Annotated in this window: 42 protein-coding genes and 1 other RNA gene (1 of these 43 only partly in view); 20 read left to right on the top strand and 23 right to left on the bottom strand. The window is 72.1% G+C overall.

What is annotated here, in order from left to right; translation table 11 throughout:
• Positions 1 to 871, bottom strand: partial view of an ABC transporter ATP-binding protein gene (locus ABZ464_RS34430; RefSeq protein WP_359283666.1) — the 5' portion only. Its footprint begins 14 nt before the window's first position; the window shows 871 of its 885 coding nt (coding positions 1-871); it begins with the start codon at positions 869 to 871; its stop codon lies beyond the left edge, outside the window.
• A complete protein-coding gene (locus tag ABZ464_RS34425; protein WP_359283664.1) occupies positions 864 to 1,784 on the bottom strand; it encodes an ABC transporter permease in 921 nt (306 codons plus the stop codon). The genes ABZ464_RS34430 and ABZ464_RS34425 overlap by 8 nt, the downstream gene beginning before the upstream one ends.
• Before the next feature lie 195 nt (positions 1,785 to 1,979).
• On the opposite strand from ABZ464_RS34425, the gene ABZ464_RS34420 reads away from it, so the two are divergent.
• Both ABZ464_RS34420 and ABZ464_RS34415 read left to right on the top strand, forming a co-directional pair.
• On the top strand, positions 1,980 to 2,606 hold the full coding sequence (locus ABZ464_RS34420; protein ID WP_359283661.1) for a TetR/AcrR family transcriptional regulator: 627 nt from the start codon (positions 1,980 to 1,982) through the stop codon (positions 2,604 to 2,606).
• A gap of 59 nt (positions 2,607 to 2,665) precedes the next feature.
• Positions 2,666 to 3,310 (top strand): response regulator transcription factor, encoded by a 645-nt coding sequence (locus ABZ464_RS34415; RefSeq protein WP_359283658.1) that lies wholly within the window; start codon positions 2,666 to 2,668, stop codon positions 3,308 to 3,310.
• Positions 3,311 to 3,433: 123 nt separating this feature from the next.
• Here ABZ464_RS34415 and galE read toward each other — a convergent pair whose 3' ends face one another.
• Positions 3,434 to 4,414 (bottom strand): UDP-glucose 4-epimerase GalE, encoded by a 981-nt coding sequence (galE, locus tag ABZ464_RS34410; RefSeq protein WP_359283655.1) that lies wholly within the window; start codon positions 4,412 to 4,414, stop codon positions 3,434 to 3,436.
• A gap of 66 nt (positions 4,415 to 4,480) precedes the next feature.
• Positions 4,481 to 5,725 (bottom strand): glycosyltransferase family 87 protein, encoded by a 1,245-nt coding sequence (locus tag ABZ464_RS34405; protein WP_359283653.1) that lies wholly within the window; start codon positions 5,723 to 5,725, stop codon positions 4,481 to 4,483.
• Between the two features lie 182 nt (positions 5,726 to 5,907).
• Between ABZ464_RS34405 and ABZ464_RS34400 the strand changes: the two genes are divergently transcribed.
• Entirely contained in the window at positions 5,908 to 7,554 is a 1,647-nt protein-coding gene (locus ABZ464_RS34400; RefSeq protein ID WP_359283725.1) for a glycosyltransferase family 39 protein, read from the top strand.
• On the opposite strand, the gene ABZ464_RS34395 is transcribed toward ABZ464_RS34400, so the two are convergent.
• Positions 7,448 to 8,005 carry a MarR family transcriptional regulator gene (locus ABZ464_RS34395; RefSeq protein ID WP_359283650.1) on the bottom strand — a complete coding sequence of 186 codons (558 nt, stop codon included), beginning with the start codon at positions 8,003 to 8,005 and terminating at the stop codon, positions 7,448 to 7,450. The genes ABZ464_RS34400 and ABZ464_RS34395 overlap by 107 nt on opposite strands.
• 146 nt (positions 8,006 to 8,151) lie before the next feature.
• Between ABZ464_RS34395 and ABZ464_RS34390 the strand changes: the two genes are divergently transcribed.
• Positions 8,152 to 8,565, top strand: coding sequence for an organic hydroperoxide resistance protein (locus ABZ464_RS34390; RefSeq protein ID WP_359283648.1), 414 nt, complete (start codon positions 8,152 to 8,154; stop codon positions 8,563 to 8,565).
• 160 nt (positions 8,566 to 8,725) lie between these two features.
• Here ABZ464_RS34390 and ABZ464_RS34385 read toward each other — a convergent pair whose 3' ends face one another.
• The 9 genes from ABZ464_RS34385 to ABZ464_RS34345 all read right to left on the bottom strand — a co-directional run bounded on the left by ABZ464_RS34385 (position 8,726) and on the right by ABZ464_RS34345 (position 26,007).
• Positions 8,726 to 10,279 carry a hypothetical protein gene (locus ABZ464_RS34385; protein ID WP_359283645.1) on the bottom strand — a complete coding sequence of 518 codons (1,554 nt, stop codon included), beginning with the start codon at positions 10,277 to 10,279 and terminating at the stop codon, positions 8,726 to 8,728.
• A 94-nt stretch (positions 10,280 to 10,373) separates the two neighbouring features.
• Complete coding sequence (locus ABZ464_RS34380; RefSeq protein ID WP_359283723.1) at positions 10,374 to 11,657, bottom strand: hypothetical protein; 1,284 nt, start codon at positions 11,655 to 11,657, stop codon at positions 10,374 to 10,376.
• 99 nt (positions 11,658 to 11,756) lie between these two features.
• Positions 11,757 to 13,973 carry a CDP-glycerol glycerophosphotransferase family protein gene (locus ABZ464_RS34375; protein ID WP_359283642.1) on the bottom strand — a complete coding sequence of 739 codons (2,217 nt, stop codon included), beginning with the start codon at positions 13,971 to 13,973 and terminating at the stop codon, positions 11,757 to 11,759.
• An 8-nt stretch (positions 13,974 to 13,981) separates the two neighbouring features.
• Positions 13,982 to 16,183 carry a CDP-glycerol glycerophosphotransferase family protein gene (locus ABZ464_RS34370; protein ID WP_359283639.1) on the bottom strand — a complete coding sequence of 734 codons (2,202 nt, stop codon included), beginning with the start codon at positions 16,181 to 16,183 and terminating at the stop codon, positions 13,982 to 13,984.
• Between the two features lie 113 nt (positions 16,184 to 16,296).
• Positions 16,297 to 18,561 carry a bifunctional glycosyltransferase family 2 protein/CDP-glycerol:glycerophosphate glycerophosphotransferase gene (locus tag ABZ464_RS34365; protein ID WP_359283637.1) on the bottom strand — a complete coding sequence of 755 codons (2,265 nt, stop codon included), beginning with the start codon at positions 18,559 to 18,561 and terminating at the stop codon, positions 16,297 to 16,299.
• Between the two features lie 153 nt (positions 18,562 to 18,714).
• Positions 18,715 to 19,566 carry a carbohydrate ABC transporter permease gene (locus tag ABZ464_RS34360; RefSeq protein WP_359283634.1) on the bottom strand — a complete coding sequence of 284 codons (852 nt, stop codon included), beginning with the start codon at positions 19,564 to 19,566 and terminating at the stop codon, positions 18,715 to 18,717.
• Complete coding sequence (locus tag ABZ464_RS34355; RefSeq protein ID WP_359283631.1) at positions 19,563 to 20,855, bottom strand: sugar ABC transporter permease; 1,293 nt, start codon at positions 20,853 to 20,855, stop codon at positions 19,563 to 19,565. The genes ABZ464_RS34360 and ABZ464_RS34355 overlap by 4 nt, the downstream gene beginning before the upstream one ends.
• Positions 20,856 to 20,862: 7 nt before the next feature.
• Complete coding sequence (locus ABZ464_RS34350; protein WP_359283628.1) at positions 20,863 to 22,245, bottom strand: ABC transporter substrate-binding protein; 1,383 nt, start codon at positions 22,243 to 22,245, stop codon at positions 20,863 to 20,865.
• Positions 22,246 to 22,494: 249 nt separating this feature from the next.
• Positions 22,495 to 26,007: an FHA domain-containing protein gene (locus ABZ464_RS34345; RefSeq protein WP_359283721.1), complete on the bottom strand. Its 3,513-nt coding sequence runs from the start codon at positions 26,005 to 26,007 to the stop codon at positions 22,495 to 22,497.
• A gap of 387 nt (positions 26,008 to 26,394) precedes the next feature.
• Here ABZ464_RS34345 and ABZ464_RS34340 point away from each other — a divergent pair, with 387 nt between their 5' ends.
• The 4 genes from ABZ464_RS34340 to ABZ464_RS34325 all read left to right on the top strand — a co-directional run bounded on the left by ABZ464_RS34340 (position 26,395) and on the right by ABZ464_RS34325 (position 31,806).
• The gene (locus ABZ464_RS34340) at positions 26,395 to 28,143 is read left to right on the top strand and encodes a serine/threonine-protein kinase (protein ID WP_359283625.1); all 1,749 of its coding nucleotides are present in this window, start codon (positions 26,395 to 26,397) and stop codon (positions 28,141 to 28,143) included.
• 128 nt (positions 28,144 to 28,271) lie between these two features.
• Positions 28,272 to 29,519: a serine/threonine-protein kinase gene (locus ABZ464_RS34335; RefSeq protein ID WP_359283622.1), complete on the top strand. Its 1,248-nt coding sequence runs from the start codon at positions 28,272 to 28,274 to the stop codon at positions 29,517 to 29,519.
• A 62-nt stretch (positions 29,520 to 29,581) separates the two neighbouring features.
• On the top strand, positions 29,582 to 30,688 hold the full coding sequence (prfB, locus tag ABZ464_RS34330; RefSeq protein ID WP_359283620.1) for a peptide chain release factor 2: 1,107 nt from the start codon (positions 29,582 to 29,584) through the stop codon (positions 30,686 to 30,688).
• A gap of 284 nt (positions 30,689 to 30,972) precedes the next feature.
• The gene (locus tag ABZ464_RS34325; RefSeq protein WP_359283618.1) at positions 30,973 to 31,806 is read left to right on the top strand and encodes a hypothetical protein; all 834 of its coding nucleotides are present in this window, start codon (positions 30,973 to 30,975) and stop codon (positions 31,804 to 31,806) included.
• Positions 31,807 to 31,906: 100 nt separating this feature from the next.
• Here ABZ464_RS34325 and ABZ464_RS34320 read toward each other — a convergent pair whose 3' ends face one another.
• Positions 31,907 to 32,098 carry a hypothetical protein gene (locus ABZ464_RS34320; RefSeq protein ID WP_055639109.1) on the bottom strand — a complete coding sequence of 64 codons (192 nt, stop codon included), beginning with the start codon at positions 32,096 to 32,098 and terminating at the stop codon, positions 31,907 to 31,909.
• Between the two features lie 248 nt (positions 32,099 to 32,346).
• On the opposite strand from ABZ464_RS34320, the gene ftsE reads away from it, so the two are divergent.
• The 7 genes from ftsE (at position 32,347) to ABZ464_RS34285 (ending at position 42,209) form a co-directional block, all read left to right on the top strand.
• Complete coding sequence (ftsE, locus tag ABZ464_RS34315) at positions 32,347 to 33,036, top strand: cell division ATP-binding protein FtsE (protein WP_059203505.1); 690 nt, start codon at positions 32,347 to 32,349, stop codon at positions 33,034 to 33,036.
• 42 nt (positions 33,037 to 33,078) lie between these two features.
• Positions 33,079 to 33,996, top strand: a complete 918-nt coding sequence (gene ftsX, locus ABZ464_RS34310; RefSeq protein WP_059203504.1) for a permease-like cell division protein FtsX — start codon at positions 33,079 to 33,081, stop codon at positions 33,994 to 33,996.
• Between the two features lie 67 nt (positions 33,997 to 34,063).
• Positions 34,064 to 35,230: a S41 family peptidase gene (locus tag ABZ464_RS34305; RefSeq protein ID WP_359283615.1), complete on the top strand. Its 1,167-nt coding sequence runs from the start codon at positions 34,064 to 34,066 to the stop codon at positions 35,228 to 35,230.
• Between the two features lie 80 nt (positions 35,231 to 35,310).
• Positions 35,311 to 35,853: an SsrA-binding protein SmpB gene (gene smpB, locus ABZ464_RS34300; protein ID WP_359283719.1), complete on the top strand. Its 543-nt coding sequence runs from the start codon at positions 35,311 to 35,313 to the stop codon at positions 35,851 to 35,853.
• Between the two features lie 91 nt (positions 35,854 to 35,944).
• Positions 35,945 to 36,339, top strand: a transfer-messenger RNA (tmRNA) gene (gene ssrA, locus ABZ464_RS34295).
• Positions 36,340 to 36,660: 321 nt separating this feature from the next.
• Positions 36,661 to 41,580: a ricin-type beta-trefoil lectin domain protein gene (locus ABZ464_RS34290; RefSeq protein WP_359283612.1), complete on the top strand. Its 4,920-nt coding sequence runs from the start codon at positions 36,661 to 36,663 to the stop codon at positions 41,578 to 41,580.
• A gap of 26 nt (positions 41,581 to 41,606) precedes the next feature.
• The gene (locus ABZ464_RS34285; protein ID WP_359283610.1) at positions 41,607 to 42,209 is read left to right on the top strand and encodes a contact-dependent growth inhibition system immunity protein; all 603 of its coding nucleotides are present in this window, start codon (positions 41,607 to 41,609) and stop codon (positions 42,207 to 42,209) included.
• Positions 42,210 to 42,271: 62 nt separating this feature from the next.
• On the opposite strand, the gene ABZ464_RS34280 is transcribed toward ABZ464_RS34285, so the two are convergent.
• The 7 genes from ABZ464_RS34280 to ABZ464_RS34250 all read right to left on the bottom strand — a co-directional run bounded on the left by ABZ464_RS34280 (position 42,272) and on the right by ABZ464_RS34250 (position 50,116).
• Entirely contained in the window at positions 42,272 to 43,276 is a 1,005-nt protein-coding gene (locus ABZ464_RS34280; protein WP_359283607.1) for a LacI family DNA-binding transcriptional regulator, read from the bottom strand.
• On the bottom strand, positions 43,276 to 45,546 hold the full coding sequence (yicI, locus tag ABZ464_RS34275) for an alpha-xylosidase (RefSeq protein ID WP_359283604.1): 2,271 nt from the start codon (positions 45,544 to 45,546) through the stop codon (positions 43,276 to 43,278). The genes ABZ464_RS34280 and yicI overlap by 1 nt, the downstream gene beginning before the upstream one ends.
• Positions 45,547 to 45,561: 15 nt before the next feature.
• Positions 45,562 to 46,386, bottom strand: coding sequence for a carbohydrate ABC transporter permease (locus ABZ464_RS34270; protein ID WP_359283601.1), 825 nt, complete (start codon positions 46,384 to 46,386; stop codon positions 45,562 to 45,564).
• A complete protein-coding gene (locus ABZ464_RS34265) occupies positions 46,383 to 47,321 on the bottom strand; it encodes a sugar ABC transporter permease (RefSeq protein ID WP_359283599.1) in 939 nt (312 codons plus the stop codon). Before ABZ464_RS34265 ends, ABZ464_RS34270 begins: the two co-directional genes overlap by 4 nt.
• Positions 47,318 to 48,619 (bottom strand): extracellular solute-binding protein, encoded by a 1,302-nt coding sequence (locus tag ABZ464_RS34260; protein ID WP_359283597.1) that lies wholly within the window; start codon positions 48,617 to 48,619, stop codon positions 47,318 to 47,320. Before ABZ464_RS34260 ends, ABZ464_RS34265 begins: the two co-directional genes overlap by 4 nt.
• 192 nt (positions 48,620 to 48,811) lie before the next feature.
• Positions 48,812 to 49,711, bottom strand: coding sequence for a hypothetical protein (locus ABZ464_RS34255; protein WP_359283595.1), 900 nt, complete (start codon positions 49,709 to 49,711; stop codon positions 48,812 to 48,814).
• The gene (locus ABZ464_RS34250) at positions 49,712 to 50,116 is read right to left on the bottom strand and encodes an ATP-binding protein (protein ID WP_359283593.1); all 405 of its coding nucleotides are present in this window, start codon (positions 50,114 to 50,116) and stop codon (positions 49,712 to 49,714) included.
• A 197-nt stretch (positions 50,117 to 50,313) separates the two neighbouring features.
• Here ABZ464_RS34250 and ABZ464_RS34245 point away from each other — a divergent pair, with 197 nt between their 5' ends.
• Together ABZ464_RS34245 and ABZ464_RS34240 are read left to right on the top strand one after the other, a co-directional pair.
• Positions 50,314 to 51,165 (top strand): helix-turn-helix transcriptional regulator, encoded by an 852-nt coding sequence (locus tag ABZ464_RS34245; protein ID WP_359283591.1) that lies wholly within the window; start codon positions 50,314 to 50,316, stop codon positions 51,163 to 51,165.
• Between the two features lie 8 nt (positions 51,166 to 51,173).
• On the top strand, positions 51,174 to 51,374 hold the full coding sequence (locus tag ABZ464_RS34240) for a DUF397 domain-containing protein (protein ID WP_359283590.1): 201 nt from the start codon (positions 51,174 to 51,176) through the stop codon (positions 51,372 to 51,374).
• Here ABZ464_RS34240 and ABZ464_RS34235 read toward each other — a convergent pair.
• Positions 51,371 to 52,693 carry an MFS transporter gene (locus tag ABZ464_RS34235; RefSeq protein WP_359283587.1) on the bottom strand — a complete coding sequence of 441 codons (1,323 nt, stop codon included), beginning with the start codon at positions 52,691 to 52,693 and terminating at the stop codon, positions 51,371 to 51,373. The genes ABZ464_RS34240 and ABZ464_RS34235 overlap by 4 nt on opposite strands.
• An 83-nt stretch (positions 52,694 to 52,776) precedes the next feature.
• Here ABZ464_RS34235 and ABZ464_RS34230 point away from each other — a divergent pair, with 83 nt between their 5' ends.
• From ABZ464_RS34230 to ABZ464_RS34220, 3 genes are all read left to right on the top strand, one after another.
• On the top strand, positions 52,777 to 53,754 hold the full coding sequence (locus ABZ464_RS34230; RefSeq protein WP_359283584.1) for a LysR family transcriptional regulator: 978 nt from the start codon (positions 52,777 to 52,779) through the stop codon (positions 53,752 to 53,754).
• A gap of 379 nt (positions 53,755 to 54,133) precedes the next feature.
• A complete protein-coding gene (locus ABZ464_RS34225) occupies positions 54,134 to 54,778 on the top strand; it encodes a hypothetical protein (protein WP_359283582.1) in 645 nt (214 codons plus the stop codon).
• 384 nt (positions 54,779 to 55,162) lie between these two features.
• Positions 55,163 to 57,671 (top strand): bifunctional polysaccharide deacetylase/glycosyltransferase family 2 protein (locus tag ABZ464_RS34220; RefSeq protein WP_359283717.1); only part of this gene is annotated, 2,509 nt, incomplete at its 3' end.

The following is a 57,671-nucleotide window of genomic DNA, read 5'->3' as shown; positions in this document are numbered from 1 at the left end:
AAGGATTGGGGGCGGGCTTCGCCGCCGGCTTCTTCGGGGCGGGCTTCTTCTTGGCCTTCAGGTCGCCGCTGAACTCCTCGTAGGCGTCCATGACCTCCTCCGTCGGCCCGTCCATCCGCAGCTCGCCGCGCTCCAGCCACAGCACGCGTTCGCAGGTCTCGCGGATCGAGCTGTTGCTGTGGCTGACGAGGAACACCGTGCCGGCGTGCTCGCGCATCTCACGGATGCGGTCGGCGGAGCGCTTGCGGAACAGGGCGTCACCGGTGGCGAGGGCCTCGTCGATGAGGAGGACGTCGTGGTCCTTGGCGGCGGCGATGGAGAACCGCAGCCGCGAGCCCATGCCGGAGGAGTACGTGCGCATGGGAAGGGAGATGAAGTCGCCCTTGTCGTTGATGCCGGAGAATTCGACGATCTGCTGGTAGCGCTCCCGGATCTGTTCCTTCGACATGCCCATGGCCAGGCCGCCGAGGTAGACGTTGCGCTCGCCGGTGAGGTCGCCCATGAGGGCCGCGTTGACGCCGAGGAGGGAGGGCTGGCCGTCGGTGTAGATCCGGCCCCGCTCCACCGGCAGCAGGCCGGCGACGGCCTTGAGGAGGGTCGACTTGCCGGAGCCGTTGGTGCCGATCAGACCGATGGCCTCGCCCTTGTAGGCGATGAAGGAGACGTTCTTCACGGCGTGCACCAGCCGGGTGCCGGCCGCCTTCTCGCTCTGCTTGCGGCGCAGGATGCGGTTGAGGGCGGCGGTGGCGCTGCCCCGGCCGCTGGAGGTGCCGTTGACCCGGTAGACGATGTCGACGTGGTCGGCGATGACGGTGGGGGCCCGCTCGTCGGCGAGGTCGAAGGGCTCGGTGCGGGGGGTGTTGTCAGCCACGGCCGTACGTCTCCTCAGCCTTCCAGAAGTAGATGAAGCCGCCGACGCCGGAGAGCACGGCCCAGCCGGCCGCCCACGCCCACACGTGCGGCGGCAGCTGGCCGGCACCGAAGGTGTCGATCAGCGAGAAACGCATCAGGTCGATGTAGACGGCCGCCGGGTTGGCGCGCAGCACGTCCACGACCCAGGACGGCAGTCCGGTGTGCTTGCTGAGCAGCTTGTCGATGCTCCACATCACGCCCGAGACGTACATCCAGGTGCGCAGGACGAACGGCATCAGCTGGGCGATGTCGGGGGTCTTCGCGCCCGCCCGGGCCATGATCAGCGACATGCCCGTGTTGAAGAGGAACTGGAGCAGCAGGACGGGGAGGACCAGCACCCAGGACAGCGCCGGCGGGACGCCCACCAGGAACAGGATGATCAGCAGTGCGGCCATCGAGAACAGCAGCTGCTGGAGCTGTTGCAGACACATCGAGATCGGCAGCGCGGCGCGCGGGAAGTGCAGGGCCCGCACCAGGCCGATGTTGCCGGAGATGGCCCGGGTGCCCGACATGATCGAGCTCTGGGTGAACGTCCACACGAACACGCCCGTGACCAGGAAGGGGATGTAGTCCGGGACGCCCTTCTTGGTCTGCAGCAGCACGCCGAAGATGAAGTAGTAGACCGCCGCGTTCAGCAGGGGGGTCATCACCTGCCAGATCTGGCCCAGCTTCGCGTCGCTGTACTGCGAGGTGAGCTTGGCGGTGGCGAACGCGGTGATGAAGTGACGGCGCGCCCACAGCTGGCGGATGTACTGGGGCAGGGAGGGGCGGGCACCGCTGACCGCGAGGCCGTGACGGGCGGCGAGGGCCGCCAGGTCGTCGTCGGGCGTGTCGGCCTGTGTCATGGGCGGTGTGTGGAGTACCTGGCTCACATCCGCTGCTTTCATTCGGGGGGTGGGGGTGCGAGTGCGGCCGTACCGGTTGCACTCTGCCGTCGCCCGGCGTTCTCTTACTTTTCTCTTCACGTTTTCTTACGTCGGGACGGGACCGTATCGTCGCAACGTGAGCGTAGGCCTATTCGACGTCGGAACGCAACCGTTTCGTCGTAACGCCCTATGCTGGACGGCATGACGACGAACGCAGGCGAACCGCAGGCGAAGCCGCGCCGCCGGGCTCCCGCGGGCGCGGCCGTGCTCCGCGAGGATGTGACGGAAGCCATCCGGGCGGCCGTGTTCGAGGAGCTGGCGACCGTCGGCTACGCGCGGATGTCCATCGAGGGCATCGCCCGGCGCGCCGGCGTGGGCAAGACCGCGGTGTACCGGCGCTGGCGCTCCAAGCTGCACCTGGTCCTCGACCTCCTCTCGGCGCTCGCCGTGCAGGGCCTGCCGGCCCCGGAGACGGGCAGCCTGGAGGGCGACCTGCGGATGTTGTACGAGGTGACCTCCCGGGCGCTGCGGCACCCTGCGGCCTCGCAGATCATCCCGGACCTGCAGGCGGAGGCGGCCCGCAACCCCGAGATCGCCGAGGCGCTGCAGAAGACGCTGCGGGAGGGCCAGGAGGGGGTCGCGCTGAAGATCGTGGCGGCGGCGGAGCAGCGCGGTGAGGTCCGGATGGGCCTGGACGACGAGCTGGCGCTCGATCTGATCTCCGGTCCGCTTTACTGGCGTTCGGTGGTGATCCGCAGTCCGAAGCTGCCCAAGGGCTATCTGGGCGCGCTGGCGCGGGCCACCGCGGAGGCGATCAAGGCGCTGTGACCGGGGAACTCCGGGCGCAGTGGCGGGAGTCGGCGGCGGTCGACGGGAGTCGAGGTGGCATGAGAGTCGTGTTGGCCGAGGACAACGCCCTGCTCAGGGAGGGCCTCGTCCTGTTGCTGACGTCGGCCGGGCACGAGGTGGTGGCCGTCGCCGGTTCCGGTCCCGAGGTCCTGCCTGCGCTGCTGGAGCACCGCCCCGATGTGGCCGTGCTCGATGTGCGGATGCCGCCGGGCTTCCGCGACGAGGGGCTGCGCGCCGCCCTGGAGGCCCGCGAGAGGATCCCCGGACTGCCGGTGCTGGTGCTCTCCCAGTACGTCGAGGAGTCCTACGCGGCCGAACTGCTCGGCGGCGGCGCGAACGGCGTCGGCTATCTGCTCAAGGACCGCGTGGGCCGCGTCGACGAGTTCCTCGACGCCCTGCAACGGGTCGCGGGCGGCGGTACGGCACTGGACCCCGAGGTGGTCACCGAACTGCTGACCCGGCGCAAGGACTCCCCTCTCGACCAGCTCACCCCGCGCGAGCGCGAGGTGCTCAAACTGATGGCCGAGGGCCACGACAACACCACCATCGCGGGCACGCTCGTCATCACCGAGCGCTCGGTCAGCAAACACATCGGCAACGTGTTCCTGAAGCTGGGCCTGCCGCCGAGCGACAGCGGGCACCGCCGGGTGCTGGCGGTGCTGGCGTATCTCAACAACGCCTAGAGCCGACCGCTCAACCGGCCAGCCGGCGTGCCAGTTCGATGAGTTCCGGCAGGCGCAGCACCCGCTCGCCCCACCCCGGCAGCGGTACGTGCACGGCGCCCGTCCAGCGTTCCGGAACGCCGTCTAGCCCCGTCCCGCCTCCGGATGCAGCCGCAGCCACCCCGCCCAGGCCGAGGTGATCATGTCCTGGACGTCGTGCACGGCCTTCCAGCCCAGTTCGATGGCGATGCGGTCGGCCGAGGCGACCACCCGGGCCGGGTCGCCGGGGCGGCGGGGGGTGACCGTGGGGGGCCGGTGGTGGCCGGTGGCGGCGTTGACCCGGTCGATCATCTCCCGGACCGAGACGCCCTCGCCGCGGCCGATGTTGAGGGTGAGGGCGCGGCCGGGGGAGGTCCGCAGGGCGTGCGCGGCGGCCACATGGGCCTCGGCGAGGTCGACCACGTGGATGTAGTCGCGGACGCAGGTCCCGTCGGGGGTGGGGTAGTCGTCGCCGAAGACGCGGGGTGGGGCGTCCTCGGTGAGTCTTTCGAAGATCATCGGGATGAGGTTGAAGATCCCGGTGTCCGCGAGGTCGGGGGAGGCCGCGCCCGCCACGTTGAAGTAGCGCAGTGAGGCCGTGGCCAGGCCGGTGGCGCGGCCGGTCGCCCGGACCAGCCATTCACCGGCAAGCTTCGTCTCGCCGTACGGCGACATCGGCACGCACGGGGTGTCCTCGGTGACGAGATCGACGTCCGGCATGCCGTACACGGCGGCCGAGGAGGAGAACACGAAGGACCCGACGCCGGCCTCGGTGACCGCCTCCAGAAGGACCCTGAGGCCCTCCACGTTCTCCCGGTAGTAGTGCAGGGGCCGCTCCACCGACTCGCCGACCTGCTTCTTCGCCGCGAGATGGACGACTCCGGTGACCGCGTGCTCGGCGAGGGCACGGGCGACCCGCTCCCCGTCCAGCGTCGAGCCCGTCACCAGCGGCACCCCCGCCGGCACACGCGCGGCGACACCGGTCGACAGGTCGTCGTACACCACCGCCCGCTCGCCCGCCGCGGTCATCGCCCGGACGACGTGCGCCCCGATGTAGCCGGCGCCGCCGGTGATCAGCCAGGTCATGTCGGAGAGTCCCCCAAGTCGGATGGCCTGTCGTGGTGTGATTCGTCCGCGATCGGCCCGTTCGTCTCACAGTGAAGCAGGCGTGCGGCTCTCCCGCAGGGCCTGTGGACAACTCCCGGCGCGCTCGGGGGCGCGCGCCGTCGTCGCGCGCCACAGGCGGACGTAGGACAGCACGGCCGCCGCGAGCAGCATGCCGTTGCGCAGGACCATCAGCCCGGTTCCGGTCCAGGTGCACTCGATGACCCTGCCGTACTCGACCGGGAAGATCACGGCGCTGAGCGCGGTCGACGCGAGGATCAGCGCCGTCACCGGGCGCTGGGTGGTGTGCCGGGAGGTGAGGCAGACGGCGGCCAGGCCCACCAGCCAGATCATGTACTGAGGGCTGATCACCCTGCTGGTCACGGTGAACAGCAGGACGGCGCTCAGGGCGGCGTCGAAGGGGACGGCCTCGGTCCAGTGCCGGGCGCGGACCCGCCACAGCAGGAGCAGGCCGAAGGCGAGGGCGGTCAGGGCGAGCGAGGCGTGCGCCACGCTGGAGACGTAGGGCCCCGTGAACTCCATCGCGCCGTACCGGTAGTGGACCTTGCCCGGCCAGCCGGCGTGGGTCGCGAGCGAGAGCAGGGTGCCGCCCAGGGACTCGATCTGCACGCCCCGGCCGCCCTGCTGGCGCACGAAGGCGAGCGGATTGCGGAACGCGAACACCAGGAGCAGGAACAGCGAGGCCCCGGTCAGCGCCACCGACGACCACACCGACCGGGAGTCGCGGCCCCGTCGTACGCCGATCAGCACCAGCGCAGGCCACACCTTCACCAGGGCGCCCACGGCCGCGAACGCCCCGCACGCGCGCGTGGAGCGGGCGAGCGCCAGCAGGGAGAGCACGGCGAGCGCCGTGACCTGCACGTCGTAGCGGGCGAACGGGACACGGACCAGGAGGGGCAGCCCGCCCACCCAGACGGCCGCCCCGGCCAGGGTGCGGCCGGGGCGGGTGCCCGCGCGGGCGAGCGCGCACGCGACCGCCGCGTCCGAGAGGACGGTGAGCACGACGAACGCCTGGAAATACGTCCACCACGGCAGCACGCCCGGTGACAGCAGCACGAGGCCGGCGCCCGGCGGGTACTGCCAGAGGGTGTCGTGCGCGGGGAAGGCGCCGTGCGCGAGGACGCCGTACCAGTGGTGGTACAGGTGCCACACCTCCCGGCCCACCCGGCCGCCCAGGATTCCGAGGGAGTCGTGGGCCAGCAGCCACAGCATCAGGGCGCGGGAGGCCAGCCAGGCGGCGGCGAGGGCGACGAGAAGGTGACGACGTCTCATGACGGCGGATCGTAAGGTGCCCGAATGCCTCTTTAGTTCAGATACTCCGTCAATAGCCAAGAAGCGGTACTAAATCCAACAAAATGGGGCCCGTGGACATCAGGAACAGGGCCGGTGCGGCGGTGCTCCCGCCCGTCGGTGCCGGGTTCGCGCTCGGCCTGTGGGGGCTCGGCCGTGGGGGCATGTGGCGCGACGAGGCCGTCAGCTTCCAGGTGGCGCGGCGCTCGGTGCCGCAGATCTGGCGGCTGCTGCACGGGGTGGACGCCGTGCACGGCCTGTACTACCTCCTCCTGCACGCCGTCCTCGCCGTCCGCCCCGGCGAGGTCCTCCTGCGCCTGCCGTCCGTCTGCGGGGCGGCCCTCGCGGCGGGCCTGGTCGCGGCCCTCGGCGCCCGGCTGGCCCGGCCGCGCGTCGGCCTGTGGGCGGGCCTGCTGTACGCCGTCACCCCGCTCGTGGGCCACTACGCGCAGGAGGGCCGCTCCTACGCCGTCGTCTGCGCGGGCGCGGCCGGAGCGACCCTGCTGCTCGTCCGGGCGCTCCAGGGGCGCCCCTGGTGGCCGTACGGCGTCGTCCTCGCCCTGACCTGTCTGCTGCACGAGCTGGCGGTGCTGCTGGTGCTCGCCCACGGGGTGACGCTCCTGCACGCGCGCGTGGGGAAACGGGCCTGGTCGCGCTGGGCCGCGGCGGCCGGCGCCGCGGTGCTCGTCCTGATCCCGCTCGCCGTCGTGTCGCGGGCCCAGGCCGCCCAGGTGGCGTGGCTGCCCCGGCCGGGCACGGACAACGCGCTGCGGCTGCTGCACGCGTTCCTCGGGACGGACGGGCCGGTCTTCTGGACCTGCCTCGTCCTCGCGCTCGCCGCCCTGCCGGGCCCCCGCCGGCTCACCGTCACCTCGGTGGCCCTGCCCTGGACGGTCGTCCCGCCACTGACCTTGCTGGCCGCCTCCCAGCTCCGCCCGATGTACGACGACCGCTATGTCCTGTACGCCCTCGCGGGGGCGCCGTTGCTGGTGGCAGCTGGCGCGGACAGGGTGCTCGGGGCGAGATGGGCGAAGGGGGGCGAGGGGGGCAAGGCGGCGAAGGGCGCGGAGGGCGTGATGGGCGCGGAGGGCGTGATGGGCGCGGAGGGCGCGGAGGGCGCGGAGGGCGTGAAGGGTGCGAGGGGCGTGAAGGGCGCGAGGGGCGTGAAGGGCGCGAGGGGCGTGAAGGGCGCGAGGGGCGTGAAGGGCGCGCGCTCGCCCCTGGGTGGGCTTGCGGGAACCCTCGCCGTCGTTCTCGCGTTCACCCAGCACCTGCCCCTGTACCGCCAGGACCGCACCCTTCGCGGTCGCCCCGACACTCTCGCCGCGGTCTCGGCGCTGGCCGCGCGCGAGGTGCGGCCGGGTGATTCCGTGGTGTTCCTGCCGACCATCGGGCGGCGGGCGAAGGTGACGTACCCCGAGGGCTTCCGGGGGGTGCGGGACGTGGCGCTCGAGGCGTCCGGCCCCGCCTCCGGCACGCTCTACGGCCGTGAGCGGGGCGCCGCCGAGCTGCGCCGCGAGCTGCTCGCGCTGGACCGGCTGTGGGTGCTGGCCGAGCCGTACGCCCTGCGCTCCCCGTGGTACCCGCGCAACCCGACCGAGCGGGTCAAGCTGACCGTGGTGACGGAGGAGTTCGTGCCGAGCGAACCGAGGCGGGAGTTCGTCCGGGACGGGGTCACCCTGAGCCTCTACACCCGCCGCCCACCTACCCCTGCCGGGCTTCCGCCTGCCGGGCTTCCGCCTGTCGGTCCTGCCGGTCCTCCCAATCCGCCCGGTCCTCCTCCAGCGCCGCCGCGTCCAGTGCGCCGGTGAGCCGGTCGAGCTGCTCCCTCAGCTCGCTGATCTCCTCCAGTCCGAGCCCGGTCGCCGAAGCGATCCGCCGGGGCACCTGCAACGCCCGCTCCCGCAGCGCGGAACCCTCCTCGGTGAGCCGGATCTCCACCGAGCGCTCGTCGCGCGCGCTGCGCTCCCGGATCACCAGGCCCGCCGTCTCCAGGCGTTTGAGCAGCGGGGACAGCGTGCCGGAGTCCAGGCGCAGATGTTCGCCGAGCGTCTTCACGGGCAGCTCGCCCTGCTCCCACAGCACCAGCATCACCAGGTACTGGGGGTAGGTCAGCCCGAGCTCTTTGAGGATCACGCGGTAGACGCCGTTGAAGGCACGCGAGGCGGCGTGCAGGGAGAAGCAGATCTGGAGGTCCAGGCGCAGCCAGTTCTCCGAGGGGGCGGGGGCGGGGGCGGGGAGAGGGGTCGACGTCGGGGTCATGTCTCCAGGGTAGCGCCAGCGCGCCATTTAGTTGTGCACAACTGAATTGTGTGCTCTACTTATCCCCGTGAGCGGCCCGGACGAGAGAAGCGACCGGACCGGCCACCCCCCCCGACACTGACTCATCCGACAGGGACGGTTCATCCATGGACGCGCTCTACACCGCAGTCGCCACCGCCACCCACGGCCGCGAGGGCCGCGCCGTCAGCAACGACGGGAAGATCGACCTCGCGCTCGCCATGCCGGTGGAGCTGGGCGGCAACGGTCAGGGCACCAACCCGGAGCAGCTGTTCGCCGCCGGGTACGCGGCCTGCTTCGGCAGCGCTCTCGGCCTCGTCGGCCGCCAGGCGAAGGTCGACGTCTCCGACGCCGCCGTGACCGCCGAGGTCGGCATAGGCAAGCAGGGCGAGGGCTTCGGCCTGAAGGTGACGCTGCGCGTCGAGCTCCCGGACACCCTGGACGAGGCGACCGGCCGCAAGCTGGTCGAGACCGCCCACCAGGTCTGCCCCTACTCCAACGCCACCCGCGGCAACATCGAGGTCGACCTCGTCGTCGAGTAACCCCCGGACAGGGGCCTCCCGGGGGATCCGAACATCGGGCGCCCCCCTCGGGAGGCCTCGTTCCGGGTTCGCCCGACGCCACCCGCGCCCGACGCCACCCGCGCCGACCCACCCCGCCCGCGCCGACCCACCGGCGCCCCACCCCGCCCGCGCCCCCGGCTCACCCCACCCGCGCCAGCACCTCCCCGGTTCGCCGGCTCCACGCCACCACCACGGCCTCCTCGGGCACCGGGTGCCAGCGTGTCAGCAGCAGCCAGCGGACGCGGTAGCGGCGGACGATCGCCGCCCGCCCGGCCCGCGTCGAGCCGGGGGCGAGATACGCCCGTACGTCCGCCACCCGGCGCAGCCTCGCCCGCTCGTCCAGCGCCGCGTCCGGCCAGGCGGGCGCGGCGAGGTTCGGCCCGTACCCGGCGATCGCGTGGACCGCGAAGTACCCGTCGGTGATCACCACCTCCCCGGGCCCGATGTGCCGCGCCGCCCAGTCGTACGCCGGCCAGCGCGGCGGCTGGTCGAAGCCCACCGGATCCAGCGAACGCGGCACGACCGCCCCCGCCTGCACGGTCAGCAGCCCCAGACAGGCCCCGGCGGCCGCCACCGCGCCCAGCGCCCGCCGCCACACCCCCCATGGCCGGGGCGCCGCCAGCTCCGCCGCCAGCGCGAACTGCGGCGGCACCAGCGTCAGGCCGAGGATCCGCCCGTAGGTGTAGTGGCCGGAGACGAACCCGTACACCACCACCAGACAGTCCAGGGCGAACATCAGCACCAGCGGATCGCGCGCCGAACGCCGCGCCCGCGCCCCCAGCGCCGGCAGCCCCAGCAGCGCCAGCCAGAAGTGGCCCGCCGGATCGTCGTACAGCCGCCGGTGCATCCCGTCGACACTGCCGTCCCCGGCCAGCGCGAACACGTCGAAGTACGGCCAGGCGGCGGCGACCAGCAGCGCCGTCGTGGCCGTGACCGCCCACCGGGCCGCCACCGCCGACCGCCACTCCCGCTGCAGGCCCAGGACCACCGCGACCCCGCCCGTCACGGCCGCCACCGCCGTGATCGGATGCACCAGCAGGATCACCCCGTACAGCGCGCCGACCCCCGCGTACCCGGTGAAGCCGCGCAGCCCGTCCGGGCCGACGTACCGGACCAGGCGGGCGTCACACGCGCGCGCCGCCGTCAGCGCCCACGCCCAGAAGGCCAGGCCGATCGCGAAGGTGGACGGATAACCGAGGTTGCCGGTCATCGACATCAGCCCCAGATAGCCGCTCCACCAGGCGCGTTCCGTGCCCCACAGCAGCGTCATCGCCGCGAGCGCCAGGACCGGCGCCCACGGTCTCGGCGTCAGCGCCCGCACGAACCGGCCGACCCCGGTCAGCAGCACGACCAGGTTCAGCGGCCCCGCGACCCGCAGCACCTCCCACCCCGTCAGCCCGGTCAGCCGGGCGAACACGCCCTCGGCCACCGCGTACGGCGAGTAGTAGGGGCTGCCCGCGCCCGGCAGATCGGCCATCGGATGCCGCGGGTGCAGCAGATCGGCCTTCAGCCGCTCGACGACCGCCGCGTGCACCCCCGCGTCGCAGCACAGCGGCACCCGCCAGAACGCCAGCGTCGTCACCAGCCAGAACAGAAAACCGAAGACCTGGTACGGGCTCGGACGCCACACCCGCCGACGGCGCAGCGCCCCGGCGCCGCGCGCCGGACGCCGGGTCAGGACACCGGCGCTCACCGGGTGCGGGCCAAAAGGCGGCAGACAGGGGCAAAGGTGCGCATGAGGGGCATTGGCCGTACCTTCCCGCCCGCATCAACGGCCTTGCCCCCTGTCACCCCGGCGAGTGAGCCCGAACGGAGTCATGTCCCCCGCCGGAGTCCTGCGCCGGCAGCGCGATCCGCTCCCGCAGCAGGGCCGACTCCAGCAGCAGCGGCAGCCCCAGCACCGGCAGCAGCCACGCCAGCACGATCAGCCGGTCGCCCCAGATGGCGATGTCCGGATGCCCGGCCTGGTTGAGGGCCCCGGTGAACGCGGCGGCCACCACGAACACCCCGGCCGGCCGCCGCCCCCGCAGCACCCCCCACGCCCCCGCCGCCAGCGCCACGGCGAACAGCGGCTCCCACAGCTGACGGCGCGTCCACTCCACCCAGAAATTGAGCTGGAGGTGCAGGAACTCCGGCCACACGCGCGTGCGGTCCGGCCGGGCGAAGTGATCGGTCAGCAGATCCTGCAGGCTCTCCGCCTCCGACGGATAGTGCAGCAGCCGGGCCAGCAGCACCGTCCCGAGCGCCCCGCAGCAGCCCGCCGCCGTCACCGCGAGCACCCCCCGCCCCGGCTCCCGCCCGGCCCGCCGACGCCGTACGGCGACCAGCACGCCCGCACCCGCCAGACACAGCCCGAGGAACAGCGCCTGTGAGTGCTTGACCGTGAACAGCGCGGCCAGCGCGCCCCCGACCAGCCACCGTCCCGCCCGCACCCGCCGCGCGTCCCCGTCCAGGGCCAGCGCGCACCCCCACACCGCGGCCAGCGTCAGCGCCAGCATCAGGCCCTCGGTCATCGGGCGCATCGCGGTCGTGCCGCACGGCAGGACGTAGAACAGGGCCTGCCCCGTCAGGCACACGGGGGCCGCCGCGCGCAGGGTGCGCAGGATCAGGAAGACCAGCACCCCGCCCGCCACCGTCACCGCGACCCCCGCCAGCCACAGCCCCCACGTCACCCCGAACAGCGTCAGGAACGGCACCAGGAACACCGGATAGCCGGGCCGCGCCTCGAAGATCCGCATGAAACGCTCCGGCATGAACGGCACGGTGCGCCCGCCCGCGTGACCCGCCCTCAGCCGCGTCTCGACGGCCCGCCACTCGCGCTCCCGGCATGCGGCCAGCACCCGCCCCGCCGGGTCCGGCCGGTGGAAACGGACCACGTCCACCCGCTGCCGCCGCGCCGCGACCGAGGCGCCGCTGCGGCAGGCGTAGTCGATGGTCGCGGCCGCCGCCTCCCGCTTGCCCTCCCCGCGCAGACTCAGCGCGTACGACAGGTAGTTCTTGGTGTCCGGGGTGTCCCGCCCGGTGACGTTCCCGAGCTGGAGCACCGCGAACACACCTGCCAGGACCAGCACCCAGCCGCGCGGCCGACCGGGACGGACTTTCAAGACGTGAGGGACTTTCAAGGCATGAGGGATTTTCACGGCATCCGGCCTATCATGCGGGCCCGCCGCTCAGGTCGACGCGAGCTCCTCGTGCGCCGCGCTCGGCCCGGGCACCCGCGCCACCCCGGCGTCCGGGAACTCCTCGCCCAGCAGCAGCCGCCGTACGACCCGTTCGGCGGCGCGTCCGTCGTCGTACGCGCAGAAACGCGCCCGGAACGCGGCCCGCAGCCGGGCGGAGTCCTCGTCCCGCCAGCTGCCGGAGGCCAGCAGCCGGGCCAGTTCGCGGGAGGAGCGCGAGACATGGCCGGGGGCCTCGGCGGTGATGTCGAAGTAGGTGCCCCGGCTCGCCGTGTACGCGTCCCAGTCGTCGGCGTGCACCACGATCGGCCGGTCCAGGTTGGCGTAGTCGAACATCAGGGCCGAGTAGTCGGTGACCAGCACGTCCGAGGCGAGCATCACCTCCTCCACGTGCGGCTCGTCCGTCGCGTCGACGAGCACTCCGCGCCGGTGCAGGTCCGTAAGGCCCGTCCCGCGCGCGGGCCCGGTCGCCAGCGACGGGTGGAGCCGTACGACGAGGGTGTGGCCCTCGCCCAGGTCGGCGGCGAACCGGGCCAGGTCGATCCGGTCGACGTGCCCGCCCCGGACGTACTCCCGCCGGGTCGGCGCGTACAGCACCACCGTGTGCCCGGCCGGGATGCCCAGCCGGGCCCGGACCGCCGCGCCCGCCCCGGCGTCCGCGCCGACCAGCACGTCGTTGCGCGGGCTGCCGGTGCGCGCGGAGGCGAAGTGGCACGGGTACGCCCGCTCCCACACCAGCTCCGAGTGCCGGTTGGCGACCAGGCTGTGGTCCCAGCGGTCGGCCCGGCGCAGCATCTGCGGCACGTCCACCCCGTACCGGGCGCCGGGCCGGTCCAGCAGATCGGCGGCCATGTACTTCAGCGGGGTGCCCTGGTGGGTGTGGACATGGACGCTGCCGGGGCGTTTGGCCAGCGCGCCCGGCCAGTTGACGTTGTTGACGAGGAAACCCGCCCGCGCGGTCACCCTCCGGTACGCGGGCGAGTCCAGCAGGACGTGCTCGACGCCCTCCGGGAGCCCGGCCGCCGTCTCCTCGTCGCGCACCACCCACACCCCGCGCAACTGCGGCGCGATCTCGAGCGCCTTGCGGTAGACCGCCCCCGGATCGCCCAGCACGCCCCGGTGCGAGAACGCCGAGTAGACGACCAGCTCCGGGTCGATCGGCCGACGGGAGCGCACCCCGTCCACCGCGCGCCCGGCACGCGCTCCGGCCGCCCGGCGTACGAGGGCTCCGCGCCGCGCCAGCTCCCGCCCCACGCGCCCGGCCTGCCGCCGCGCCCGGTAGGCCGCGTACCCGTGCTCCAGCACGCGCAGTTCCCTCGGCACCGGCGCGCCGTCCGGCCGGTGGGCGCGGAACATCTCGGCCGTACGGCGGAAGAACTCGCCCTTGTCCGACGGCGGCAGCCGGTCCGGCTTGGCCAGGATGTCCAGGCAGTGCTCGCCCATCTTGCGGTGCAGATACGGCCGCCAGTCCGCGAGCGCCGGGCGGGAGTCGACGAAGGCGAAGACCCGCTCGTACTGGTCGTGGATGTCGAAGTGCTTGCGGCTGGTGGTGGACAGGATGTTGCCCTGGCGGCGCTGGCGGTAGTTCAGGCAGATCCGGTCCAGCGTGGCGATCCGCTCCGCGCTGAGCATGACCGGGAACGTCCAGGGCGTGTCCTCGTAGTAGCCGGGCGGGAAGGCGAAGCCGTTCTCCTCGACGAAGTCGCGCCGGTAGACCTTGTTCCAGACCACCATCAGCAGGTCGAGGATCTCGGGGCGCTCGGCGGCCGTGAAGGTGCCGTCGCCGACCTCCGTCAGGACGTGCGCGAGGGCGTTGCGGCGCGTGCCGCCCCACCAGTAGGTGCGGGCGTAGTCGAACACCAGGACGTCCGGGTCCGCGGACTCGGCGAGCCGGTCGGCCATCGCGTGCAGGGCGCCCGGGGTGAGGGTGTCGTCGCTGTCGAGGAAGAACAGGTAGTCCCCGCCGGCCTCCGGCATCCCCGCGTTGCGGGCGCGGCCGAGGCCCACGTTCTCCGGCAGGTGCAGCACCCGGACCCGCTCGTCGCGGGCCGCGTACTCGTCGAGGATCGCGCCGCAGCCGTCGGGTGAGCGGTCGTCGACGGCGATCACCTCGAAGTCCGCGTACGACTGCGAAAGGAGCGAGTCGAGACACTCGCGCAGGAAGCCCTGCACCTTGAAACAGGGGACGATGACGCTGAAGCGGGGCACTGCGGGGGTCAGCTCCTTACGAGGGTGGCGGCGGGGGCCGGGACGCGGTCGGCGAGCGGCAGCACGGGCGGGATCTCCTCCGGGGGCTCGCCGAGCAGCACCCTGCGCACCACGCGCTCGGCGGCCCGGCCGTCGTCGAACTGGCAGAAACGGGCCCGGAACGCGGCCCTGAGCGCATGGGACTCCGGCGAGGCGTACGAGCCGTCGCGGAACACCCGCGCCAGCTCCTGCGGGGTACGGGCCACCGGTCCCGGCGGGGCCGCCATCAGGTCGAAGTACACGCCCCGGGTCTCGCGGTAGACCTCCCAGTCGTCGGCGTACACGACGATCGGCCGGTCCAGGTTGGCGTAGTCGAACATGATCGACGAGTAGTCCGTGACCAGCGCGTCGGCGGCCAGGCACACGTCCTCGGAGGAGCGGTGGCCGGTGACGTCGAGGATCCGGCCCGTCCCCCGGGCGAGGCCCGCGTCGTAGAAGTAGTGGGCGCGCAGCAGGACGACGACGTCCTCGCCGGCCGCCTCGCAGAAGGCGTCCAGGTCCAGGCCGCCGTCGAAGCCGGTCCGCCAGTCGCGGTGGGTCGGCGCGTACAGCACGGCCGTCTTCCCCTCGGGCACCCCGAGCTCCCGCCGGATCCGGGCCACGTCCTCGGCGGTCGCCGTGTAGTAGACGTCGTTGCGCGGATAGCCGTACTCCAGGTGCTCGTAGCGGCCGGGGAAGGCGCGCTCCCACATCTGCGTGGAGTGGGTGTTGGAGGAGAGGTTGAAGTCCCAGCGGTCCACCCGCCCGAGCAGCTTGGTGAACGAGCCGCTCGCGGCCGCCACCACCGGGTACGTCGACTGGTCGACGCCCATCTTCTTCAGCGGGGTGCCGTGCTGTGTCTGCACATGCACACTGCCCTCCCGCTTGACCACGCCCTCCGCGAAGTTGGCGTTGTTGACGAGGTATTTGGCGCGGGCCAGGACCTCCCAGTAGCGGCGGCTGCCGATCACGGCGTGGTCGACGTCCTGCGGCATTGTGTGCGCCTGGTCGGGCTCGACGAGGAACACCGACCGGATGTGCGGGGCGAGTTCGGCGGCCTTCGCGTGGATCGCGGCCGGGCTGCACGCGTAACCGCGCCCCCAGTAGGCGCAGTACACCGCCAGGTTCGGGTCGAGCGGGCGGCGCAGCCGGCGCCGGTAGAACAGGCGCGTGCGCAGTCCCCGGGAGCGCGGGAGGCGCCGGGCGGCGGCCGACAGCCGCTGGTTGGCGCCGCGCAGCGCCCGGAACGCGGTGTACGCCCCCGCCGCGAGCAGCCGGTGCTGCACCCCGACGCTCCCGCCCGGCCTGCGGAAACCGGCCGGACGGTGGCGGCGGTACAGCCGGCCCGCGCGGCGGAAGAAGGCCCGGCGACGGCGGCCCGGCAGCCGTCGCGGGTGCGCGGCCGTCTTGAGGACGAGTGCGAAGAGCTGTTCGAACAGCGGCCCCGACCGGTCGGCGGGCAGACCGAGCCGGGTGGCCGCCGCCAGCACCGGCTCGATCCGGTCCAGCAGTTCGGCGTGGTGCTCGCCCGGCAGGTTGAGCCGGCTGCCCTGGCGGCGCAGCAGATGCCGTACGACGACCGAGCGCAGCACCGCGATCCGCTCGGCCCGCAGGCTGACCAGACCGCCGAAGCCGACGTCGGTGAAGTGCCCCTCGGGGAAGGCGAGCCGCTGCTCGGTGAGGAAGGCGCGGCGGTAGGCGGCGCTCCAGGCGGGCAGCTGCACCCCGGTGATCCGGGGCGCCTCGGCCGGGGTGAAGGCGCCCTTCGGCGCCTTCGCCAGCAGCGGGGCCGCCGGGTTGGCCGGCTCGCCCTCCCACCACGGGACGCGCTCGTGCTCGATGTACAGGACGTCCACGTCACCGGTGGCGGCGAGGCGGGCGTCCAGCGCGGCCAGCGCGCCCGGGGCGAGGGTGTCGTCGCCGTCGAGGAACAGCAGATACGCCCCGTGCGCCGCCCGCATCCCGGTGTTGCGCGCCCCGGCCAGGCCCGCCGACGGCGGCGAGACGGCCGGCGTCACCCGTGCGTCCCGCTCGGCGTACCCGGCGGCGAGGACGGCGGCCGGGGCGTCCGGCGCGTCGCAGACCGGGATCAGCTCGAGATCGCCGAAGGACTGGGCGAGGACGGAGTCCAGCGCCAGGGACAGCCGGCCCGCGACCCCATGGGACGGGACGATGATGCTGAAGCGGGGCATACTGCTCTTTCTCTGTCGGGTCTTTCTCTGTCGGGCCTCGACGCGCGCGTTCTGCGCCGGTGTGATCTGCGCCGGTGTGTTCGGTGCCGGTGTGTTCGTCGGGCAAACGGCGTTCAGCGGCCGTCGGTGACGGGGTGCGCGCCGGAAGGCTGCGGCACGGCGGTGAGCGGGGGGTGGCCCGAGGCCGCCGCCGACGGCACGGGCCGGCGCTCGGCGAGCGGCACGACCGGCGGCAGCTGCGTCTCGCCCAGCACGATCCGCCGTACGACCCGCTCGGCGGCGCGCCCGTCGTCGTACGGGCAGTACCGCTCGCGGAACCCGGCCCGCAGCTGGGCCGAGCGGGAGCCGCGCCAGTGGCCGGTGCTGAAGATGTCGATCAGCTCGTCCTCGCTGCGGGCCACCGCGCCCGGCGGGAAGGCGCGCAGGTCGAAGTAGACGCCGCGGGCCGCCCGGTACGCCGCCCAGTCCTCGTCGGGGGCGTGGACGACGATCGGCCGGTCCAGGTTGGCGTAGTCGAACATGATCGACGAGTAGTCCGTGACCAGGGCGTCCGAGGCCAGACAGAGGGACTCGACACTGGGATGGTCGCCGACGTCGATGACGCCGGGCGTGCGGTGCGCGAGGAGGGCGCCCTGCAGGTAGTGCGCGCGGGCCAGCACCACGAAGCGCGGTCCCAGACGGCGCAGGACGCGCTCCAGGTCCAGGGCGGGCCGCTGGGTGCGCCGGTGGTCGCGGTGGGTGGGCGCGTACAGGATCGCGACCGTGTCCCGGGGGATGCCGAGGGAGTCGCGCAGCCGGGCCACGTCCGCCGCGGTCGCCCGCTGGAGGACGTCGTTGCGCGGATAGCCGTACTCCAGGGTCCGGTACCGGCCGGGGTAGACGCGCTCCCAGGTCAGGGTGGTGTGGCGGTTGGCGGACAGGACGTAGTCCCATTTGTCGACGCCCCGCAGCAGCTCCTCGAAGTCCATGTCACGGGCGGCCGCCGGGCGTTCCTGGAGGTCGAGGCCCATGTGCTTGAGGGGGGTGCCGTGCTGGGTCTGCACGAAGACCTGGCCGGGCCGTTTGACCAGCCGGCGGTCGAAGTTGACGTTGTTGACGAGGTACTTGGAGCGGGCCAGCGCCGTCCAGTAGGCGGCCGTGCCGGGGGTGAGGGGGCGCGGGCCAGGCGGGATCGCCTGCCGGTGCTCGGGGCGGGCGATCCACGCGGTGCGCACCTCGGGCGCGTAGGCGCGGAACGCGGCCTCCAGCGCGCCCGGGTTGCAGCCGTGCCCCCGCCCCCAGTACGCCCCGAACACCGCCCGGTCGGCGCGCAGGGGCAGCCGCAGCTGGACGCGGTAGTGCGTCTGGAGCAGGGCGGCCCGCAGGGCGCGGGCCAGTTTCACGCCGAGCTTCAGGGTGCGGCGGCGCAGGGTCATGGCCGCCTGGAGCGCCCGGTAGGTGCGGTGCAGGCCGAGGTGGACCAGGGTGTGGCGCATGCGGGAGCGCAGCGGGACCCTGGTGCCCGGGGTGAGGTAGCGGCGGTAGTGGGCGCGGGCCCGGCGCAGGAACTCGGCGCGGGCGGCGCGCGGCAGCCGGTCCCGCTTGGTGAAGATCGTCGTGAAGTGGTCGACCATGCGGCGGAACAGCACCGGCCGCCAGCGCGCGAGCTCGGGGCGCTCCTCGACGAACGCGAAGACCCGGTCGTACTGCTCGAAGACGTCGAAGTGCCGGCGGCTGGTGGTGGACAGGATGTTGCCGCGGCGGCGCTGGCGGTAGTGCACACAGACCCGGTCGAGCGTCGCGATCGACTCGGCCGCCATCAGCGCCGGGTACGTCCACGGGGTGTCCTCGTAGTAGCCGGGCGGGAAGGCCAGGCCCACGCGGTCGACGAACTCCCGCCTGACGGCCTTGTTCCAGGCCACCATCAGCAGCCGGAACAGGTCCGGGCGGTCCTCCAGCCGGAACGGGGCCGGGCCCTCCTCGCCGAGCAGCTCCGCGACCTTGTTGCGTTCGGCCTCACCCGTCCAGAAGGTGCGCGCGTAGTCGTAGACCAGGACGTCCGGCTCGCCGGTCTCCTTCAGCCGGTCGGCGATCGCGCGCAGCGCGTCCGGGGTGAGGGAGTCGTCGGAGTCCAGGAACAGCAGATAGTCGCCGACGGCCACCCGCATACCGGCGTTGCGGGCCCGGCCCAGCCCCGCGTTCTCCGGCAGGTGCACCGCGCGCACGCGTGGATCGCGGGCCGCGAACTCGTCGATGATCTCTCCGCAGGCGTCCGGCGAGCAGTCGTCGACGGCGATCAGTTCGAGATCGGTCCACGACTGGGACAGCACCGATTCGAGGCACTCGTGCAGATACGCCTGAACCTTGTACGCGGGGACGATGACACTGAACCTGGGCAAGGGGCATCCATGGGTCGGCGCGGGCAGGGCCTTGCCCGGGAACGGCCGATGGAGTGAATCGGTTACGGTTCGTACGGCATTCGGGGGATTCCGGGTGAACGAAGGCGGGCGGAACCGTGACGTCCCGCCCCCTCCCGCGCGTTGTCCTCCGGGCTATTTGACGGCGCCCGCCATCACCCCGGACACGAACTGCCGCTGGAACGCGAAGAACACCGCCAGCGGGATCACCATCGAGATGAACGCGCCGGGCGCCAGCACGTCGATGTTGTTGCCGAACTGGCGGACCTGCGTCTGCAGGGCGACCGTGATCGGCTGGCTGTCGGCGTCGGTGAACACCAGCGCCACCAGCATGTCGTTCCACACCCACAGGAACTGGAAGATGGCCAGGCTCGCGATCGCCGGACCGCCCAGCGGCATCACGACCCGGAAGAACAGGCGCAGTTCGCCCGCCCCGTCCAGCCGGGCCGCCTCCAGCAGTTCGCGGGGGATCTCCGCGAAGAAGTTCCGCAGCAGGAACACCGCGAACGGCAGACCGAACCCGACATGGAACAGGACCACCCCGAAGACCGACCCGAACAGGCCGAGCTTGCCGAAGAGTTCGGCGATCGGGATCAGCGCCACCTGCACCGGCACCACCAGCAGCCCCACGACGGCCAGGAACCACCAGTCACGGCCCGGGAACTCCATCCAGGCGAAGGCGTATCCGGCGAGCGAGCCGATGAACACGACCAGGAGCGTCGCCGGGACGGTGATCAGCACCGTGTTGACGAGGGAGTCGGTGATGTCGCCGTTCTCCAGGAGCTTGCGGTAGCTGTCGAAGGTGAGCTGGGAGGGCTTGCTGAACACCGTCCACCAGCCGCTCGCGCTCAGGTCCTCCGGGGAGCGCAGCGAGGAGATCAGCAGACCGATCGTCGGCACCAGCCAGAACAGGCCGACGACGAGGAGGAAGCCCCGCACCAGACCGCTGTTGACCTTCTCGATCAGCCACCTGCCCGCCGTCGTCATCGCCGCACCTCCCGCCTGAGCCTGCGCACGTTGAACCACATCACCGGGATCACCAGCAGCAGCAGGAACACCGCGATCGCGCTGGCGACGCCGGGCTGGTTCTCCGAGAAGCCCTTGCGGTACAGCTCGAGGGCCAGCACGTTCGCGTCGTCCTGCGAGGAGCCCGGGGCGATGATGAACACCAGGTCGAACACCTTCAGCACATTGATCATCAGGGTGACGGTGACGACCGCGAGGACCGGCGCGAGCAGCGGCACGGTGACCCGGCGGAACACCTGCCACTCGTTCGCCCCGTCGACCCGCGCCGCCTCCAGGAGCTCGCGCGGCACCCCGGCGAGCCCGGCCGCGATCAGCACCATCGCGAAACCCGCCCACATCCAGATGTACGACCCGATGATCGCCGGTGTGACCAGCGACGGGCCGAGCCAGTCCAGGCCGTTGTACGGCTCCTTGAAGTTGCTCGCGGGCAGCCGCAGCCGGGCTCCGTCGGCCTTCGAGGGCAGGCTGAAGGTGCCGTCGTCGGCGGCCGTGGTGGACGCGACCACCCTGCCGTCCTTCACCGCCTCGATCCGCATCCCGGCATAGCCCAGCTCGGTGGGGTCGGGGGCGCCGAGGGTGCCGACGCCCTTGCCCCGGGTGAAGTCCTGCCAGGTGGTGCCGGTGATCTTCCCCGGGTCGGCTGCGGCCGGTACGGCCTTCTTCGCGTCGTCGGGCAGCTGGTCGGGGGCGACGCCGACCAGCGGGAGGGCGACCGGCTCGCCGGCGCGGACGGGCGCCTCGGTGAGGAAGCCGCCGTCGTCGGCCTTCAGGGGCGAGTCCCGGCCCGGGTGGGCCTTCGGAAACGCGGACGCCTGGACGAACGTGTCGTGCACGCCCACCCACACCGCGTTCGCCACACCCTTGTCCGGGTCCTGGTCGTACACCAGCCGGAAGATGATGCCGGCGGCGAGCATCGAGATCGCCATCGGCATGAAGACGACCAGCTTGAACGCCGTGCCCCAGCGCACCCGCTCGGTCAGCACCGCGAAGATCAGACCGAGGGCGGTCGCCACCGTCGGCGCGAACACCACCCAGATCACGTTGTTCTTCAGGGCCGTGCGGATGCCGGCGTCCGTGAAGAGGGCCTTGTAGTTGTCGACGCCGGCGAAACCGTCGCCGGACTGGTCGTAGAAACTGCGCACGACCGAGTACCCGATCGGGTAGACCACGAGCGCGCCGAGCAGCACGAGGGAGGGCAGCAGGAACAGCGCCGCCACGGTTTTGCGCGTGCCGGTTACGGACTGCCGCATCGCCGGGTCAGTTCCCGTACGCCGCCGCCGCGTCCGACTCCAGTTGCTTCTGGGTGCCGGCCACGTCCGTCGGGTTCTTCAGGAAGTCCTGCAGATCCTTCCACTCGCCCTTGCCGGGCGTACCGCCGAAGGCCTGCGGGGCCTGGTCGGACATGTCGAAGCGGAAGTCGTCGCCGGACGCGATCAGCGCCTTGGCGATCTTCTGCTGGACCTCGTTCGGATACGAGGAGATCGCGACGTTCTTGTTCGGCGAGAGGTAGCCGCCCAGCTTGGCCTGGATCGTCGCCGCGTCCGGCGAGGCCAGGAAGGTCGCCAGCGCCTGCGCGCCCTTGGAGTCCTTCAGGATGACCGCCGCGTCACCGCCGGAGACCACCGGCGCGGTGTCGCCCGCCTTCGGGAACGGGAACACCTTCGCGTCCGTGCCCACCTTCGCCTTCGTGTCCGCGATGTTGACCTGCACGAAGTCGCCCTCGTAGACCATCGCCGCCTTCGGCTGGTCGCCGCCGGTGAACGTCTGCGTCACCGACGCCGGGAACTCCGTCTGCAGCGCGCCGCTCGCGCCGCCCGCGATCCAGTCCTTCTTGCCCCAGATCTGGGCGAGCGTGGTCAGCGCCTGCGTCACCGACGGATCCGTCCACTTGATCTTGTGCTGGGCGAGCTGGTCGTACTTCTCCGGGCCCGCCTGGGAGAGGTAGACGTTCTCGAACCAGTCGGTGAGCGTCCAGCCGTCGGCACCGCCGATCGAGAACGGCGTGACACCGGAGTCGTACACCGTCTGCGCGGTGTTCAGCAGCTCGTCCCACGTCTTCGGCTCACTCGCGCCCGCGTTCTCGAAGACCTGCGCGTTGTACCAGATCAGCGACTTGTTGGCGGCCTTGTAGTAGACGCCGTACTGCTTGCCGCCGACCTTGCCGATGTCCTGCCAGCCCTGCGAGTAGTTCTTCTGCAGCTCCTTCAGGGCGTCCGCGCCCAGCGGCTTCGCCCAGCCCTGGTCCACCGCCTGCTTGATCGCACCGGGCTGGGGGAGCATCGCCACGTCCGGCGGCGCACCGCCCGCGATCTTCGACCCCAGGAAGTTGATGATCGGGTCCTGCGCGGGCACGAAGGTCACCTTCGCGCCGGTGCGCTTCTCGAACTCCGCCAGGACCTTCTTGAAGTTGGCCTGCTCCGCGCCGGTCCACACGGCGGCCACCTCGAGCGTGGTCCCGTCCAGCTTGGGGAGGGTCAGGCCGCTCCCGGTGTCCTCCGTGCCGGTGCCGCTCCCGTTGCCGGTGCTCTTGTCGTCGTCTCCGCCGCACGCGGTGAGCGAGAGCGCGAGGGCTCCCGCCGCGAGCGCGGCGGCCGTCTTCACGGTCCTGCGTGTCCGGATGGTGTTGCTCGTCCTGCGCATCACGACCCCGTTCTTCGGATCTCGTCGAACGTCGAGCGCTGTCCCGTGAGCACTGGTCTACGCCGGGTGACGGAGGTCGGCAAGAGCGCCCGCGCTGTCAACCGGGGGATCGTGACCGCGTCGTGACTGCAGGGTGCATGTTTCTCCGTGTGGGCGTGGATCTGGGGGCTGCCGCCCCCAGGCCCCCGCTTCGGCCCTGAACGGGCCTCGTCCTCAAACGCCGGACGGGCTGAGTAGTCGTGCCGTTCGTCAGACTCCGGAGGGGCTGGAGGTGCCTGAGCGGTGTTGGTCGGTGGACGCCGCGCGGTCCAGGGCGCTGGCCAGGAGGGCCAGGTCCGTCGGGCCGTTGCCCAGTTCGCGGACCGGGCGGCGGGTGGGCGGGTCGCCCATGCGGTGCCATTCCAGGGGGACCACGGTGGGGCGCAGGGTGGCCGTGCGCGGGATCCGGCCCGTGACGCGGCCGCCCTGCAAGGGGGTGAGGCGGCCGTCCGCGCCCCTGAGGCGGCCCCGGCCGGGGGCCGGTTCGTCGGCGCCCGAACCCGGGGGGTCGAGGCTGATCCGAACGGTGGAACGGCGGGCCGGTTCCGACTCCGCCGTACGGGCGTCGGGAGCCGTGGCCGCCACGAGGTGCACGCCGAGGCGGTCGCCCTCACGGGCCACCGCTTCCAGCGCGCGCATCACGGATCCCGCGGCGGGGCGGCCGGGCGAACCCAGGGCGGGGGAGACGAGCGCGTCGAGGTCGTCGACCACGACCACCAGCCGGGGCAGCGGAGCGGGTGCCTCCGCCTGGCGGCGGGCGGCCGCCGAGGGGCGCAGGCGCAGCGTGGAGCTGGGCGGGGTGTCGAGGTCGGCGGCGCCGGAGGCGGAGGGCGCGGGGGCGGCCGGGGCGCGCTGCGGGACGATCCGGCCGGACACCTCGCGGTGCGTGTGCCACTCGGCGTAGTCGGAGAGCCCGAGCAGTTCGGCCCGCCGCTTCAGCTCGGCGCTCAGCGACTGCGCGAACTCCCGCATCCGGACCGGGTCGTTGGCGGTCAGATGGCCGGTGACATGCGGTACGTCCGTACAGACGCGCAGGCCGTCGCCCTGGCCGGTGCCCTTGCCGACGGTGTCGCGGCCGTCCAGCAGCAGCACGCTCAGCCGGTCCGGGCGCTCGGCGGCGGCCAGCGACGCGACGACCGCCCGCAGCAGTTCCGTACGGCCGCTGCCGGGCGGGCCCTCGATCAGCAGATGGGGGCCCTCGGTGGCGAGGTCCACCGCGACCGGACCGCGCGGGCCGGCGCCCAGCACGGCCCAGGCCCGCCCGCCGAGGGCCTCGGTGTCGTCGGCCGCGTCCGCCCAGCGGGCCAGCAGGGAGGCCGGGGTGGCCCGTGCCAGGCCCAGTTCGTCGAGGAGCCGGGCGGACGGGGGCAGGGGGGCCGACACGCGTGTGTGCCGTTCGCCGCCGCCGTCGGGGCGCAAGGGTGCCAGGGCGCGGGCGAACCGCTCGGCCCAGGCGGGGGAGACCGCGTCCACGGCGGCGAGCGTGCCCCGGCCCACCGGGCCCGGCCTGCCGTCGCCCTCCGGCGCGACCCGGAACAGCCGGAGCGCCGTCGCCACGTCCCCGCTCAGCAGGGCCACCGCCCCGCACGCCCGGAACGCCGGCGCCGTCGCGCAGGCCGCCTCGTACGCCTGCGTCACCGGGGCGGCGGGCGACACGGCGGACGTCTCGGCCAGACACAGCACATGGATGCCGGCCCGGGGGCCCGCCACCGCCAGCCGCGTGACCGCCTCCCGCAGATCGGCGCCGCCCGGGTCGCCGTCCACGACGACCACCGTGTACGGGCCGGGGAAGCCCGCCCCGTCCTCGGCCCGCGCCCAGGACGGGCGGTGCGCGGTGACGGGGGCCGGGGCGCCGCCGTCCGGCTGCCGGTCCGCGAGCCGGCGCAGCAGCTCGTCGGTACGGGCCGCCGCCTGGTCGTGGTCGTAGGCGAGCAGCAGGCGGCAGTCCTGGCCGTGGCCGGGACGCACATGGGGCAGCCAGCCGAGCCAGGACCACTCCGCGGTGCGCTCCTGCTCGGTACGCGCCCGGTCCGTGCTGATCAGGACGATCTCCAGGGCGTCCGGGGAGTGCAGCGCGGCCAGCTGCGCCAGCACCGCGCGGGCCAGTCCCGCGAGCCGTGGGCGCGGCCCGGCCAGGCCCAGCGCCCCCGCCTCGCGCAGGCCCGCCGTCACCGGTACGGCGGGCAGCAGGCCCGAGCCGTCCGGCGCCGGACGGTCCGCCGTGCCGAGCCGGACCGTCAGCGCCTCCGGGTGACGCGGGCCGCGCTCCCAGAGCCGGGGGCCCGGGGCCAGGGCCGTCAGCAGCAGCGCCGCCGGGTCCGGCCAGGTCTCCGGGGCGGGCGCGGCGACGGCCGAGGAGGGGGTCCCGGCGCCCGGCGGGTCGTCGTACGCGTCGGTGTCCGGGCCGTCCTGCGCGCCGCCGCGTCCGCCGGCCAGCCGGCGCGCCCACGCGGAGAGACCACCGCGTTTGCGGACACCGGGCGGGACGTCGGTGCCGCGCAGGGGCGTGCCCTTGCGGCGGGACGCGGCGGGCGGTTCCTGGTGGGGGTCGGCGGTGTGCGGGCCCCTGGCGTCGTCGTGCGGGGCGTCGGCGTAGGGCTGGGTGAGGGAGTCCAGGCTCACGCGGCCGGCGTGGGTGTCCTGGGACGCCCCGGCGGGGGGCGCGGGGTGGCGGTCCGTCGAGGGGCGGGCCTCGTCGGCGGGCCGGTGGCTCTCGATGCGCGGTGCGCTGCCCTGGCCGGGGACCGACGGGGTCTCGCCGGAGGGCCGGCCGGGGATGCGGGGGGCCGTGTCGCCGGTCCAGTCGACCGTGCCGTAGGCGTGGCCGGTCGGGCCGTGGGGCGGCGCGGTCGGGCCGGTCGGGCCGGCCGGCTCCGGGCTGTCGGTCCGCGCGCCCGGCACGCGGGCGGGGGCGGTTCCGGCGGCGCCCGTGAAGCCGCCGGTCTGCCCGGCGGGTGTCTCGCGCGCCTGGGGCGTACGCGCCGTACCGGTCCGGTCGGCGGGGGCCGTCTCGCGCGCGTGCCCGCCGTCGGAACGTCCCCCGGCGTCGTCCGTCGTGTCCCCGCACGGCACGCGGATGTGCCCCTCGCCGTCGGGGGTGGTGGCCACCCGGGCTCCCGGGCCTCCCGGGGGAGCGAGCCGCAGGGCCGACTCGCCGACCCTCAGCAGCGCGCCGGGGGCCAGCCGGACGGGGCGCGACGGGACCCGGTCGCCGTCCAGGGTGGTGCCGTTGGTGGAGCCGAGGTCGGTGACCGTGGCGCGGCCGTCGGGGGAGAGGGTCACCGCGCAGTGCAGCCGGGAGACGTCCGGATCGTCCAGCGGGACGTCGGCCTCGGCGGAGCGGCCGACGCGGACCTGGCCGCCGTGCAGCAGGTGCACCCCGCCCGCGTCCGGGCCCGCGACCACGTGCAGCCGGGCCGGGGCGTCGTCCACCTCGGGATGCGGCTCGGGGTCGGCGGGGGCGCCCACGGCGAGGACCGCGCCGTCGGTCAGCGGGGGCTCCCCGAGGGTGCAGCGCCGGCTGTCGAGCCGCTCCGCGCCCGCGTACAGGACGACGGGCGCGCCGCTCGCGCTCTCCCCGGAGACCGCGGCGGACAGGGCGGAGGCGACCTCGGCCAGGGCCGTGCCGGCGGGCGCCGTGACCAGTACGTCGCAGCTCGCGGCGCGGCCCCGCGCGTCCGTGGGCGCGCCCAGCGGGTCTACGACGGTCAGCCGGATCTGCATCGCCGTCAGCGGTCCCTTCTGCCCGGGCGCGGACAACCCCCCACCCCACACGAGCACATCGGCCAGTACTGCAGGCATCCTCGCATCTGTCACTGACAATCCGCCCACCGCCCGAGCGCAAGTGATCTTGATTGGTCGGCTCTGCCCGCAAAAGTGCCTGACCATTGCATCGCCGGCGATCGGACGACGATCAGTTGAGATCGGTCACGCCGGGGTGCGGCAACCGGGGGACCGGGGGGCGCGTCTTCCCTTCGAACGGGCAGGGAAGAAGGCACGTAACCGTACGCAGGGCCCACAGGACGAGGACAGCCCGGTCCGGGGACCCCGGCACTACAGTGGTCGGACACACAGACAGAACAGGCAAGCAAGCAGCAGGGAGCGCGTCACGTGCGGCCAGTCGGCAGCAAGTACCTGCTCGAGGAGCCGCTCGGACGCGGCGCCACGGGCACCGTCTGGCGAGCCCGCCAGCGCGAGACCGCGGGCGCCGAGGCGGCCGTGCCCGGTCAGCCCGGGGAGACCGTCGCGATCAAGGTCCTCAAGGAGGAACTCGCGAGCGACCCCGATGTCGTGATGCGGTTCCTGCGCGAGCGGTCCGTGCTGCTCCGCCTGACCCACCCGAACATCGTCCGGGTCCGCGACCTGGTCGTCGAGGGCGATCTGCTGGCGCTCGTCATGGACCTCGTCGACGGCCCCGACCTGCACCGCTACCTGCGCGAGAACGGACCGCTGACGCCGGTCGCCGCCGCGCTGCTCACCGCCCAGGTCGCCGACGCGCTCGCCGCGAGCCACGCCGACGGCGTGGTCCACCGCGACCTGAAGCCCGCCAACGTCCTGCTGATGCAGGAGGGCGGCCAGATGCACCCGATGCTCACCGACTTCGGCATCGCCCGCCTCGCCGACTCCCCGGGCCTGACCCGCACCAGCGAGTTCGTCGGCACGCCCGCGTACGTGGCGCCCGAGTCGGCGGAAGGCCGTCCGCAGACCTCGGCGGTCGACATCTACGGCGCCGGCATCCTGCTGTACGAACTGGTCACCGGCCGCCCGCCGTTCGCCGGCGGCTCCGCGCTCGAAGTGCTCCACCAGCACCTCAGCGCCGAGCCGCGCCGCCCCTCCACCGTCCCCGACCCGCTGTGGACGGTCATAGAGCGCTGCCTGAGCAAGACCCCCGAGGGCCGGCCGAGCGCCCAGAACCTCGCGCGCGGACTGCGGATCGTCGCCGAGGGCATCGGGGTGCACGCCAACTCGATGCAGATCGCCGCCGCCGAGGGCGTCGTCCATCTCCTCGCCCCGGACCCGGCGCCCGCACAGGTGCCGGGCGCGGACGCGGGCGCGGGCATGCCCCAGGGGGCGTACGACCCGAACGCCGCGACCAGCGTGCTTCCGCACACCGGTGCCGCCGCGGGTCCCGCCGGCGCCGCCGACCCCACCGCCGTACTGCCGCACACGGGCGGCCCGGGCGGCGCCGCCGACCCGACGGCCGTGCTGCCGCCGGTGCCGCAGCACCAGCCGGGACAGCAGCAGCCCGAACAGCCGCACCCCTGGCAGACCCAGCTGCGCGCGGCCCGCGACCGCAACGAGCAGACGCAGGTCCAGCAGTACCTCGACCCCGGCGAGGACCCGCTGCGCCGCCGCCCCCAGCGGCAGGTCGCCCGGCCGCAGCAGCCGCCGCAGCGCCCCCAGCAGGGCGGCTACCCACCGCAGCAGGGCGGGTACGCGCCCCAGCAGCAGGGCGGGTACGGCTATCAGCAGCAGCCCCAGCAGCAGTACGCGCCGCCGCAGCAGCCCCAGCAGCAGCCCCAGCGGTACGCCCCCGCTCCGGCCCCGCAGCAGCAGCCCCAGCGCCAGCCGCAGCGGCCCGCGCCCGAGCCGCGGCAGCCCCGGGAGCCCCGCGAGCCGAGGCAGCGCAGCGCCAATCCGATGAAGATCCCCGGCCTCGGCTGTCTGAAGGGCTGCCTGTTCACGATCGTCATCTTCTTCGTGGCCGGCTGGCTCATCTGGGAGTTCAGCCCGCTCCAGGAGTGGATCGGCACCGGCCGCACCTGGTGGGGCGAGCTGACCCACCTGTTCAACCAGTTCACGAGCTTCGTCGGTGACCTCGCCGACCTCGGCGGCGACTCCGGCGGCAACAAACCCTGAGAACGCGCTGTGCCCGACCGTGAGTCTGTGGACTTGTCGACATCTGGCGGGTGATTTCCGTCTCCGCGGTGAAGGTTGGCTCGTAGGACGCGTACGTTGTTCGGCAACACGCGTCTGTAGGAGCAGTCTTGGCACGGAAGATCGGCAGCCGGTACACCGCCCACCAGATCCTGGGACGGGGCAGCGCCGGCACGGTGTGGCTGGGCGAGGGACCCGAGGGGCCCGTCGCCATCAAGCTGCTGCGCGAGGACCTCGCCTCCGACGAGGAGCTCGTGGGCCGCTTCGTGCAGGAGCGCACGGCCCTGCTCGGGCTCGAACACCCGAACGTGGTCTCCGTACGGGACCTGGTGGTCGACGGCAACGACCTGGCGCTCGTCATGGACCTGGTCCGGGGCACCGATCTGCGCACCCGGCTCGACCGGGACCGCAGGCTCGCGCCCGAGGCCGCGGTGGCGATCGTCGCCGACGTCGCGGAGGGGCTGGCCGCGGCGCACGCCGCCGGGGTCGTGCACCGGGACGTCAAACCGGAGAACGTCCTGCTCGACATGCAGGGTCCGCTGGGCCCCGGCGGCTCGCACCGCGCGCTGCTGACCGACTTCGGGGTCGCGAAGCTCATCGACACCCCGAAGCGGACCCGGGCCACGAAGATCATCGGCACGCCGGACTATCTCGCCCCGGAGATCGTCGAGGGGCTGCCGCCGCGGGCCTCCGTGGACATCTACGCCCTGGCGACCGTGCTGTACGAGCTCCTCGCCGGGTTCACCCCGTTCGGCGGGGGACATCCGGGGGCCGTGCTGCGCCGCCATGTCACCGAGACGGTCGCTCCGCTCCCCGGCATCCCCGACGAGCTGTGGCAGCTGATCGTGCAGTGTCTGGCGAAGGGGCCGGCGTCGCGGCTGCGGGCGTCCGAGGTGGCGGCGCGGCTGCGGGAGCAGCTGCCGACGCTGGCCGGGATGCCGCCGCTCGACGTGGACGAGCCGGACACCGAGCCGACGGCGGAGGGCGGCGAGCCCGCGGACCCGGCGTCGGCCGCCCCGGCGGCGCCCGCCGGGCGCGCCCGGCGGGGGTCGGTGCCGCTGGTGCCGGGCGCCAAGCCGGACTCCAACCGGGACACCCACACCTCGATGCGGGTGCCGGCGCCCGACGAGCTGGCGGGCGGGGCGCACGGGACGGCGCGGGTGCCGAGGGCGGCGGGGGCGCCCCGTCCGGGCTCCGCACGGAACCGGGCGGCCACCCGGCGGCGCCGGATCACCCTGGGGACGGCGGCGGTGGCGCTGGTCGCGGCGGTGGGCATCGGCACCTGGGCGGTGACCGCCGGCGACGACGCGGGGGCGTCCCCCCAGGACAGCGGCACTTCGGCCCCGTCCACCCCGTAGCCCCCGGGGGTCGTGACCGGCGTCGGAGGGGAGCGGATGGCGGGTCCGTTACGCTGGAGGGCGTGGCAGTCGTCGATGTATCCGAAGAGCTCAAGTCCCTCTCCTCGACCATGGAGTCGATCGAGGCCGTTCTGGACCTCGACAAGCTGAGGGCAGACATCGCCGTGCTCGAGGAGCAGGCGGCCGCGCCGTCCCTGTGGGACAACCCGGACGAGGCGCAGAAGATCACCAGCAAGCTCTCCCACCTCCAGGCCGAGGTCAGGAAGGCGGAAGCGCTGCGCGGCCGGATCGACGATCTCGCCGTGCTGTTCGAGATGGCCGAGGAGGAGGACGACCCGGACACCCGTGCCGAGGCCGAGTCCGAGCTCGCCGCCGTCCGCAAGGCGCTGGACGAGATGGAGGTGCGGACGCTGCTCAGCGGGGAGTACGACTCCCGCGAGGCGCTCGTGAACATCCGGGCCGAGGCCGGTGGCGTGGACGCCGCGGACTTCGCCGAGAAGCTCCAGCGGATGTACCTGCGGTGGGCCGAGCAGAAGGGCTACAAGACCGAGATCTACGAGACCTCGTACGCGGAAGAGGCCGGCATCAAGTCGACCACCTTCGCCGTGCAGGTGCCGTACGCCTACGGAACGCTCTCGGTGGAGCAGGGCACGCACCGACTGGTGCGCATCTCGCCCTACGACAACCAGGGGCGCCGCCAGACCTCCTTCGCGGGTGTCGAGGTGCTTCCCGTGGTCGAGCAGACCGACCACATCGAGATCGACGAGTCCGAGCTGCGGGTGGACGTCTACCGCTCCTCCGGGCCCGGCGGCCAGGGCGTGAACACCACCGACTCCGCGGTGCGGCTCACCCACCTCCCGACCGGCATCGTCGTCTCCTGCCAGAACGAGCGCTCGCAGATCCAGAACAAGGCGACCGCGATGAACGTGCTGCAGGCGAAGCTCCTCGAGCGGCGCCGGCAGGAGGAGCAGGCCAAGATGGACGCCCTGAAGGGCGACGGCGGCAACTCCTGGGGCAACCAGATGCGGTCCTACGTCCTGCACCCGTACCAGATGGTCAAGGACCTCCGCACCGACTTCGAGGTCGGCAACCCCGAGGCCGTCTTCAACGGTGAGCTCGACGGGTTCCTGGAAGCCGGTATTCGCTGGCGCAAGCAGCAGGAGAAGTAGGTTTGTCGATAAGGCAACCGCCCCTGAATCAGGGGTGGTTGCCTTTCTTGCTGCCTTTTACATCACATTCACGGCTCCAACGTTACGCAAAGACCCCCGACTTGGACATTGCGCCCGCAACGACCTTGACGATGCCTTGAAAAATCGGGAGGGTGCAGTGTGGCATGCGTATCTTCGGGGCGCATGTGAACCGGGGGGTTTCAGCCAGCAGTTCAGCTACCCCCGTCGATCACCGCCCCGAGCGCGCCCTCATCGACGATTCAGCTACTGGGGGTAGCAGCTTTATGACAAAGAAGACGCGGATCCGGGTCGCGCGGCTCGCCGCCGGCGCCGTGATCGCCGCGGGCGCCTCCCTGACCGTGGCGGGCGTCGCCTCGGCCGCGGGCGAGGACGGCCTGAGCGGGCTTGTCTCGACGTCCGACAACACCGAGGTCACCACGCAGGACGACCCCGACCCGTGCGACCCGATCGGGGTCTGCACCACCACGGGCACCACGGGCACCGACACCACCGGGACGACCGGCACCACGGGTACGGACACGACGGGTACCACCGGTACCACGGGTACGGACACCACGGGTACGACCGGCACCACGGGTACCACCGGTACCACGGGTACGGACACCACGGGTACGACCGGTACCACGGGCACCACGGGCACGGACACCACGGGTACGACCGGTACCACCGGCACCACGGGTACGACCGGTACCACGGGTACCACTGGTACCACGGGTACGACCGGCACCACGGGCACCACGGGCACCACGGGTACGACCGGCACCACGGGCACCACCGGCACCACCGGTACGACCGGTGACGACTCCACCGGCGGCTCCAGCTCCACCGGTGGTTCCTCCACCGACGGTGGCAGCTCGTCCACCAGTGGCGGCACCGACACCGACGGCACCTCCACCCAGGAGGAGGGCACCTCCGCCCTGACCGACACCTCGGACAGCAGCTCCGACACCGCCGCCCAGGGCAGCGGCGGGGAGCTCGCCGAGACCGGTGCCGGTCAGACCACCTTCCTGATCATCGGCGCCGCCACGATGATCGCCGGCGGTGTCGCGTTCCGCGTCCTGCCGCGCGTCGTCGCGGGCCGCGGGGCCGCTGCCTGACGGTAGCCGCACCGGTGCGTGACGTGAGGTGACGTACACGGGAAAGGGCCCGGAGCCGATCCATCGGCTCCGGGCCCTTTCCGCGTCGTAGGACGGGCCGCTACGCGGTCTGGTGGGCCAGCAGCGCCACCGCCGCCACCAGAACCGCCAGCAGCGCGATCAGCGCCATGGGGTTCAGCCCCGCGAAGAAGTTCTCCTGCTGCAGCCGCTCGCGGTTCGCACGGCACACGGGGCACCGGCCCTCGCTCACGGGCGCCGCGCAGTTAGCGCACACCAGCCGGTCGTACGTCATGCGCCTCGCCCTCCTTGCACCGGTTCCACGTACATCAACGCTCAAGAAACCGAGAACGTTCCCCCTCCACTGTGCCAGGTTCCCGGCAGGGCCGCGCGGCCCTGCCGGAGAGGGGCCCGGACGAACTCCGGGACAAAGTCCCGTACAAAAACGCACAAGCCTGCCGCAACCCCTCCCGGCGACTGCGCCCACGCGCCCGGTTCGCGTATGGTCACGCTCATCTACCCCCGGCGACCCGTGGTGCACCCGTGATCCGATTCGACAACGTCTCCAAGGTCTACCCCAAGCAGACCCACCCCGCACTCAGGGATGTCTCCCTGGAAGTGGAGAAGGGCGAGTTCGTCTTCCTCGTGGGGTCCTCCGGCTCCGGAAAGTCCACCTTCCTACGGCTGATCCTCCGCGAAGAGCGGTGCAGCCACGGCCAGGTGCACGTCCTCGGCAAGGACCTCGCACGGCTCTCCAACTGGAAGGTGCCGCAGATGCGCCGCCAGCTGGGGACCGTCTTCCAGGACTTCCGGCTGCTGCCGAACAAGACGGTGGCGGAGAACGTCGCCTTCGCGCAGGAGGTCATCGGCAAGTCCAAGGGCGAGATCCGCAAGTCCGTGCCGCAGGTGCTCGACCTGGTCGGGCTCGGCGGCAAGGAGGACCGCAGGCCCGGTGAGCTCTCCGGTGGTGAGCAACAGCGCGTCGCCATCGCGCGGGCCTTCGTCAACCGGCCCAAGCTGCTGATCGCCGACGAGCCGACCGGCAACCTCGACCCGCAGACCTCCGTCGGCATCATGAAGCTGCTCGACCGGATCAACCGGACCGGCACGACCGTGGTGATGGCCACGCACGACCAGAACATCGTGGACCAGATGCGCAAGCGCGTCATCGAGCTGGAGAAGGGCCGCCTCGTCCGTGACCAGGCGCGCGGCGTCTACGGCTACCAGCACTGACCGCCCCCGCAGACGTTCCCGGAAAGGCCTCAAGTACACGCCATGCGTGCCCAGTTCGTACTCTCCGAGATCGGTGTCGGTCTCCGTCGCAATCTGACGATGACCTTCGCCGTCATCGTCTCCGTGGCCCTGTCGCTCGCCCTGTTCGGCGGGTCGCTGCTCATGAGCGACCAGGTCAGCACCATGAAGGGCTACTGGTACGACAAGGTCAACGTCTCGATCTTCCTCTGCAACAAGAGCGACGCCGAGTCCGACCCCAACTGCGCCAAGGGCGCGGTGACCGACGACCAGAAGAAGCAGATCAAGACCGACCTCGGCAAGATGTCGGTGGTGGAGAAGGTGACGTACGAGTCGCAGGACGACGCGTACAAGCACTACAAGGAGCAGTTCGGCGACTCGCCGCTGGCCGCCTCCCTCACCCCGGACCAGATGCAGGAGTCGTACCGGATCAAGCTGAAGGACCCGGAGAAGTACCAGGTCATCGCGACCGCCTTCGACGGCCGGGACGGCGTGCAGTCGGTGCAGGACCAGAAGGGCATCCTGGACAACCTCTTCGGGCTCCTCAACGGCATGAACTGGGCCGCGCGCGCGGTGATGGCGCTGATGCTGGTGGTCGCGCTGATGCTGATCGTCAACACCGTGCGGGTCTCGGCGTTCAGCCGCCGGCGGGAGACCGGGATCATGCGCCTGGTCGGCGCCTCCGGCTTCTACATCCAGGCCCCGTTCATCGCCGAGGCCGCGGTCGCCGGACTGATCGGCGGCACGGTCGCCTGCGGCTTCCTGGTGATCGCCCGGTACTTCATCATCGACCACGGTCTCGCCCTGTCCGAGAAGCTGAACCTGATCAACTTCATCGGCTGGGACGCCGTCCTGACGAAGCTTCCGCTGATCCTCGCCACGAGCCTGCTGATGCCGGCGTTGGCGGCGTTCTTCGCGTTGCGCAAGTACCTGAAGGTGTGACGCACGCCCCGCGAGCCGTACGGTCAAGCGACCGTACGGCTCTTCGCGTTCCCCTAGACTCACCGCCATGTCAGGCCGCGACCTGTTCTGCCAGCCCCGCCGTTTCGGCCGCGGGGCCGCCCTGACATTGGTGTTCGCGAGCGTGCTCGTCGCCGGTGCCGCGACCGGGGCGCTGCCGGGCGACGGCCGGCGGACCGCGTCGGGCGAGACGCGTGAGGCGACCGCCGGGCATGCGCAGGACGTGACCCGCGCGGCCGAGGAGGCCGCCGCGGTCGGCAAGTCCCCCATGGAGGCGGCGGAGCGCGCGGTCAGCCGCAGCGGGGACCGCTGGGCAGCCGTCTACTCCGAGGGCGAGTACGAGGAGTTCGAGGAGTCCCTCGACGGCCGCTACACGGGCGTCGGCCTGTGGGCGCGGCGCGACACGGACGGACGGATCGAGGTCACCGGGGTACGGCCCGGATCGCCCGCGGCCGGCGCCGGGATCCGCGCCGGCGACCGGCTGCGCAGCGTCGACGGACACGGCGTCGACGGCCGCCCGGTCACCGAGGTCGTCTCCTTACTGCGCGGTGACGCCACGGACGCGGCCGCCGGTACGGCCGTCACCCTGGGCCTGCAGCGCGGTACGCGCGCGTGGAGCGAGACCCTGCGCCGGGCCCTGCTGTCCACGGACTCCGTCACCGTCCGCCACGCCTCCGACGACGCCACCGTCATCAGGATCTCCGCGTTCACCAAGGGCGTCGGCGACGCCGTCCGCTCCGCCGTCCGGGCGGCCCCGGCCGGCGGCGGGATCGTCCTGGACCTGCGCGGCAACTCCGGCGGCCTGGTCGCCGAGGCCACCGCCACCGCCTCCGTCTTCCTCGACGGCGGCCTCGTCGCCACCTACGACGTGGACGGCGACCAGCGCGCCCTGCACGCCGACCCCGGCGGCGACACCGACCGCCCCCTCGTCGCCCTCGTCGACGGCGGCACCATGAGCGCGGCCGAACTGCTCACCGGCGCCCTGCAGGACCGGGGCCGCGCGGTCGTCGTGGGCTCGCGCACCTTCGGCAAGGGCTCGGTGCAGATGCCGAGCGAGCTGCCCGACGGCTCGGTCGCCGAGCTCACCGTCGGCCACTACCGCACCCCCTCCGGCCGCGCGGTCGACGGCAAGGGCATCACCCCCGACCTGGAGGTCACCGACGGGGCCCTGGAGCGGGCCGAGGCGGTGCTCGGCGGCCTCGGGGACCCGTCATGAGGGACTTCCGGGACCACGCGTAATCGGCTTTCCCTCCGACCCCCTCCAGATGCGAAAATGGCGGGACTATGAGCAAGGGAATGTACGTACCTAAGGAGTCCCAGCCCAAGCAGGGCGGGGCGGCCGCCAAGGCCAGGGACGGCGAGAAGGGCGGCAAGCGCAAGATCGTCGCCCAGAACAAGAAGGCCCGCCACGACTACGCGATCATCGACACCTACGAGGCCGGGATCGTCCTCACCGGCACCGAGGTGAAGTCGCTGCGCCAGGGGCGGACCTCGCTGACCGACGGCTTCGTCCAGATCGACGACGGCGAGGCGTGGCTGCACAACGCCCACATCCCCGAGTACAGCCAGGGCAGCTGGACCAACCACTCCGCGCGCCGCAAGCGCAAGCTGCTGCTGCACCGCGAGGAGATCGACAAGCTGGCGGTCACGTCGCAGGAGACGGGGCACACGATCGTGCCGCTCGCCCTGTACTTCAAGGACGGCCGGGCGAAGGCCGAGATCGCGCTGGCGCGCGGCAAGAAGGAGTACGACAAGCGGCAGACCCTGCGCGAGCAGCAGGACCGCCGGGAGTCGGACCGGGCGATCGCGGCGGCGAAGCGGCGGCAGCGGGGCGACTGACCCGCGCGGAATACGGTGGCATCGGGCCGCGTTGGTCACGTACGATGGCATCGCACCCCAACAGAGGGTGCACGCGTTGAAAACACAACATGGGGATGATCGGTTTCGACAGCGGCTGTCGAAGCAGGGGAAGCGTGTCGAGAAAGCGGCCATGATCTCGTAAACCACAGGCCGAAAAAAATAATCGCCAATTCCAAGAGCGATTCTCCCGAGCTCTACGCTCTCGCTGCCTGATCAGGTAGTGATCGTTTAGCTCCTTCATGGGAGTGTCAGCCCGGGCTCGTTCCCGACCCGGTTCCTGGCATCAGCTAGGGGACTAAACCTTGATCCCGGTCACGGGGTGAAGAGGGAAATCAAACAGTGACTGGGCCCGTCGGCGACTTGTTCGCGTGATCGCCGGGGCCGAGAAAATCGCAGCGAACTGCACACGGAGAAGCCCTGGTTCCGCACCGTTGGACGCGGGTTCGATTCCCGCCATCTCCACTCATCCCATGTGGACGAAGGCCCTGTCGCAGCGCGGCAGGGCCTTCGTGCTGCTCGCGCACCTGGGCCGACGCCCCATAGTCATCACGTTTCTCACAATTCTCTCAGGAACACTTGTCCTGAACCCGTCACTTCTGCCTATGGTGTTCGCCGCGCCCGACGGAGCCGACCACTCCGTCATCGTGCGCGACACAAGGCGACCGGGGGGATTGTCCGTCGCCACGGGGAGAGACAGACCGTTCGTCATGCCGCGAGCCGGCTCTTCACGCATGCCCTGCCGCACGGGCCACCCCGGTCCGCCGCCATGCGATGAAGGGATGCCTCTTGCGCCCCGTACGAGGGTTCATCAGGCCCGGATCACCACGGTCCGGGCCACTCACCACACTGCTGACGGCCACCGTCGCGGCCGCCGTCCTGGGCGGCCTCGCCGTACAGCCGTCGCTGCTCGGCCGGTACGCCGCCGACGACATGGCCACCGTGGCCGACAGCTACGACGGGTTCGACGCGAAGGCGGCCGAACAGCTCCGCCAGGACCAGTGCCTCATGACCGAGGTCCTGCGGATGGGCGGCCCGGCGATGTACGGCGTCGCCCAGAACGGACTGAACCAGCCATCGGACAAGCTGCACACGGCGGCGAACCGGGAGTACTGGAACACCACTGCCCTGAGCACCGCGTTCCAGAAGGACCGCGACGACATCGACAAGATCGACCTCTACGGGCGGCTCGGCGAGTGGAAGAAGCCCCTGTCCGGGCTCTCCTACCCGGGCGGCTTCACGAGCGTCGCCGACTTCACCGACCCGCCGGGCCTCGCCGGGCGCGGAAAGGACTACTTCGAGCAGGTCGGCATCACCCCCTGGCTCGGAGCCCAGTGGTGGAAGAGCGAGGGCGACTACTACGAGGACCCGACCCCGAAGGCCGACGACGCGACGGCGAAGGCGGTCACCGACCTCGGCACCCCGCTCTACGGCAAGGACCCGGACCCGAGCCTTCCGGGCGCCGAGTGGAACCGGGCGCTGGCCGAGCAGCGGGCCTGGGAAGACCGCGTCTTCATGCACAAGCAGTGGGCCGACGACGCCCGCATCTTCCTCTCCTCCGGCGGCTTCCCGCGCACCGCGCCCGAGCCGGGCAGCGTCGAGTACCGCATCGCCGTCGAGGACCTGAAGGCCCGGTTCGCAACCTGCGACTGGCACAGCCCGGCGGACCCGAGCAAGGTCCTCGGCAAGGAGGTCGCGGACGCCTCCGCCGAGTGGCAGCAGGAGATCGCCGCCCAGGCGACCCAGCGCAACCAGATCCTGAACGCGAGCCGTGACGCCACCAAGTCCCTCGCCGACGGCGCCTCCGCGCTGGGCGAGATGCTCGGCCAGTCCTGGATCGCCGACCACCTCGCCCGCTGGCAGGACTACTGGTCGGCGGGCGGCCCCGGCTGGATCGGCGACAGCCCGTTCGTCGTCCACGCCCACGGCGCCACCGACAAGTGCCTGGAGGTGGCGGGCGCCAAGAAGGACAACGGCACGGTCGTGCAGCTCTACACCTGCAACGGCGGCGCCGGGCAGAAGTGGCAGATCTCCGGCGACCACCTGGTCAACCCCAACTCGGGCAAGTGCCTGACCGTCAAGGGCGGCGCGAGCGCCAACGGCACCGCCGTGCAGATCTCCACCTGCTCCAACAGCACCTCCCAGAACTGGGAGTACGGCACCCACGGCACGACGCGCCTGTACAACCCGGCGACCGGCAACTGCCTCGACCTCGCCGACTACACCAACAGCCGCGACGGCCGGATGTGGGACTGCACGGGCAAGGCCCCGCAGCAGTTCGACGTCGTCCCGTCCGGGCACGCCGGCACCGACGACCTCGACTACCCGGCCAAGGCGCAGTTCGACAAGGCGAAGAAGGGCGTCACGGACGCCCAGGCCGCGTCGAAGAAGCAGCTCGACCTGCTGAAGGCGCAGGCCGCCGCCGCGAAGAAGGCCGCCACCGACACGGACACCGCGACCCAGGCCGCCTACGCGATCGCCGACAAGGCGGGCGCCCCGCGCGGCCGAGGTCTGCTCGTCGCCCAGCAGAAGGCCCAGGTCACCAAGGCCTCGGCCGCCGCCCTGGAGGCCCTGGCCAAGGCCGGTGACACGGCGTACTCCGCGACCAAGGCCGCCGTCGGCGACAGCGAGACCATCGCCGCCCGCGCCCTGACGCAGGCCGCGCAGTCGAAGGCGGCGTTCCGTACGGCCGCGGCGAACGAGGCCCGGGCCCAGGCGAAGGCCGCCGCCGACGCGGCCGCCGTCCAGGCGCAGACCGCCAAGGCCGCCCGGGACCTGGCGAAGACGAAGCTCGCCGAGACGCAGAAGGCAGAGGCCGACGCCAAGGCCGCGGCGGCCGACGCGCACGCCAAGCGGCTCGCGGCGGAGGCCGAGGAGGCCACGGCGAAGGCGGAGAAGGAGACCGCCGCCGCCAAGCAGGCCGAGGCCGCCCAGCACAAGAGGAACGCCGAGGGCTACGCGACGACCGCGAACGAGGCCAAGGGCCGCGCGGAGACCGCCGAGTCCACCGCGCGGACCAAGCGCCAGGACGCCGAGGCCGCCCGCGACCGGGCCAAGGGCAAGCGCGACGACGCCTGGGACGCGGAGAGCCAGGCCAATGCGGCGCGTGCCAAGGCCGACGCCAAGGACGCCTACGCCGAAGCCCACGACTCCGACGCGGACGCCAAGGACTCCCGGGCCGCGGCCGACGCCGCCGACTCGGCTGCCGACGACGCGCAGTCCGCGGCGACCTCGGCCCGCGCCGAGGCGAACGCCGCGACCCAGGCGGCCGCCGACGCGGACGCCGCCGCCACCCGCGCGGAGTCCGCCGCCAAGCGGGCCCGCTCCGACGCGGACGCGGCCCAGGCCGCCAAGCTGAAGGCGGACGCCGCCGTCCGTACCGCGACCAGCGCCGCCGCCGACGCCATCAAGGCCTCCGAGACCGCCGCCTCCGCCGCAGCCACCGCGGTGAAGCTGGCCGACGAGGCGGACAAGCACGCGGCCGACGCGAAGGCCCAGGCCGACGCGGCGAAGGCCGAGTCCGTCAAGGCGGTCGCCTCGGCGGCCGACGCGGCCGGTCACGCGTACACCACCGCACAGGCCGCCGCGGACGCCGGCGCCTCGGCGCAGCAGGTCGCCGCGCCGGCCAATGACGCCGTCCAGCTCGGTTCGCCGTACGTCGACACCGACGCCACCGCGGGGCTGGTGGTCCTGACGGGCCAGTCGTCGAAGACGATCGCCGAGCAGCAGAAGGCCGTCGCGGAGGCGCACGCCGCCAACGCGCAGAAGAACGCCGACCAGGCGGCGAGCCTCGCCGCGGCGGCGACGGGCGACGCGAAGGCGGCGTACACGCTGGCCGCCGAGGCCGCCGGTTTCGCGGCGGCCGCCCGCAAGTCGGCCAAGGAGGCGCTGGGTTACGCGTCCGAGGCCGCGCAGTACGCGGCGGACGCGCAGGCCTCGCTGGCCCGCACCATCGAGTACGACCAGCAGGCCGGCGCCGACGCGGCGGCGGCCGACAAGGCCGCCGGACGCGCCGAGGGCTACGCGACCGACGCCCGCGCCTCGGCCGACCAGGCCGCCCTGGACGCGGAGGCCGCCCGCACGGCCGCCTCCCAGGCCGAGCAGGCCGCCAAGGACGCCCGCGCGGCGGCCGACCGCGCCGACGCCGAGGCCACCCTCGCCGAACAGGCAGCCAAGGACGCCCAGAAGTACGCGGAGTCGGCCCAGCAGGCGGCGGACTCGGCCGAACGCAAGGAGGCCAACGGCCAGGTGCAGGCGGGCGCCGGTACCGGTGCCGACGGGGTCTTCTACGTCATCGAGAAGATGACCGACGCGGCCCCGGCCAAGCAGCTCAACAAGTGCGAGTACACGCTCCAGGGCTGCACGGTGACGTACGAACTGCACCTCGACCTCACGGTCAGCTACTACCTCTGCACCAACCCCGACGTGCCCGCCACCGAGTCGGGCTGCCCGGCGGAGGACACGCTCTTCCTCAAGACGGTGGTCCTGAAGAACCAGAAGCAGGAGTGGACGCACCACTTCACCGCCGGTGACATCACCCGCCTCGGCTGGCAGGCCCTCTTCGGGGACACCCTCGGCGCGGTCCTCTACGAGGTCGTGCTGGGCGACGCCGTCCGCTGCTACCACGGCGACGCCGCGGGCTGCGCCTGGTTCGCGTCCAACTTCATCCCGGGCAAGGCCTTCACGAAGGTCGCGGAGGGGCTCCGCGCCCTGGACGCCGCCATGAAGACCGGGATCGGGGTCACTGACGCGTTCAAGGCGCTGAAGGCGCTGGACAACGTGGATCCGGAGACGCTGGCCCAGATCGAGCGCAGTGTGAAGGCGTACGAGGACGCGCGCACGGCGTGCAAGATCAACAGCTTCCCCGGCGCCACCGAGGTGGTTTTGGCCGACGGCAGCCGCAAGGCGATCCGCGACGTGCGGTTCGGCGACCTTCTCCTGGCCACCGACCCGCTCACCGGCCGTACCCAGGCCGAGCCGGTCACCCGCACGTTCTCGCACCCGACCGAGGACCTGCTGGACATCACCCTGGCGGACGGCGGGCGTCTGACGAGCACGCCGGGCCACCGCTTCTACGTCACCAGCCGGGACTGGACCCTCGCGTCCGACCTGCGCGCCGGTGACAGCCTGCGCGCCTCCGACGGAACCCTCCGTACCGTGGCCGACGTGCGGGACCGGGACGACCGGGCGCCCCGGACGGTCTACGACCTGACGGTGTCCGGCCTGCACACGTTCTACGCGGTGGCGGGCAGCACTCCGGTGCTGGTCCACAACTGCAACGACATCGTGTTCGACGGCGCCAAGTTCCCCGGCCTGGCGCACACGATCACGGAGCACGTGACGCCCAACAGGGCGGCGGCCGAGGCCCTGGCCGCGCAGAAGACGACCAAGTACGGCCGGGACACGCCGAACAGCGTGTGGGTCGACCAGGACACGGCCCAGAAGGTCGTCGACGCCGCCCTGGCCGACAAGGCGAGCATGATCAGCAACTGGCTGCGGGGCAACAAGACCGAGCTGGACTGGTCGGGGTTCTTCGGACCGAAGAGCGATTCCCTCGGCACGGTGTACTACGCCGACGGGACCAGGCTGGGCCGAGCCCCCACGGCAGCAGGCAACGGCTACTACATCAAGCTGGTGAGGGCGCCGAAGGGCCCGGGGATTCCGAAGCACCCCCGCGGCTACTACGTGCAGACCTGCTACCCGAAGTAAGGTCCCGAGCAAGGAGGAGACACACGGTGCAGCGCTTCACCGCGTTCGGTTTCGGCGTGCCGTGGGTGATGGGCTTCTTCCACCAGGACTGGATCCACGACGGGCCCACGGCCGTCGACGTCGTGGCGAAACACCTGGCGGAGGAGAGCGACGAGGAGGTACTGGCGGTACGCCGGGACGCCCGCACGCTCGCCGGCCACCTGCCCGCGGAGACGCTCGAGGTCCTGTGGACCGCCGGAGCCCAGTACATGCCGGGTTTCGTGGGGATCACGGGAGCCGAGTGGACCGAGACGGTCGTCGGCCTGTGCGACGCCCGGCTGTCCGAGCGGCCGGACGTCCGTCCTCTCACGGGCGCCGACACGGAGGACGGCTGGTCCCAGCGGGACGCGGTCGTCGCCGAGATCGAGCGGGCGGGGTTCCTGGCCGCCGAGGTGCGTGTGGCGCTCGTCGACTGCGCTCGCCACTGCACCCCGGACCTGGCCTTCCGCGTCCTGCTCAATGCGGTGGAGCACGCTCCCGGCGCGACCCTGTCCCCGGAGCAGTACCAGGGGATGGAGACCATCGGGACGGCCCTCCACTACGGCGAGTTCGTCGTGGACCGCGTCCGCTTCCTGGTGGAGACGCCCTGACCGGGAACTGACCGGAGAACCGGGGCCCGCACTCACCCGAGTGCGGGCTCCTTCTCATGCGGTCATGCGGTCATGCGCGCCGCCGTGCTCGCCCGCCGTGTCAGCGTCGGCTGGAGGAGCGTCGCCTCCGGGACCAGGCCGCCCGCGAGTTTCTCCATCAGCAGGTCCACCGCGCGGTCGCCCACCTCGGTGGACGGCAGGGCGACCGAGGTGATCCCCAGGGACTCGGCCAGCTCGTCCGGGCAGATCGCCGTCACCGACAGATCGCCGGGCACCCGCAGTCCCAGCTGTTCGAAGGCGGTGACCAGGGGTTCGAGGACCGCCTCGTTGTGGACGACCACGCCGGTGAGGGCGGGCTGCTCCCGGAGCAGCCGCTCGGCCACCTGCCGGGCCGCCGCCGGGTTCGCCTCGCAGGGGTGGACGGCCGAGGCGAGCCCGCCGCGGTCGGCGGCGGCGGTGAAACCCTGGACCACACGCTGGGCGAAGGCCGTGCCCCGGACGTAGACCTCCGGGGGAGAGCCGACCAGCGCCACCACCCGGTGCCCCAGCTGGGCCAGATGCTCCACGCACCGCTCGCCCGCACTCCGGAAGTCGAGGTCGATGCAGGTCAGCCCGGCGGAGTCGCGCGGGAAGCCGATCATCACGGACGGCCGGTCCAGGCTCCGCAGCAGTGGCAGCCGGGGGTCGTGCAGCTGGACGTCCATCAGGATCAGCGCGTCGACCAGGGCGGTGTCCGCGACCCGGCGCAGCCCGTCCTCGCCCTCCTCCTGGGTGAGCAGAAGGACGTCGTGGTCGTGGCGTCGGGCCGCCGTCACCACCGACGCCACGAACTGCATCACCACCGGGACATGGATGCCGACGCGCAGCGGGGCGACCAGCGCCAGCACGTTGGAGCGGCTGCTGGCCAGGGCCCGGGCGCCCGCGTGCGGCCGGTAGCCCAGCTCGCGGGCGGCCGCCTCGACGCGCTGCCGGGTCGCCGTCGAGATCGGGCGTTTGCCGCTGAGCGCGTACGACACCGTGCTGGGGGAGACCCCGGCCCGCCGCGCCACATCCGTGATCTTCGCCATCAGCGGAGCTCCAGTGTCAGGAAGCCGGTGCCCGCCTCGGCCCGGGTCACCCGGTCCCCGGCCGCGAGCGCCCAGGGTGCCGAGGAGTCGCCGGCCGACGCCCGCAGGGTGTCCCCTTCCCGTACGACGGTGAAGACCGTCTCCCCGACCCGCACCGTCACCTCCGTCCCCCGCTCCAGTCCGTACGTCCGCAGGGTCACCCCGTCGGCGTACGGATAGTCGGGCCGGTCGGCGTGCGCGCCCACCGGGAGCACCGCGCCCGGCCGCACCAGCAGCGGCAGACCGCGGAACCCGTGCCGTTCGCGCACCCAGCGCGGACCGGTCACCGTGCGCCCGGTGAGGAAGTGGGTCCAGGTGCCTTCGGGGACGTAGTAGGTGACGTCCCCCTCGTCGCTGAAGACGGGGGCGACCAGCAGATCCGGGCCGAGCATGTACTGCCGTTCCAGATGCGCGCACCCGGGGTCCTCGGGGAACTCCAGCACCATCGCCCGCATCACCGGCAGCCCCTCCTCGTGGGCGACGCGCGCCACGTCGTACAGGTACGGCATGAGCCGCAGCTTCAGCCGGGTGAAGTGCCGTAGCACGTCCACCGCTTCCTCGTCGAAGAGCCAGGGGACGCGGTACGAGGAGCTGCCGTGCAGCCGGCTGTGCGAGGACAGCAGCCCGAAGGCCAGCCAGCGCTTGAACAGGGCGGCTGTCGGGGTGCCCTCGAAGCCGCCGATGTCGTGGCTCCAGAAGCCGAAGCCCGACAGGCCGAGCGAGAGTCCGCCGCGCAGCGACTCCGCCATCGACGCGTACGTCGCCTCGCAGTCGCCGCCCCAGTGGACGGGGAACTTCTGGCTGCCGGCCGTCGCCGAGCGGGCGAAGACGACCGCCTCGCCCTCGCCCCGGTGCTTGCGCAGCACGTCGAAGACCGTGCGGTTGTAGAGGTACGTGTAGTAGTTGTGCATCCGCTCCGGGTCGGAGCCGTCGGACCACTCCACGTCCAGCGGCACCCGCTCGCCGAAGTCGGTCTTGAAGCAGTCGACGCCCTGCGCGAGCAGCGCCTCCAGCTTCGAGGCGTACCACTCGCGGGCGGCCGGGCTGGTGAAGTCGACCAGCGCCATGCCGGGCTGCCACATGTCCCACTGCCAGACGCCGCCGTCGGGGCGGCGCAGGAGGTGCCCGAGCGCCCTGCCCTCCTCGAACAGCGGGGAGCGCTGGGCGATGTACGGGTTGATCCACACGCTGACGTGCAGGCCCTTGGCCTTCAGCCGGGCCAGCATGCCCTCCGGGTCGGGGAAGACCCGGGGGTCCCAGCGGAAGTCGCACCAGTGGAACTCCCGCATCCAGAAGCAGTCGAAGTGGAAGACGGACAGCGGCAGTTCGCGCTCCCGCATGCCCTCGATGAAGGAGGTCACCGTCTCCTCGTCGTAGGAGGTGGTGAAGGAGGTCGACAGCCACAGCCCGAAGGACCAGGCGGGCGGGAGCGCCGGGCGGCCGGTGAGCGCGGTGTACCGGCGCAGGATGTCCTTCGGGGTCGGGCCGTGGATGACGTAGTACGTCAGCTCCTGCGTCTCCGCGCTGAACTGCACCCGGGAGACGGTCTCCGAGCCGACCTCGAAGCCCACCTTGCCCGGGTGGTCGACGAAGACGCCGTAGCCGGCGTCGGTGAGGTAGAACGGCACGTTCTTGTACGCCTGTTCGGTGGCCGTGCCGCCGTCGGCGTTCCAGATGTCCACGACCTGGCCGTTCCGGACCAGCGGGCCGAAGCGCTCGCCGAGGCCGTAGACGGCGGCGCCCACCCCGAGGTCGAGCTGTTCGCGCAGGTAGTGGCCGCCGGTGGCCGCGTCCCGCAGGATGGCCATGCCCTTGGGGCCGCTGGTGGTGAGGGTGCGGCCGTGGGCGAGGAACTCCACCCGCCAGGGGCCCGAGCGGGCCACCCGGACCGACAGCGCGCCGGAGGTGAGGGTCGCGTGGTCGTCGTCGTGGGAGAGGAGGGGGGAGGCCTCGGTCCCGGTGAGGTCGAAGACCGGCTCGCGCGGGCGCTCGCCCGTGAAGTGGCGCAGGGTCAGGCCGATGACGTCCGGCATCGGGCTGTGGACGGTGAGCGTCAGGACCGGTCCCGTCATCAGGTCGCCGCGGCTGCGGATGGGCCGGGTCGGGGCGTGGATCTCCAGGGCGCCGCCGCCGGGGCCGCCGTCGTCGGACTCGGTGACGTCGAGGACCTCGGCCGGGTACGCGGCGGTGACGCCCTCGCGCAGCAGCCAGTAACCGTCGGAGAACTTCATGGGTGGGGGGTCTCCTTACTTCACGGCGCCCACCGCGATGCCGCGGGTGAGCGTGCGCTGGAAGACGAGGAAGAAGACGAGCGCGGGCAGGACACCGAGCAGCGCGGCCGCGTTGGTCATGGTGGCGTCCATCAGCCGCTGGCCCTGGAGGACGCCGAGGGCCACCGACACGGTCTGGTTGTCGTTGGAGATCAGCATGACCAGCGGGAGCAGGAACTCGTTCCAGGTCCAGATGAAGAAGAGGACCAGCAGCACACCCAGGGTGGGGCGGCTGACGGGGACGACGATCCGCCACAGCACCTGCCACGTGTTCGCGCCGTCGATCCGGGCCGCTTCGATGATCTCCCGGGGGAACCGGGCGAGGACCGAGGAGAGCAGGAACGTGCCGAAGGCCGACTGGACGACGGTGAAGACGATGATCACGCTGAGCCGGGTGTCGTAGAGACCGGCCTCCTTGCTGAGGTAGTAGAGCGGGTAGACGAGCGCCTCCTGCGGCAGCATGTTGGCGAGGACGAAGAAGGCGAGCAGCCAGGTGCGGCCCCGGACCCGGCCGATGCCGATGGCGTACGCGGTGAGGACCGACAGGACGACCGCGAGGACCGCCACCGAGCTGCTGATCAGGACCGAGTTGATGAGCTTCCGGCTGTAGTCGACCCGCTCCCAGAAGTCCTTCAGGCCGTCCAGGTAGAGCCCGTCGGGCAGGCTCAGCGGGCCGTTCGCCGAGTACTCCGCCGGGGACTTCACCGCGTTCACGGCGACGATCAGGAACGGTACGACCATGAACAGTGCGGCGAGGCAGAGGGCGACCAGGACCGGACAGCGGCGCAGGGCGTTGGTCATGCGCGCCCCCCTGTTGTCGTGTCCTCCGCTGTTGTGGTGTCCTCCGCGTCCTGCGCCCGGGCCTGCAGCCGCAGGCCGACCAGGGAGAGGGCGAGGATGATCACGGTCAGCACGGTGGAGATCGCGGCGCCGTAGCCGACCTGGGTCTTCTCGAAGAAGGTGGTGAAGGAGAAGTAGGAGGGCACGTCCGTCGCGCCGCCCGGGCCGCCCTTGGTCAGGACGTACACCGCGCCGAACACCTTCAGCGCGGCGATCGTGCACCAGGTCAGCACGACATGGATCTCCGGGCGCAGCTGCGGCAGAGTGATGTGCCGGAAGCGGCGCCACCAGCCGGCGCCGTCCAGCTCGGCCGCCTCGTGCAGCTCGGGGTCGACGCGCTGCAGCCCCGCCATGAACACCACCAGCGGGAAGCCGATCTGCACCCACACCAGTACGCCCATCACGCTGTACAGCGCGAAGTCGGGGTCGCCGAGCCAGTCCCGCTGCCAACCGCCGAGGCCGATGGCCCTCAGGAACGCGTTGAGGGAGCCGTCCTCGGGGGCGAGGATCCAGCTCCACACGATCCCCGCGACCGCGATCGGCAGCACCTGGGGGAGGTAGAAGCAGGCGCGCAGCACGGCGCTGATCCGGGTGCCGAAGTGCCGGGCGACATGGTCGAACAGGGCCGCCGCCAGCACCAGTCCGAGCGCTGTCGGTACGGCGGCCATGGCGACGACCATGAACAGGCTGTGCCGGAACGACGCCCAGAAGTCCGTGTCGCCGAGCAGCTCCCGGTAGTTGCCGAGCCCGGCCCAGGACGGGCTGCCCACGCCCTGCCAGTCGGTGAAGCTCACGCCGGTGTTCATCAGGAACGGCACGACGATCACGGCGAGGAAGGCGAGGACACCGGGGAGCAGGTACGGGGCGTAGGAGTCGCGGGGGCCGCGCACCCTCATCGCTGGGGCACGCCCTTGTCGTACGCCTTCTGCAACGCGTCCAGGTAGGCGTCCGGTTTCTCGCTGCCGGTGATCAGCTTCTGGGTCTCGGAGACGAGGACGTCGTAGAAGCCGGGGACCGGCCAGTCGGGGTAGAAGGCGAGGCCGTCGCGGGCGGAGAGGGTGTTGAAGTTCGCGATGAGTTCCTTGGCCTTGGGGTCGGTGATCGCGGCGGGGTCGGCCGCGACCGGGACGCCGCCCTTGTTGCCGAGCAGGTTCTGGATCTTCTTCGACAGGGTGATGTCGATGAAGTCGTAGGCGAGTTGCTTGTTGCCGGCGCTCTTGGGGACGACCCAGAGGTTGCCGCCGGAGCCGAGGGTGAGGTCCGAGCCCGGCCACAGGGTGGTGCCCCAGTCGAACGTCGTCGCCTCCGCCTGGAAACGGCCGTACCACCAGCTGCCGGAGAACAGGATCGGCGCCTTGCCCTGGATGAACGAGACCCCGGCCTCCTCGGCCTTGGTGCCGCTGGACTTCTCGCTGAGGTACCCCTTCTTCACCCAGTCGGCGAACGTCTCGGCCGCGTACGTCCAGGCGGCATCGTTGAAGTCGGTCTTCCCTCGGTACAGCTCGTAGGAGTCGACCCAGGAGCGGTCGGCCTTGGACAGGGCGAGCTGGTAGAGGTACTGCTGGGCGAGGTACTCGGCGCCGGAGTTGGCGAGCGGGGTGATGTCGTGCTCGGCGAAGGTGTCCATCGCCGTGACCAGGTCGTCGAACGTCTTGGGCTCGGGTATGTCGTACTTCGCGAACAGGTCCTTGTTGAAGTAGACCATCGTGTACTCGGCGTAGTCCGGCACGCCGTACCACTTTCCGGAGCCCATGACACCGTTGTCGTCGTACTGGCTGGTGGTACGCACGCCCGGGCTCAGCAGCTTGTCCCAGCCGCGCTTCGCCGCCTCGGCGGAGAGGTCGGTGAGCAGCCCCTGCTTCGACAGCAGACCGGCCGTCGCGTTGCCCTTATTGTACTCCATGAGGTCGGGCGCGTCGGAGGAGTTGAGGACCATCGGGGCGGTCTTCTGGATCTGCTCGAAGCTCTTCTCCTCGAACTTCACCTTCACGCCCGGGTGCTGGGCCTCGAACTCCTTGATCGCCTCCGCCCAGGCGACGCCCATCGCACTGGTCGGGCCCTCGTAGTGCCACAACCGCAGGGTCTTGGGATCGGAGGAGCCGCCGTTTTCCGTACCGCCGCAGGAGGCCAGCAGCAGGGCGCCCGCCAGGGCCGCCCCCACACTCGCCACCACACGCCTTCTTGCCGTCAACATCCTGTGCCTCCGGGGGAGTTCGGGATGGTTCTGCGGGCAGGAACAGCCGTCACGCGACGTTCGACGAGGTCGTCGAGCCGTTTCGACGCGTGACGTCGAAGCGCTTCGACGGGGGAAGGTAGGCGGCGGCTGTGAGGCGCGTCAATGGGGCGTGCGGGATTCGACCGACGGTTGGGGGCCCTGCGGGGCTAGTCAGTCGGCGGGGGTGAAGAGGTGCTCGGCGCTGGTGGCGTGGACGGCGCGCTGGGACCAGGTGGTGAGCTGGTCCAGGTCGGTGCAGGCTTCGACGCGGTCGCGGATCTCGTCCGGGATGTCGATGCCGCGCCAGCGCAGGATGTTCAGGGTCATCTCGGCCCGATCCTGGATCCGGCCTTCCTCCCGCCCTTCTTCCCGTCCCTCTTCCCGACCTTCCTCGGCCCACGGGTGGCGCCAGAAGTACTGCATCGCCGTCATCAGTTCTCTCCACATCTGCCGGGCCTGGGGGTCTGCCAGGCATGAGTCGACGAATTGAGCGAGGGCCGCGGCGGTGTCGCGGTCCAGGGTCCGCAGGGCGGCTTCCAGCGATTCCAGTATCACCGGGGCCTGCCGTCCACGGCCGTGTGTCATGGCCGAGAGCACCGCGAGGGGTGGATCCTGTTTGGCCTCCCGCTCGGTGGCGATCAGAGGCACGTTCTCCGGGCCCAGCACGAACGGCCGGACCGTCAGCGAGGGCATACCGTGCACGCCGAGGTGGATGGGCTCGGCCGCCCAGCGGGCGGTGGCCCTGCTCTGGGTGACGACGATGAGGACGGGTTCGCTGCGGTACTTCTCGTGGAGGTAGCTGAGGTAGTAGGGCCAGCTGCTGCGTTTGCGCTCGTCCGGTTTTCCCTGTGATTCCACGACCAGGAGGTAGGTGCCGTCGTCGGTCTCGGCCCGCAGCAGGGTGTCGACGCGGCGTTCGACGGGCTCGATCTCGGTGAGGTCGACGTTTATGGCCGCGAAGTCACGGGGCTCGGGGAAGGGGATGTGCAGCACCTGTTGGAGGGCGCGGGTGAGGAGTGCGGGGTCCTTCTGGAAGATGCGGTGCAGCGCCTCGTGCGATGAGCTGACCATTTACGCGGCCGCTCCCAGCTCGCACCACACCAGCTTGCCGCGCAGCCCGAGCCGGGAGAGCGGCTGCCATCCCCACAGATCGGAACAGGCCCGTACGAGGGCGAAACCGCGCCCGCTCTCGGCGTCGGCGAGCTCGGTGAAGTCGCCGGGCGGCTCGGGAGGTGCGGGGTCGGCGTCCCAGGCACCGATCTGCAGCACGCCGGCACGGTGGCGGATGCGCAGGCAGGCGGGGCCCTTGGTGTGCAGTACGGCGTTGGAGATCAGCTCGGAGGTCAGGAGTTCGGCGGTCTCGGTGAGGTGGGTGAGGCCGTGGAGGGTGAGGATCAGACGGAGAGTGCGACGGGAGACCGTAACCGATCTGGGATCGGTGGGGATGTACAGGGAGTACTCCCAGGAGTCGGGCATGGGGCAGCTCCAATCGGGTGAAGGGTTGAAAGGCCGGTGGCATCGCCGCAGCCGTCATGACAGGACGGAGCGGTGCGCTTCCGTTGCGTGATGTTCGCGTCACTGACGGTAGACCTGGAATTCCAGGTCAAGCAAGCCGATCCCGTAATCTGGCCCCGAACGAGTGGCGCTCATGGGCGCGTTGGGAGGAGTGGCCGATGGGCTTGAGGCGCGAACCGACGGCGCGTCAGGTGCGGCTGGCCGTGGAACTGCGCAGGCTCCGCGAAGCGGCCGGCCTCAAGGCGCGGGAGGCGGCGGCTCTGCTCGGGGTGAGCTCCACCCAGATCAACCAGATCGAGTACGGCCAGTCGGGCGTGAGTGAGAAGCGGTTGCGGAGCCTGGCAGCGCATTACGCCTGCATGGACGAGGCGTTCGTCGACGCCCTGGTGGTGATGGCCACCGATCGGACACGCGGTTGGTGGGAGGAGTACCGAGGCCGACTGCCCTCGGCGTTCCTGGACCTCGCCGAGCTGGAGCATCACGCCGCCTACCGGGCGGACGTGGAGTGCCTGCACGTCCCAGGCCTCCTCCAGACGGAGGACTACGCCCGCGCGGTGTTCTCGTATCGAGTCCCTGAACTGCCCATCGAAGATCTGGAGTTGCGGGTCGACCACAGGATGAGGCGCAGAGTCGTCCTCGAACGGCCGGAGCCGGTGCCGTACGAGGCGGTCATCCACGAAGCGGCGTTGCGCATCAGAGTCAGCGGCCGGGCCGCTGCCCAGGACCAACTCGCCCACATCCTGGCTCTGTCCGAGGCGGACCACGTCACGGTACGGGTGATTCCCTTCGACCGGGACGGCTTCGCAGGGGCCTGGAACACCATGATGTTGGCGGGTGGGGCCGTGCCCAAGCTGGACTCCGCGCAGCGCGACGGGCCCGAGGGCACGGCCCTCATCGACTCCGAAGCTCAGCTCGCCGCCCTTCGAACGCTCTTCCGTAAGCTGGAGGCGGAGTCGCTGGATCCCGAACGGTCGCGAGACTTCATGAGCAGGCTGGCGAAGGAACTGTGAGGTGCGCTGTGACCACCCCCGACAACTGGCAGAAGTCGTCCTACTCCGGCGGCTCCGACGGAAACAACTGCCTCGAACTCGCCTCCACCCCCACCACCCTCCACCTCCGCGAATCCGACCACCCCGCCACCACTCTCACCACCACCCGCACCCCCCTGGCGAACCTCCTGGAAGGGATACGCACGGGCGATCTCGGGGTTGGCCGCTAGGAAGTCGTCCGAGGGGTACTCGTGGTTCCGCAGGTCGGAGGGGGCCGGTGTGCGGTGAGGGTGATGAGCAGGGCCGTCGTTGCCGCCGCGAGGGGGACCGTGAAGGCGGTTGCGGGGGAGGTGTGTTCGGCGAGCCAGCCGCCGGTTGCGCTGCCGCAGGCTATTCCGCCGAGGAGGCCGGTCACCGCGAGGGTCATGCCCTCGTTGAGGCGGGCCACCGGGGTGCGTTCCTGGATCAGGGCCATGGTGGTGACCATCGTGGGGGCGGTCGCCGTTCCCGAGAGGAGCAGGGCGGGGGCCAGCAGCGGGAGTGAGTCGAGCACGGTCGCCGCGAGCAGGGGGAGGGTGAGGAGGGCGGCCATCGCGGCCACGCACCAGGGGTGTCGTCGGGAGGCGGGACCGGACGGCCGTATCGCCCCGTAGACGAGACCGGCCGCGCAGGAGCCGGCTGCCTGGAGGGCGAGGACGATCCCCGCCGCCGTACGGTGGCCGTGCTCGTCGGCGAACGCGATCGTCACCACCTCCGTCGCCCCGAACACCGCGCCGAGGGCGAGGCAGACGGCGAGGAGAGGTGGCAGGCCGGGGCTGCGCAGGGGTGATGCGGCCGTCGGACGGGGGTGCGGGGGTGGTTCCGTCGCGCGCTGGGCGGCGAACGTCAGGATGCCCGTGACCAGCAGCACCACCCCGGCCAGGGTGCCCGCCTCCGGGAAGAACGTGCCGCAGAGGAACGCCGCGACCACCGGCCCCAGCATGAAGCACAGCTCGTCGACGGCCTGTTCGAAGGAGTTCGCGGTGTGCAGGGCGGCCGGGTCGCCGCCCAGGAGGTGGTTCCAGCGGGCGCGGGACATCCCGCCGGTGTTGGGGGTCGTCGCGGTGGCGGCGTACGCGGCGAACAGGGTCCAGTCCGGGGCGTCGTGGTGGACGCAGAGCAGCAGGGCGAGGCTGCCGAGCGCGGCGAACAGGGTCGCCGGCACCGCGACCCTGGCCTGTCCGTGCCGGTCGACCAGCCGGGCGATCCAGGGTGCGAGGAGTGCGGTGGCCGCGAGGCCGGTGGCGGTGACGGCCCCGGCGAGGGCGTACGAGCCGCGCGCCCCGGCGATCATCACCACCGCGCTCACGCTGAACATGCCCATGGGCAGCCGGGCGAGGAGGTTCCCGGCGGTGAAGGCGCGGGCGCCGGGGAGGGAGAGGAGACGGCGGTAGGAGTGGGGCGGGGGTTCAGGGCTGCGGCGGTCGAGGTCGACGATCACCAAGGTGTCGGCGGTGACCGTGAAGAGGCGCGGTGGCGGGCTGAGGCGGGGTGGCGGGCTGTCCGGCATGGGGAAACGGTCTCCCCGGGGTGAGCAGGGGGTCCAACACCTTTGCGATGCCGATTCACGCACCGCCGTTGTAAGTTCGCCGGATGTCCGCACCTGGCCAGACCCATGTCGACCCCCGGCTGCTGCGCGCCTTCCTCACCGTCGCCGAGGAACTGCACTTCACCCGCGCCGCCGCCCGGCTGTACGTCGCCCAGCAGGCGCTCAGCCGGGACGTACGGCGGTTGGAGCGGGAGCTCGGGGCCGAGTTGTTCGTACGGACCACCCGGCAGGTGACGCTGACGGCGGACGGGGAGCGGCTGGTGCCGTTCGCGCGCCGGGTGTTGCAGGCGCAGGACGATCTGGTCGCCGCGTTCGGGCGGGCGCGGCCGCTGCTGGTCGACCTGAACTCGCCGAACCTGGCCACCGGGCGGCGTGTGCTGCACCGGGCCCGTGACCTCGCCCCCGAGCTGGAGCTGATGGCCCGGTACGAGAGCGGGCTCACGGGTGCGGCGGCCGAGATCGTCGCGGGGCGGCTCGACGCGTCGTTCGGGCGGTACGCCGGGCTGGACCCCGTGCTGCGGGGGCAGTTGGAGCACCGGCTCGTGCGGTACGAGCCGATGGCGGTGGTGCTCCCGGAGGGGCACCGGCTGGCGGGGCTGGCCGAGGTGCCGCTGGCCGCGCTCGCCGGGGAGACGGTGTACGCCGGGGCCGGCAATCTCCGGACGCCCGAGTGGACCGATCTCGCGGAGCGGCTGTTCGAGGGGCGCGGGATCCGCCTCGCACCGCCCGCGCCGCTCGCCGTCGGGGAGGAGGAGTTCCAGCGAATCACGACAAAGGTGGGCAATCCAGTGCTTGCCGTGGTGGGTTTTCAGGCCATGACGAGGACCGTCTCGCGGCCCTTGATCGATCCGGTCCCTTTGTCGCCTGTGTCACTGGTGTGGGGAAAGGGGCTGGTCCATCCGGGGCTCGATGCGCTTCGACGGTCCGCGGCCGAGATCGCCGGGGCGGAGGGGTGGCTTCAGCGGCCCGCCGATGGATGGATTCCAGCCATGGACATGAGCATGACTTCTCCACACAAATGACACATCGCGAACACGGGTCCCCCGCCTGCGCTAGATTCGTCGGCCTGAGCGCAGTGGGGTAAATGGGGCGCGGATTCCGGGTGGGGGCCCGGTCTCGTCGACGTGCGCTCGAGGTCGTAGGCGCACCCTGAACCGGTCCTTGGGGGGAAGTGCGCACGTGAAGAAATGGCGAGAAGAGGCCCAACCGGAGCCGCCGGAGTGGCCGGAAGCAGCCCCTCCGACTCGGGATGTGCCGACCGTCGCCGGGTATCGGTCATTAGCGGATGTTCATGGGCGAAGAGGGCAGTCGACCGCTTCGAACACCCTTTCCGAAAATGAACGGTCGAGCGAGCCCTCCGGCGGCCCCGTTGACTCCGGTGAGGGCAACGACCCCGACGAGGTGACCGTTCAGCTCGACACCCCGCACGCGGCCAAGGGCGCCCGAGCGTCCGCCTCCGACGCCCCCGTGTTCGTCGACGAGTCCGGCCGCCGCAGCCGTACCTTCCGCCGGATCGGCATCCTCGCGGGCCTCGCCTGTGCGGCCTACGCCGTCGTCATCGTCGCCACCCTGCTGTCCGGCAACGCCGGTGCGCCCTGGCTGCCCGTGCCGGGCCCGGACAGCGATCCGCCGGCCGGCCGGGTCGAGTCCACCGGGGCGCCGAGCGCCTCCGCCGGCGCGGCCTCCGGCGCCCCCGGCTTCGCGGCGCCCCGCAGCCCCGGCGTCTCCGCCTCGGCCGGCGCACCGTCCCGCAAGGGCGCGGCGCCCAGCGCCTCGGGCAGCGCCCCCGCGCCGACCGGCACCGCGCCCGCCCGTCCCTCGGCGAGCGGCAGCCCCGGCGTCAGTACGGCACCCAGCGCCACCCCCTCGGACCCGGGCCCGAGCAGCCCCGTCGTGGGCGGCTCCTCCGGCCCCCAGCCCTCGGAGTCCACCCCGGACACCAGCCCCTCACCCGAGTCCTCCCCGTCCCCCGCGGGCGGCGCCGCCAACACGGTCGCGGACGGCGCCCCACACCCGGCGCCGGTGGCGGCGGCCCCGGGGGCGTGACGGACCGGCAGCACGAGGGGCTGCCGCCATCACCGGAGAACCGGAGAACCGGAGAACCGGAGAACCGGAGGACCGCAGGACCCCAGGACCGCAGGACCCCAGGACCCGGGGTGTGACCGGCCGTAGGCCGACCCGTTGGTTTCCCGTGCCCTGGCCGTGCCGCCGTACGACGTCCAGTGCGCGTTCGACGCGCCGTTTCTCCCTTCCTTCCCTTTGCCCTGTCACCCGTAGTCCGTCCCCGTCCCCGTCCCCGGAGTACGACCTCTCATGGCCTCACGCACCAACCGCCGTTCCCCCCGACGCTCCGTCGCCGGGGCGTCCGCGCAGGTCCCGTCCGGCGGGGCCGACGGACCACCGCCCCACGCCGCCGCGCGCCGACGGCTGATGCCGCCGCTGCGGCTGCGTCGGCTGCTCCCGCTCGTCGCCCTGCTGGCGATGATGGCGATGCTGATGCTGCGCGGCTATGTGCACAGCGAGATCCTCGCCGACCACCGGATCCGCCCCGAGGCCCCCGCCGACCGGGTGCCGCAGAGGATCCTCGACGGCGGGCCGGTCGTGGACACCCGGGGCGGCCGCGTCACCAGCCTGGACGTGCCGGACCACCGGATCGTCCTCACCTTCGACGACGGCCCCGACCCGAAGTGGACCCCCGAGGTCCTGGACGTCCTGAAGAAGCACCGCGCGCACGCCGTCTTCTTCATCACCGGCACCATGGCCTCCCGCTACCCGGACCTGGTGAAACGGATGGTCGACGAGGGCCACGAGATCGGGCTGCACACCTTCGACCACCCCGACCTCTCCTACCAGTCGAAGAAACGCATCGACTGGGAACTCACCCAGAACCAGCTCGCCCTGGAGGGCGCGGCAGGCATCCGCACCTCCCTGTTCCGGCCGCCGTACTCCTCCTCCGCCGACGCCCTCGACAACGCGTCCTGGCCGGTCACCCGGTACGTCGGCAGCCGCGGCTACCTCACCGTCCTCACCACGGACGACAGCGAGGACTGGCGCAGGCCGGGCGTCCGGCAGATCATCCGCAACGCCACCCCGAAGAACGGCGAGGGCGCGATCGTCCTGATGCACGACTCCGGCGGCGACCGCAGCCAGACCGTCCGGGCCCTCGACACCTATCTCCCCGACCTGCAGAGGAAGGGGTACGACTTCCAGAACCTCACCGAGGCCCTGAAGGCGCCCAGCGCGCACACCCCCGTCACCGGCCCGGACCTGTGGAAGGGCAAGGCCTGGGTGGTCCTGGTGACGGCGGCCGACGACCTCACCGGCGTCCTCGTCGTCGGCCTCGCCGCCATCGGCACCCTCGTCCTCGCCCGCTTCGGCCTGATGCTGCTGCTGTCCGCGATCCACACCCGCCGTACCCGCCGCCGGGGCTTCCGCTGGGGCCCTGACGCGCCCGTCACCGAACCCGTGTCGGTGCTCGTGCCCGCCTACAACGAGGCCAAGTGCATCGAGAACACGGTCCGTTCGCTGATGAGGAGCGAGCACCCGATCGAGGTCGTCGTCATCGACGACGGCTCCGCCGACGGCACCGCCCGTATCGTCGAGGACCTCGCCCTGCCCGGCGTACGCGTCGTACGGCAGCACAACGCGGGCAAGCCCGCCGCGCTCAACCGCGGTATCGCCAACGCCCGGCACGACCTGATCGTGATGATGGACGGCGACACCGTGTTCGAGCCGGCCACCGTCCGTGAACTCGTCCAGCCGTTCGCCGACCCGACCGTCGGCGCCGTCGCCGGCAACGCCAAGGTCGGCAACAAGGACACCCTCATCGGCGCCTGGCAGCACATCGAGTACGTGATGGGCTTCAACCTCGACCGCCGGATGTACGACGTCCTGCGCTGCATGCCCACCATCCCGGGCGCGGTGGGCGCCTTCCGCCGCTCCGCCCTCAACCGGGTCGGCGGCATGAGCGACGACACGCTCGCCGAGGACACCGACATCACCATGGCCCTCCACCGCGACGGCTGGAAGGTCGTCTACGCGGAGAAGGCGCGGGCGTGGACCGAGGCGCCGGAGTCCGTGCAGCAGCTGTGGTCCCAGCGCTACCGCTGGTGCTACGGCACCATGCAGGCGATCTGGAAACACCGCCGGGCCGTCGTCGAGCGGGGGCCCTCCGGGCGGTTCGGGCGCGTCGGGCTGCCGCTCGTCTCCCTGTTCATGGTCCTCGCCCCGCTCCTCGCCCCCCTCATCGACCTGTTCCTCGTCTACGGGCTGCTCTTCGGGCCGACGGCCAAGACCATCGCCGCCTGGTTCGGGGTCCTCGCCGTGCAGGCGGGCTGCGCGGCGTACGCCTTCGTCCTCGACCGCGAGAAACTCACCCCGCTCATCTCCCTGCCGCTCCAGCAGATCCTCTACCGCCAGCTGATGTACGTCGTCCTGCTCCAGTCCTGGATCACCGCCCTCACCGGCGGCCGGCTCCGCTGGCAGAAACTGCGGAGGAAGGGCCAGGTGGCGGCACCTCCGGGCGGGACGACGGAGGTCGGCGAGATGGCCGAGGTCGGCGGGGGTCCGTCGGCCGAGGTCGGCGGGGGTCCGGCGGTCGGCGGCGGCTCGGCGTTCGGAGGGGGCGCGGCGGCCGGAAGGGGCTCGGCGGGCGGAAGGGGCTCGGCGGGCGGAAGGGGCTCGGCGGGCGGAAGGGGCTCGGCGGGCGGAAGGGGCTCGGCGGGCGGAAGGGGCTCGGCGGGCGGAAGGGGCTCGGCGGGCGGTGGCGGCTCGGCAGTCGGTGGCGGCGCGGCAGTCGGCGGCGGCTCGGCGTTCGGAGAAGGCTCGGCGGGCGGTGGCGGCGCGGCAGTCGGTGGCGGCGCGGCAGTCGGCGGCGGCTCGGCGTTCGGAGAAGGCTCGGCGGGCGGTGGCGGCGCGGCAGTCGGTGGCGGCGCGGCAG

The organism is Streptomyces sp. NPDC005820, assembly GCF_040630255.1.
GTDB lineage: Bacteria > Actinomycetota > Actinomycetes > Streptomycetales > Streptomycetaceae > Streptomyces.
This window is presented reverse-complemented; position numbering and strand designations above follow the sequence as displayed.

Coding starts and splice junctions, on each gene's coding strand:
- ABZ464_RS34420 (WP_359283661.1), top strand. CDS start 1,980: ATGACGACGAACGCAGGCGAACCGCAGGCGAAGCCGCGCCGCCGGGCT.
- ABZ464_RS34415 (WP_359283658.1), top strand. CDS start 2,666: ATGAGAGTCGTGTTGGCCGAGGACAACGCCCTGCTCAGGGAGGGCCTC.
- galE (WP_359283655.1), bottom strand. CDS start 4,414: ATGACCTGGCTGATCACCGGCGGCGCCGGCTACATCGGGGCGCACGTC.
- ABZ464_RS34405 (WP_359283653.1), bottom strand. CDS start 5,725: ATGAGACGTCGTCACCTTCTCGTCGCCCTCGCCGCCGCCTGGCTGGCC.
- ABZ464_RS34400 (WP_359283725.1), top strand. CDS start 5,908: ATGTGGCGCGACGAGGCCGTCAGCTTCCAGGTGGCGCGGCGCTCGGTG.
- ABZ464_RS34395 (WP_359283650.1), bottom strand. CDS start 8,005: ATGACCCCGACGTCGACCCCTCTCCCCGCCCCCGCCCCCGCCCCCTCG.
- ABZ464_RS34390 (WP_359283648.1), top strand. CDS start 8,152: ATGGACGCGCTCTACACCGCAGTCGCCACCGCCACCCACGGCCGCGAG.
- ABZ464_RS34370 (WP_359283639.1), bottom strand. CDS start 16,183: ATGCCCCGCTTCAGCATCATCGTCCCGTCCCATGGGGTCGCGGGCCGG.
- ABZ464_RS34360 (WP_359283634.1), bottom strand. CDS start 19,566: ATGACGACGGCGGGCAGGTGGCTGATCGAGAAGGTCAACAGCGGTCTG.
- ABZ464_RS34355 (WP_359283631.1), bottom strand. CDS start 20,855: ATGCGGCAGTCCGTAACCGGCACGCGCAAAACCGTGGCGGCGCTGTTC.
- ABZ464_RS34350 (WP_359283628.1), bottom strand. CDS start 22,245: ATGCGCAGGACGAGCAACACCATCCGGACACGCAGGACCGTGAAGACG.
- ABZ464_RS34345 (WP_359283721.1), bottom strand. CDS start 26,007: ATGCAGATCCGGCTGACCGTCGTAGACCCGCTGGGCGCGCCCACGGAC.
- ABZ464_RS34325 (WP_359283618.1), top strand. CDS start 30,973: ATGACAAAGAAGACGCGGATCCGGGTCGCGCGGCTCGCCGCCGGCGCC.
- ABZ464_RS34320 (WP_055639109.1), bottom strand. CDS start 32,098: ATGACGTACGACCGGCTGGTGTGCGCTAACTGCGCGGCGCCCGTGAGC.
- ftsX (WP_059203504.1), top strand. CDS start 33,079: ATGCGTGCCCAGTTCGTACTCTCCGAGATCGGTGTCGGTCTCCGTCGC.
- ABZ464_RS34305 (WP_359283615.1), top strand. CDS start 34,064: ATGTCAGGCCGCGACCTGTTCTGCCAGCCCCGCCGTTTCGGCCGCGGG.
- smpB (WP_359283719.1), top strand. CDS start 35,311: ATGTACGTACCTAAGGAGTCCCAGCCCAAGCAGGGCGGGGCGGCCGCC.
- ABZ464_RS34280 (WP_359283607.1), bottom strand. CDS start 43,276: ATGGCGAAGATCACGGATGTGGCGCGGCGGGCCGGGGTCTCCCCCAGC.
- yicI (WP_359283604.1), bottom strand. CDS start 45,546: ATGAAGTTCTCCGACGGTTACTGGCTGCTGCGCGAGGGCGTCACCGCC.
- ABZ464_RS34270 (WP_359283601.1), bottom strand. CDS start 46,386: ATGACCAACGCCCTGCGCCGCTGTCCGGTCCTGGTCGCCCTCTGCCTC.
- ABZ464_RS34265 (WP_359283599.1), bottom strand. CDS start 47,321: ATGAGGGTGCGCGGCCCCCGCGACTCCTACGCCCCGTACCTGCTCCCC.
- ABZ464_RS34260 (WP_359283597.1), bottom strand. CDS start 48,619: ATGTTGACGGCAAGAAGGCGTGTGGTGGCGAGTGTGGGGGCGGCCCTG.
- ABZ464_RS34255 (WP_359283595.1), bottom strand. CDS start 49,711: ATGGTCAGCTCATCGCACGAGGCGCTGCACCGCATCTTCCAGAAGGAC.
- ABZ464_RS34250 (WP_359283593.1), bottom strand. CDS start 50,116: ATGCCCGACTCCTGGGAGTACTCCCTGTACATCCCCACCGATCCCAGA.
- ABZ464_RS34245 (WP_359283591.1), top strand. CDS start 50,314: ATGGGCTTGAGGCGCGAACCGACGGCGCGTCAGGTGCGGCTGGCCGTG.
- ABZ464_RS34235 (WP_359283587.1), bottom strand. CDS start 52,693: ATGCCGGACAGCCCGCCACCCCGCCTCAGCCCGCCACCGCGCCTCTTC.
- ABZ464_RS34230 (WP_359283584.1), top strand. CDS start 52,777: ATGTCCGCACCTGGCCAGACCCATGTCGACCCCCGGCTGCTGCGCGCC.